Here is a 57,671-nt window from a genome sequence, read left to right as displayed (position 1 = left end):
CGAAGCCTTCGACATCTGGGCGAAGGAAATCGGCGTGCCGGTCGAGCGCATCATCCGCATTGGCGACAACAAGGGCGCGCGCTACGCGTCGGACAACTTCTGGCAGATGGCCGACACCGGCCCCTGCGGCCCGTGCTCGGAAGTGTTCTACGACCACGGCCCGGAAATCTGGGGCGGCCCCCCGGGTTCGCCTGAGGAAGACGGCGACCGCTTCATCGAGATCTGGAATCTCGTGTTCATGCAGTTCAACCGCGACGCCCAGGGCAACATGACGCCGCTGCCCAAGCAGTGCGTCGACACGGGCATGGGTCTGGAACGTCTTGCCGCCGTGCTCCAGCACGTGCACAGCAACTACGAAATCGACCTGTTCCAGAACCTGATCAAGGCCGCTGCGCGCGAAACCGGCATTGGCGATCTCGAGAATAACTCGCTGAAGGTCATTGCCGACCATATCCGCGCGTGCTCGTTCCTGATCGTCGACGGCGTGATCCCCGGCAACGAAGGCCGCGGCTACGTGCTGCGCCGTATCGTGCGCCGCGCGATCCGCCACGGCTACAAGCTCGGCAAGAAGGGCGCGTTCTTCCACAAGATGGTGGCCGATCTGGTCGCCGAAATGGGCGCGGCGTACCCGGAACTCACCGAAGCGCAGCAGCGCGTGACCGACGTGCTGCGTCAGGAAGAAGAGCGCTTCTTCGAAACCATCGAGCACGGCATGTCGATTCTCGAAGCCGAGCTGGCGGACCTCGAAGCCAAGGGCCACAAGACGCTCGACGGCGAACTGGCGTTCAAGCTGCACGACACCTATGGCTTCCCGCTCGACCTCACGGCCGACGTGTGCCGTGAGCGCAACATGACGGTCGACGAACCGGCGTTCGACGAAGCAATGGCGCGTCAGCGCGAGCAGGCGCGCGCGGCTGGCAAGTTCAAGATGGCGCAGGGCCTCGAATACTCGGGCGCGAAGACCACGTTCCACGGCTACGAAGAGATCGCGTTCGACGACGCGAAGGTCGTCGCGCTTTACGTGGATGGCGCGTCGGTCAATGAAGTGAAGACCGGCCAGGACGCCGTGGTCGTGCTCGACCACACGCCGTTCTACGCGGAATCGGGCGGCCAGGTGGGCGACCAGGGCGTGATCTCGAACGCAAGCATCCGCTTCGCCGTTGCCGACACGCTCAAGGTCCAAGCCGATGTGAGCGGCCACCACGGCACGCTCGAACAGGGCACGCTGAAAGTGGGCGACGTCGTGAAGGCGGAAATCGACGCCATCCGCCGCGCCCGCACCGCGCGCAACCACTCGGCCACGCACTTGATGCACAAGGCGCTGCGCGAAGTGCTCGGCGCACACGTGCAGCAGAAGGGCTCGCTCGTCGACGCGGACAAGACCCGCTTCGACTTCGCGCATAACGCGCCGATGACCGACGACGAAATCCGCCGCGTCGAGCAGATCGTCAACGCGGAAGTGCTCGCGAACGCGCCCGGCATCGTGCGCGTGATGTCCTACGACGACGCGGTGAAGGGCGGCGCGATGGCGCTCTTCGGCGAGAAGTACGGCGACGAAGTGCGCGTGCTCGACCTCGGCTTCTCGCGCGAACTGTGCGGCGGCACGCACGTCACGCGCAGCGGCGACATCGGCCTCTTCAAGATCGTGATGGAAGGCGGCGTGGCCGCGGGTATCCGCCGCGTGGAAGCGATCACGGGCGACAACGCCGTGCGCTTCGTGCAGGACCTCGACGCGAACCTCAACGCGGCCGCCGCGGCGCTCAAGACGCAGCCGGCGGAACTCACGCAGCGCATCGCGCAGGTGCAGGATCAGGTCAAGTCGCTGGAAAAGGAACTGGGCGCGCTCAAGTCGAAGCTCGCTTCGAGCCAGGGCGACGAGCTCGTGAGCCAGGCCATCGAGGTGAACGGCGTGCACGTGCTCGCCGCGACGCTCGAAGGCGCGGACTCGAAGACGCTGCGCGAGACCGTGGACAAGCTCAAGGACAAGCTCAAGAGCGCTGCGATCGTGCTGGCGGCCGTCGAAGGCGGCAAGGTCAGCCTGATCGCGGGCGTGACAGCCGAGGCGAGCAAGAAGGTCAAGGCCGGCGAACTCGTGAACTTCGTCGCCCAGCAGGTGGGCGGCAAGGGCGGCGGCCGTCCCGACATGGCGCAGGCGGGCGGCACCGAGCCGGCCAACCTGGCGGGCGCGCTGGCAGGCGTGAAGGGCTGGGTCGAAGCGAAGCTGTAAAACGCGTGGCGGCCGAAACGCCGCCGCGATGAAGAAGGGCTGTCCGTGTCGGCCGGCGTGAGTGCTTCAGCACTTGCGCCGGTCCCGGGCAGCCCTTTTTGTTTGGCGTCGCTCAGGCTTGCGCGCCGCTGGACTCCGCCGCGCTGCCTGTGCTGCCTGTGTTGCTCGTCGTGCCACTCGCCGCCGCCGCATGCCCGATGCGCTGCGCGTGCTCCAGCAGTGCGTCCTTCAATGCGCCGAGCGCGGGCGAAAAGTGCCCGCGCCGCCAGACGAGCAGCGTGTCGATCCGGCCGTGGGCGCCGAGCGAATGAATCGCGATGTCGTCGACGCTGCGTTGCACGTCGAGCACCGAGCGCGGCGCAACCGCGACGCCCGCGCCCGCCGCCACGCACGCGACGATCGCGTGATAGGAGCCCAGCTCCATCACGCGCGTGGGCCGGATGCCGTGCTCCAGATACCAGCGCTCGACGTAGCTGCGATAGGCGCAACCGCGCTCGAACGCCACGAGCGTGGAGAGCGCGACATCGCAGGGCTGGCGGATCGGCCGGTGGCCGCGCGGCGTGAGCATCACGAGTTCTTCGTGATATACGGGCACGTGCTCGAACGTGGCGGCGTCGGGCGGCCCGCCGATCGGCGTGGCGACCAATGCCGCATCCACCTCGAATTCGCGCAGACGCTCGAGCAGTTCGCCGGTCGTGCCGGTCTCCAGTTCGAGCGTGACGTCGGGCCATGCCTGGTGAAAGTGCGCGAGCACGCCTGGCAGGCGGCTTGCCGCCGCGCTCTCCATCGTACCCAGCCGCAGCCGCCCGGCGGGACGCCCGGCTTTCAGCGCGTGGCGCGCTTCGTCGGCGAGGGCGAGCAGGCGCTCGGCATAAGGCAGCAGCGTTTCTCCCGCAGGCGTGAGCACGAGACGGCGGCCGTCGCGCGTGAAGAGCGGCGTGCCGAGTTGCTCTTCCAGTTGCTTGATGCGCGTAGTCACGTTCGACTGCACACGGTTGAGCTTGGCGGCGGCGCGCGTCACGCCGTTTTCGCGTACGACCGCCCGGAAGATCGCCAGCGCGGCGAGATCCATATTTCTCTCCTCGGGATGCTTTGGTTCATGATAATTCATTTTTCGTGAACGAAAGCGTCGCCTAAGATGGTAGCCAGTGCCATTGCTGCTGCCAATCATGAACGACTACGTCCCCGGTGCTGTCCCCGTTTCCCAGGCTCGTCCCCACGCCGGACGGCGCGCCGCGCTCGCTTGCATGGCGACGCTGGCCGTGGCGCTGGGGGTCGGGCGTTTCGCCTTCACGCCACTGTTGCCGCTGATGCTGCATGGCGGCGCGCTCGACCTGCGCCAGGGCGGCTGGCTCGCCTCGTTCAATTACGCGGGCTATTTCGTCGGCGCGATCAGTTGTGTCGCGCTGCGTTTCGCGCCCGCGCGCATCGTGCGCGCGGGTCTCGCGGCGACGATCCTCCTCACGCTCGCGATGGGGCTCACGCAGCAGTTCTGGATCTGGGCGGCGGTGCGCTTCGTGGCGGGCGCGGTGAGCGCATGGACGTTCGTGTTCGCCTCGCAATGGGGGCTGCGGCGGCTCGCGCAACTGGGCGCGAACGAGTGGGGCGGCGTGATCTACACCGGGCCTGGCTTCGGCATCATCGCCACCGGCCTGTTCGTGAGCGTGGCGGGCGGACTTGGCGCGCGGGCGGGGTGGATCGGCTTCGGGCTGATCAGCGCGGTGCTCGCCGTGATCGTGTGGCCGGCCTTCGGCGAGGACATGCGTGCCCAGGGGCCGCGCCCGGGCGAACCCGCCAAGGCGAGCGTCGCGCACGAGGACCACGCAGGCCGCCGCGCCGACGCCTTCTGGCTCGTCTTGCTCTACGGCGTGCCCGGCTTCGGCTACATCATCACCGCGACTTTCCTGCCCGTGATCGCACGTCATGCGTTGCCGGGGTCGGCCTGGCCCGACCTGTTCTGGCCGATGTTCGGCGTGGCGCTGATCGTGGGCGCCTTGCTCGCGGCGCGCCTGCCGCTGCATTGGGACAATCGTCTGATGCTCGCGGGCTCATATGTGTTGCAAGCCGTGGGTATCGCGCTTGGCATCGTCTGGCCGAACGCAGCGGGCTTCTCGTTCGGCAGTCTGTTGATCGGGCTGCCGTTCACGGCGATCACGCTTTTCGCGATGCGCGAGGCGCGCCTGCTGCGCGGCGAGCATGCGGCCGCGCTGATGGGCTACGCAACGGCTGCCTACGGCATCGGGCAGATCGCGGGGCCGCTCGTGGCCGCGCCGCTGGCGGCCTCGACGGGCTCGTTCTCGCCTTCGCTGTGGCTTGCGGCGGGCGTGCTCGTGGCCGGAGCGCTGGGGCTCGTGTGGCGGGTTCGGGAGGGACGGGCGGGATAGCGGGATAGAGGCAGCCCCGAAAAGCGGGCCGCTCCTTAAGCAGACGGCCCGCCCGTATGGAATCAGTCTGGCGCTGATCAGCGGAAGTAGTAGTGCATGCCTACCGTGAAGCTGTTGTTGTTCCAGCTCGAATGTTGGGCGTTCGTGTGATCGCCGGTCCATTCGGCGCTCACGCCCAGATGCTTCGTCGCGGCGTATTCCACGCCGAGGCCCCAGTGCGGGCGCGTGGAAGGCCAGTCCACCGTGAATCCCACGCGCGCGTACGGCATGATCTGGCCGAACGGCGCGGCGAGCGGCAAGCCGAGCTTGGCGTCGATGCCGCCGTCCTTGTAAGTGGCCGAGCCGTGGTGGAAGTCCGCGAACGCTTCGGCGCCGAGCATGACGGAACCGATATCGAAGCCGTAACCCGCGGTGAGGCCCGGGAACACGGTGGTGTGCGAGGGCTTGTTCACCTCACCCGATGCACTCGACACGTTCGCGCCCACCTTGAAGCCCACATAGGGGCCCGAGAACAAACTGCCCGCAGGAGAAAGGATCATGACGTCGGCGTGAGCGAGACCAGCGGTTGCTGACAGCGAAATAATAAGGAAGCCTAATATTTTTTTCATGAAATCTGACAATGATTGAATCAGGCGAAAAGCGTCTCGGCCGATAACGATGCACGGCGCATGGCGGTGCACATCGATCAGGTCAACAATTGTCAGGTCGCGCGCCGGTTGCGTTAGCGCACTAAAATAGACGCTTCGCGCCAGCCGCGAGCGCGCCCGCCGGGCCGCGCGGCCTGCCTTGCGCGCCATCGAACCGCATCACACTCCATGAGCGACTACCAGTTTTGCCCGCGTTGCGCCTCGCGTTTGACCGAACGCGCCGACCCCGCCCACGAAGGCGGCCGCGTGCGCCTTGCCTGCCCGGACGAGATCTGCGGCTATGTTCACTGGAACAATCCGCTGCCGGTCGTCGCGGCGATCGTCGAGTACGAAGGCCGCATTCTGCTCGCGCGCAATGCCGCGTGGCCCGAGGGGATGTTCGCCCTCATCACGGGCTTCCTCGAAAACGGCGAAACGCCGGAAGCGGGCATTGCGCGCGAGGTGCAAGAGGAAACCGCGCTGCGCGCGGAGAGCGTCGAGCTGGTCGGCGTGTACGAGTTCATCCGCAAGAACGAGCTCATCATCGCGTATCACGTCAAGGCGTCGGGCACGATCGCGCTCTCGCCGGAACTGCTCGAATACCGCCTCGTCGAGCCCGCGAAGCTGCGGCCCTGGCGCGCGGGCACGGGCCAGGCGCTCGGCGAATGGATGCGCCGGCGCGGCCTGCCGTTCGAATTCGTCGAGCGCCCGGGCCAGTAACGGCCGCGTTCCCCGCACCGCTTTCCCGTTCCGCTTTTTCTGGATCTCGCCGATGAACCGACCCATAACCGTCGCCCGCTCCGGGTATCGCCATTTCCTGCCGATCGGCACGCGCTGGATGGACAACGATGTCTACGGCCACGTGAACAACGTCGTCTACTACAGCTACTTCGATACCGTGGTGAACGAGTATCTGATCCGCGCGGGCGCGCTCGATATCGAGCATGGCGCGACCATCGGCCTCGTCGTCGAAACGCAGTGCAACTACTACGCGCCGCTCGTGTTTCCCGAGCGCGTGGAGGCGGGGCTGCGCGTGGCGCGCCTCGGGTCGTCGAGCGTGCGTTATGAAGTCGGGCTCTTTCGCGAAGGCGAGGACGCGCCCGCCGCGCAGGGGCATTTCGTGCATGTCTACGTCGATCGAGCGACGCGCCGTCCCGTGAGCGCATTGCCCGTCGCGCTGCGCACGGCGCTGGAGCCGCTCGTGGTCGAGAGCGCCGAAGCGCCCGCGTCGCGCGCCTGAACGCCGCCGGCACGTACGTCACGCCCGTTACAGACGCAAGCCCCCATCACCCAGGACGCCCGCGTGCAGGCCTTTGTCATCGACGCGCTCAACGGCATCAGCTACGGCCTGCTGCTCTTCATGCTGTCCGCCGGGCTCACGCTGATCTTCAGCATGCTCGGCGTGCTCAACTTCGCCCATGCGAGCTTCTACATGCTCGGCGCGTACCTCGGCGTGAGCTTCGCGCTGTGGCTCGGCTTCGGCTGGGCGCTCGTGCTCGCGCCGCTCGCGGCGGGGCTGGCGGGCGCGCTGTTCGAATGCATGCTGCTGCGTCGCGTGCGGCCCGCCGGGCCGCTCAACGCGCTCCTGCTCACCTTCGGCGCGGCCTATGTGATCGGCGAACTCGTGAAGCTCGTGTGGGGCTTGCAGCCGCTTTCCGCGCCATTGCCCGCGCCGCTCGACGGCCCGCTTTTCACGGTGGGCGGCGCGGCATTCTCGCGTTACCGCGCGTTCACGATGGCGGTCGCCGCCGCGATGCTCGGGCTGCTTTACGCGGTGCTGCGCATCTCGAAGACGGGTCTCGTCGTGCGCGCGGCGCTCACGCATGCGCGCGCGGTGGAGGCGCTCGGCCACGACGTGCCGCGCGTGCAGACGATGATCTTCGCGCTCGGCACCGCGCTTGCCGCGCTGGCGGGCGCGGTGGCCGCGCCGCTTTTCGTCGTCGAACCGGCGATGGCCGAGTCGGTCGGCTCGATCGTGTTCGTGGTGGTGGTGACGGGCGGCCTCGGGTCGCTGGGCGGCGCGTTCGTCGCGTCGCTCGCCGTGGGCCTGCTGCAAACCTTCGCGGTGGCGAGCGATCTCACGTTCGGCGGCGTGGCCGCGCGCTTCGGCGCGCACGCGCCGCCCGCCTGGGAGGCGCTCACGCTCGCGCAACTCGCCCCCTTGCTGCCCTATCTGCTGATGGTCGCGATGCTTGCGGTGCGCCCGCGCGGCCTGTCCGGGCAGCGCGGCGACGACGACTGACTGCGCGCCTCCCATGAGCCTCGACAAGCGTTCCGCAAGCGCACCCTCAGCAACGCACGCCGCCGTCCCGCGCGCGGGCAGGACATGGCGCGCATGCGCGCCGTGGCTCGTGCTCGCCGCCTGCCTGATCGTCCCTCCACTCGTCGGTGCATGGCTGTCGCCCGTGCTCGCGCCGCAAGGCTGGCTGCTCGCTTGCCTCGCTCAGGCCGCGACGATGGTCGTCTTCGCGCTCTCCTATAACCTGCTGCTCGGCGAGACCGGCTTGCTCTCCTTCGGCCACGCCGCGCCGGCGGGCCTCGGCGCGCTCGCGGCCGCGCACCTGTTCAACCGCTATGCGTTGCCGTTGCCGCTCTTGCCGCTCGCGGGCGGCGTGGGCGGGGCCGCGTTCGGTGCGTTGACGGCGCTCGTGGCCGCGCGCCGCGCGGGCACTGCCTTCGCGATGATCACGCTCGGCCTCGGCGAACTCGTGGCCGCCGCCGCGTGGGCTTTGCCGGGCTGGTTCGGCGGCGAGGCGGGCGTTGCCATCGACCGCGCGAGCGGTCCCGCCATCGCGGGCTGGACCTTCGGCCCGGCGCGCGAAGCGTACTGGGTGATCGCCGTCTGGTGCCTGGTGGCGAGCGCGGCGATCTTCGCGCTCTCGCGCACGCCGTTCGCGCGCCTCGCCAACGCCGTGCGCGACAACCCCGTGCGCGCGGCGGCGCTCGGCGCGACGCCCGCGCGCGTGCGCGCGATCATGATCGTCTGGAGCGCGGCCTTCGCGGGCGTGGCGGGCACGCTCACGCTCATCAATGTCGAACTGGCCGCTGCCGAGAGCGTGGGCATGATGCGCTCGGCGGCCGTGCTCATTGCCACCGTCACGGGCGGCGCGGCGTCGTTCTTCGGTCCGGCGCTCGGCGCGTTCGTGTGGGTGGCGTTCAGCGTGGGCGTGGCGAGCGTCTCGCGCGGCTGGATGCTCTATGTGGGCCTGTTCTTCATCGTCGTGGTGCTGGGCGCGCCCGGCGGGCTCGCGGGCTGCGCCGCGCGTGAGCGTGCGCGGCTCGCCCGGCACGGCTGGCGGCGTTGCCGCGCGCCGTGGCTGGCCGCAACCGTTGCGGCGGTCAGCGCGGCCGCAGCGCTCGTGCTCGCCGTGCAGTGGGCCTATGCCGCGCGTTTTCGCGATGACGATCCCGGCGCGTGGTTCGCCGCGCCCACAGCGGCAACCGCCTGGGCACTGGCGGCCCTCATCGCGGCGCTGGGGGGCTTCGCGTGGCTGGCCGCGCGCCGTGCCGCCGTGGCCGCACGCGCGCTCGACCCGGCCGCGCCGGAGGGCCAAACGCGATGACCGACACAATGACCGACGCGTTGCGACTGACCGGCATCGAAAAGCGCTTTGGCGACACGCGCATCCTGCGCGGCGTCGATCTGAGCGTGCGCGCGGGCGAGCGCCATGCGCTGATCGGACCGAACGGCGCGGGCAAGTCCACGCTGTTCAGCCTGATCGCGGGCGAGCGCAGACCGAGCGCGGGCCGCATCGAATTGAACGGCGCCGATACCACGCGCCTCGCGCCGGCCGCGCTGAGCCGGCGCGGCCTCGCGCGCAGCTTCCAGACGACGAGCGTGTTCGCGCGCCTGAGCGTGATCGAGAACCTGCGCTGCGCGGTGCTCGCCTCGCAGCGCGGTGCGGCGGGCTTCGCGGCGCGCTGGCTGGGCTCGCGCCGCGTCGAGGCGCGTGCAAGCGACGTGATCGAAGCGATCGGTCTCGGCGACGCCGCGCATCGCGAAGCCGGTGCGCTCGGTTACGCCGAGCAGCGCGCGCTCGACCTCGGCCTCGCGCTCGCGGGCGGCGCGCACACGCTGCTGCTCGACGAGCCGACCGCGGGCATGAACCGCGCCGAAGCGGCGCGTGCCATCGAGTTGATCCGCGCGACCACGGCCGGCAAGACGCTGCTCATCATCGAGCACGATATGGACGCCGTGTTCGGCCTCGCGGATCGCGTCTCCGTGCTCGTGCAGGGCCGCGTGATCGCTACCGGCACGCCCACGGCGATCCGCGCCGACGCCGCCGTGCGCGAAGCCTACCTCGGTGGATTCGCATCATGAGCGCGCTGCTCGAAGTCGAGAGCCTGCGCGCATGGTACGGCGCGAGCCAGGTGCTGCACGGCGTGGATCTGCGGGTGGAGGCGGGCGAAATCGTCGCGCTCGCGGGACGCAACGGCTCGGGCCGCTCGACCTTTGCGAAGGCGTTGATGTCGATGGTGCGTGCCGACGGCGGGCGGCGCTTCGCGGGCCGCAGTCTCGCGGGGCTGCGCACTTTCGAGGTCGCGCGGCTCGGGCTCGGCTACGTCGCGGAGCAGCGCGACGTATTCCCCACGCTCACCGTCGACGAGAACCTGCGCCTGGGCCTGGGGCCCCGCACCGGCCGCTTCACGCCGGACGACGCCCGCGCGTTGTTCCCCGTGCTCGCCGAGCGCCGCGCGGCGCGCGCCGGGGTGCTCTCGGGCGGCGAGCAGCAGATGCTCGCGCTCGCCCGCGCGCTCGTGGGCGGCCCGGACCTGCTGATCGTCGACGAACCGACCGAAGGGCTCGCCGCGCAGATGGCCGCGCGCGTGGGCGAGTGCCTGGCCGCGCTGCGTGCGCGGGGTGTGGCCGTGCTGCTGATCGAACAGCGTCTTGCGCTTGCGCCCACGCTCGCCGACCGCGTGGCGGTGATGGGGCATGGGCGCATCGTGTTCGAAGGCACGCCACAGGGGCTCGCTCAGCGCGATGACGTGGTGCGCGAGTGGCTTGGCGTGGGGTGAATCGCCTGAATCACTTGAATCGGCCGAACCCGTTCAGCGCGCCACGCTCACGCGTTCGAGCGCGGTCATCGGGCCGAGTTGGGCGAGCGTCTGCAACTGCGCCGCGTTGCGCACGAAGAACGAGCCCGCGAAGCCAAGCGAGTTCACCGAGATGCCCTCGACGCACTCCGTCACGCGCGGCACGACCAGCATCCAGCGGCGCGTGACGAGCAGGTTGTACGGCGCGCCCTGATGCGCCACGCCGCCCACATCGATGACCGGCACGCCAACCGCGTCCAGCAACGCGCGATAGCAGTCGAGCGCGACCTGGGCGGCATCGCCCGGCGTGCCCGGCCCGAGATCGAGCCGCGCGAACGCATGGCGGAACTTGAGCCCCGGCACGACCGCGACAGGGCGTGCGCCGTGCGCGGCCTGCGCGCCGGCTAACAGCGCTTCGATCGGCGCACGCGGCGCATCGTTGCCCGTCATGGCCGGCTCGTCGCCGCCCAGCGGCAACGGCACCAGCTGCAAATGCTTGTGCGCCTGGCTCGCACCCGCCGCCGCACCGCCGTTGTAGAACCCCAGCCCGTCGATCTCGCGCAGCGCCAGCACGAGCGCGCCGAAATCCGCGGCGTCGAGCAGCGCTTCCTGCGGCTCATAACGGCGTGTCACGATCAGCAGATGCCGCTCGATCACGTTGAACTTGTTGAGCAGCGCCACGTGCGTGGGCGACAGGTCGGCGACGAACAGATCGGGCTCGTAAGGCAGGAACGGATCGCGCGGCGGTTGCGCACTGGCCGTCTCCGGCGTGAGGCGCGCGGCTTCCTTGCGCGCGAGATTCTCGGCCACGCGCACGGCGAAACGCACGCCGCCGTCGTCGATGACGGTATGCGCCGTCTCGATCGGATGGAGCGCGCCACACGCGAGCGCGTGCGCCGTTTGTCGCTCGATCGCCGTGCGCAGCGAGGCCGCCATCGGCGCTCAGGCCTTGTAGCCGATCGCGCGCAGCAGGTCCTTGCGCCAGCGCACGTCGTCCTCGGCCTCCACGCCGAGCGGCGGCATGCCGTCCACCACGCCGACGATGCCGCGCCCCTGATCCGTTTCAGCGATCAGCACCTCGGTGGGATTCGCGGTGGCGCAGAAGATACGGCAGACCTCGGGCACGGCCTTGATCGTGTTGAGCACGTTGATCGGAAAAAAACCGTCGCCGAGAAAGATGATGAAGCTGTGCCCCGCGGCGATGCGCAACGCGTTCTGCGTCGCCATCTCGATGAGCGCGTCCTGGGTGCCCGAGCGACGCACGAGCCGCTTGCCCGACGCCTCGCAAAAGGCAAGACCGAACTGGATGCCCGGCACCGCGCCGAACAGGGCCTCATGCAGGTCCTCGACGGACTTGATGAAGTGCGTCTGGCCGAGAATGAAATTGGTGGCTTCGGGCTTTTCGATGGCTACCGTGGACAGTTGCATGGCGGACCTCGTGCGAGCGCGTCTCGATCCTCAAGCGTAGTACGAAGTCGCGGCGAGGCAAAGCCTGGGTGCGCGCACAAAGTCAAACGGCCGGCGCCCCAGGGGGCGTCCGGCCGTCATGCGATCGAACCCAGGCGCGGCGCGCGGCTCAGGCCGCTTTCTTCGCGCGCTTGCCTTCCACGTCGGGCAGGAACACGGTGAGGATGCCGATGAGCGGCAGGAACGAGCAGACCTTGTAGACGAAGGTGATGCTGGTGGCGTCCGCCAACTGGCCGAGCACCGCCGCGCCAATGCCGCCGAGTCCAAACGCGAAGCCGAAGAAGAGGCCCGCGACCATGCCGACCTTGCCCGGAATCAGCTCCTGCGCGTAGACCAGGATGGCCGAGAACGCCGAGGCCAGCACCACGCCGATGATGACCGTGAGCACGCCGGTCCAGAACAGGTTGGCGTAGGGCAACAGCAGCGTGAAGGGCGCCACGCCGAGAATCGAGCCCCAGATCACGTACTTGCGGCCGATGCGGTCGCCCACCGGGCCGCCGACGATCGTGCCCGCCGCCACCGCCGCGAGGAACACGAACAGGTGGATCTGCGCGGCCTGCACGGGCAGGTGGAAGCGGTCGATCAGATAGAACGTGAAGTAGCTGTTGATGCTCGCGAGGTAGAAGTACTTCGAGAACACGAGCAGCACGAGAATGCCGATGGCCATCGCCACGCGTCCACGCGAGAGCGAGACGTGGGGCGTCTCCACGCGCTTTTTCTTCATCGCGGGATGGGCCTTGTACCAGCGGCCGATCTGCGTGAGCACGATCATGCCGACGAGCGCCGCCGCCGAGAACCAGGCGATGCTGCGCTGGCCGTGCGGAATGACGATCAGGGCGGCGAGCAGCGGCCCGAGAGACGAACCCGCGTTGCCGCCCACCTGGAAGAGCGACTGCGCAAGACCGTGACGGCCGCCCGAGGCCATGCGCGCCACGCGCGAGGACTCCGGATGGAACACCGAGGAGCCGCAGCCCACCAGCGCGGCCGCCACGAGCAGCACGCCGAAGCTCGGCGCGACCGACATCAGCAGCAGGCCGCACAGCGTGAAGCCCATGCCGACGGGCAGCGAATAGGGCAGGGGCCGCTTGTCGGTGTACACGCCCACGAGCGGCTGGAGCATCGAAGCCGTGATCTGGTAGGTGAGCGTGATGAGGCCGATCTGCGTGAACGACAGCGAGAAGTTGTCCTTGAGCATCGGGTAGATGGCGAGGATCAGCGACTGGATCATGTCGTTGAGCAGGTGCGAGAAGCTGATCGCACCGAGCACCGAGTAGACAGTGCGTTGTACCGCGCCCGATGGGGCGGTGGCCGGGGACGAACCTGCGGGCGCGGCCGCAGCGGCGCCAGGCAAGGCGCGCTTGTCGAGACTGGTTTCCATATTTCCGGTAGCAGCAGAGAGTATTCAGCGGGCACCACTGCGGGCAGGCAGCGGCGACGGCATGAAAGGACATGTATAAGAGTTATGAGCGCAGTGTAATGTGTCTTGCTTGAGTCGTACGGACAAGATTTGTCGCGAACCGGACACGCCGCCAGGCTGATCCGCTGCGGCGCGTTGTCGCAAGGGGCTGGAGCGAATACTCGAAATCGCTCGGGGATTATTGGCGTTGCATTTTGGCCATGTATAACCCGCCGAGGTGTCCGCCCACGAGGCGGGCAATTACGGGGCCGGAATACGGGATGCTGCTATGCGCGACACATTAAAGATTGCGCGACGGCATGCCGTAGACCGGAGTTGAGGCGGAACGCAAATCACGAACGATGGCGTGCCGCCGAACAACGAGCAGGAGACCGAAAAAGATGAAAGCAGTATCGCAAGGCGGCAGGCACGCGGGCTTCGTGCCGCAGGAACCGGCGGGCGGCACGACGCCGGCGCGGCAGCGCAAGCCGGGTCGCGAGGGGGCGGCCACCGGCCATTCGCGGCTCTCGGTCAAGGCGACGCTGCGCCTCGCCTTTGCGCTCGTGCTGATCGGCACGCTTGCGATCGGCGCAATCTCGCTTGCGCAAATCAGCCGACTCAACGGCTCGACCCAATCGATCTACGAGCAGGGCTACGTGGCGAGCCGCGCCGCGGAAGAAGCGCGCGGCCACGTCCTGCGCGCGAGCCGCGCGCAGAAGATGCTGCTCACCGCAACCACGGCGCGCGAGCGCGACGAACTCGGCCAGGATATCGACAAGGATCTCGGCTCGCTCGTGCGCGAGATGGACCAGCTCCAGCAATACGCCCAGCAGCAGGGCGGCGACGCGCTCACGCTGCAAAAGAAGCTCGCCGATGCGACCACGGCGTGGAGCGGGCATCTGCGCGACTTCGTGACGCTCGTGAAGCAGCAGCCGCTCGACCTTTCGCAGATGAGCTGGCAGGTCGGCACCCAGGACGTGTCGCTGCTCGTGGAGACCGGCAAGCTGGAAACGCTCGTCGACGACCTCGTCGCGCAACGCGGCGCGGCCGCCAAGGCGACGATCGGCAAGGCCGAGTTCATCTTCAAGTCCTCGTTTGTGATGATGGCGGTTGCGACCGTGGCCATGTTCGTGCTCGCGTTCTTCGTGAGTGAGTGGGTCGTGCGCCGCATTGCGCGGCAACTGGGCGGCGAACCCGCCCACGCCAAGGCCATCGCGGCGCGCATCGCGGCGGGCGACCTCGCGCAGCCCGTGACGGTGCATGCGCGCGACGCGCAGAGCATGCTCGGCGCGCTGCGCGACATGCAGAACGGCCTCTCGACGACGGTGGCCGAGATCGCCGCGAGCGCCGAGGCGATCGCTTCCGCTTCGGGTGAAATCTCGACCGGCAATCTCGACCTTTCGCGCCGCACCGAGGAGCAGGCGATGGCGCTGGAGCGCACGGCGAGCAGCATGGAGCAGCTCACGTCCACGGTGCGCCTGAACGCCGAGAACGCCGAACAGGCCAGCACGCTCGCGGGCAACGCCTCGGCGATCGCGGAGAAGGGTGGTTCGGTGGTGGGGCGCGTGGTCAAGACGATGCAGGAGATCAACGACAGCGCGAAGAGCATCGCCGACATCATCGGCGTGATCGAGGGCATTGCGTTCCAGACCAATATCCTCGCGCTCAATGCCGCTGTCGAAGCGGCGCGCGCGGGCGAGGAGGGCCGCGGTTTCGCCGTGGTGGCGGGCGAAGTGCGCAGCCTCGCGCAGCGCAGCGCGGGAGCGGCCAAGGAGATCAAGTCGCTCATCGACGCGTCGGTCGAGCGCGTGGCCAACGGCTCGACGCTGGCACAGGACGCCGGCGCGACCATGGACGAGGTCGTGAAGGCCGTGAAGCGCGTGAACGACATCATCGGCGAAATTTCGGCGGCTTCGCGCGAGCAGCGCTCGGGCATCGAAGAGATCGGCCGCGCGGTCACGCAGATGGACTCGGGCACGCAGCAGAATGCCGCGCTCGTGGAAGAGGCGACCGCCGCCGCGCAGTCGCTCGACGATCAGGCGAAGGTGCTCAAGCGGCTCGTGGGGAAATTCCAGCTGGCTTGATGCTTCTTTGTGATTCGTTGTGGTTACAACGAAAAACGCCGCGTCGTACAAGACGCGGCGTTTTTTTATTGGCGCTTCACTTCATTTCACTTCGCGTCGCGCTCGATGATCCATTCGTGCGCGGGATCGTTGTGGAAGTGCCATTCGCGCGTGGGGCCCGCCATCACATTCAAATAGTACGAGTCGTAGCCATAAGGCACGACCACGGGGTGATAGCCGCGCGGCACCATCACCACGTCGTGATCCTCCACGGCCATCGTTTCGTCCAGATCGCGCGCGTCGGTGTACACGCGCTGGAATGCGAAACCCTGCTGCGGATTGAGCCGGTGATAGTAGGTTTCCTCCAGCGCGCTCTCCTGCGGCAGGCGATCGGCGTCGTGCTTGTGCGGCGGGTAGCTCGAAGAGTGCCCCGAAGGCGTGCGCACCTCCACCACGAGCAGCGATTCGGCGGCTTCGGTTTGGGGCAGGATATCGCACACGTAGCGCGTATTCGCATTCTTGCCGCGCGCGGAACGCTTCATCTGCGCGGGCTCGATGAGCCGGATGGGCAGCGCGCCTTTGGCGGGCGCGCTCGCCACGCCCACTTCGGCATCGCGCGTCGCGCGCACGGTGGCCTTCACGCCTGGCGGCACGTAGAGCGCGTACGGGGCGGCGTCTTCGAACACGCTGTCGCGCGAGCCGAGGCTCGACCAGCGCTGGCCGCCGGCCTCGATGTTCACCGCGCCCGAGAGCACGACGATGCAGCTTTCGCGATCGGGTTCGGACACGTACACGACTTCATCCGTTGCAAGCCGGTAAGCGGCGAAGCCGACATAGCGCCAGCCCGCGGTGTCGGGCGTGACGCGCGCGATCGTCTGGCCTTCGCGCGCGGCCTTGACCAGCAGAGTCATGCTGCCTCCTTCGATTGGGTGTCCGTAGCATCGACGAGCGCGCGCAGCGTGCGGTAGCCCTTTTGCGCGTACTCGTACGACGGGGCGATCACGGGGTCCTGCTCGGCTTCGACAACGAGCCAGCCACGATAGCCGTGGTGCTTCAGACGCGCGATGATCGCGGGGAAGTCGACGGCGCCGTCGCCGGGCACGGTGAACGCGCCGGCCAGCACGGCGTCGAGAAAGCTCCAGTTGCGGTTGCGCGCCAGCTTCATGACGGCGGGGCGCACGTCCTTGCAATGCACATGGCACACGCGCGCGATGTGCTTGTCGAGTTCCGCCACGGGATCGCCGCCCGCAAACGTCATGTGGCCCGCGTCGAACAGCAGGCCCACGGCGTCGCTCGTGCGGGCCATGAGCTTGTCGACGTCGGCGGGCGTTTCGACATAGGCGCCCATGTGATGGTGATACGCGAGGCGCACGCCGCGCGAAAGCGTGTGACGCGCGAACGCATCCACGCGCGCGGCGTAGTCGTCCCACTGCTTGTCGCTGAAAAAGCGCGGACGCTGATAGAGCGGGCGCGGCGCGCCCTGGATCGAATCGGCGACTTCGCCGTACACCATCACCGTCGCGCCGTTTTGCGCGAGCAGGTCGAGGTGCTTCTCGACGGCCGCGATCTCTTCCTCGACGCTGCGTTGCGCGAGCATGCCCGAGTACCAGCCGGAAACGAGCGAAAGATCGTACTGGGCGAGCAGCGCCTTGAGCGCCTGCGGCTCGCGCGGAAACTTGTTGCCCAACTCGAAGCCTTCGTAACCGATCTCGCGGCCCTCGGTCAGCGCCTGGGAGAGCGGCGTCTCGCCGCCTAGCGAGGGCAGGTCGTCGTTCATCCACGACAGCGGGTTGATGCCGATGCGTACTTCAAATGCGCTCATGTGCGCTCCTCGATGTCTCTGTCGTCAGACGCGTCATGCGTTATCGGGTTCGTCGCTGCCGGCGGCGGCGTCGCTCGCCTGCGAGCGTCCGCCGCGTTCGGCGACGTGTGCCTCATAGCGCTCGCGCGCCTCGCGCACGCTCGCGCGTGTTGACACCTCGGGCACCGCGACTTCCCACCACCAGCCGCCTTCTTCGGTCGTGCGCGCGGGGTCGGTGTCGATGCAGACCACGTACGTGCGCGACGAAGCGCGCGCGCGTTGCAGCGCCGCTTCGAGTTCGGCGACGTTCGCCACGTGCTCGGCCTGCGCGCCGAGCGAGCGCGCATGCGAGGCGAAGTCGATGCGCGGCGCACCGAGCGGCCCTTGCGCGCAGTCGTCGAACAGGTTGTTGAACGGCGCGCCGCCGCAGGCCTGCTGCAAGCGGTTGATGCAGCCATAGCCGCGATTGTCGAGCACCACGATGATGAGCTTCGCGCCCAGCATGACGGAGGTGGCGATCTCGCTGTTCATCATCAGATAGCTGCCGTCGCCCACCATGACGATGACTTCGCGATCGGGCCGCGCAAGCTTCGCGCCGAGGCCCCCCGCGATCTCGTAACCCATGCACGAGTAGCCGTATTCCACGTGATACGCGCCCGGCTGGCCCGCGCGCCAGAGCTTGTGCAACTCGGCGGGCAGGGTGCCGGCCGCGCACACGACGATATCTTCGGTGTACGAACGACTCGACGAGCGCTGCACGGCGCCGATCACGTCGGCGTCGTAGGGCAGGCTGGAGCGCTCTTGCGGCGAGTGGGTGAGGCGTTCGATGTCGGCGCGCCAGTCGCTTGCGAGGCGCTGGGCGTGCGCGGTCCAGTTGGCGTCGGCGCGCCAGTTGATCAACTCGTCGTTGAGCGCGGCGAGCGCCTGGCGCGCGTCGGCCTGCACGGCGAGGCCGTTGTGCTTGAGCGCGTCGAAGCCGTTGGCGTTCACGCCAATCACGTGCGCGTTGGCAAAGAGCGAGTTCGAGCCGGTCGTGAAGTCCTGCAAGCGCGTGCCGATGGCGAGCACGCAATCGGCGTCGCGCGCGAGCGCGTTGGCCGCGGGCGAGCCCGTTACGCCGAGCGCACCCGCGTTGAGCGGATCGTCCCAGGCGAGCGAGCCCTTGCCGGCCTGCGTTTCGGCCACGGGAATGCCGCGCGCCGCGGCGAGCGTCTGCAAGGCCTGCGAGGCGCGCGAATAGAGCACGCCGCCGCCCGCCACGATGAGCGGTCGCTTCGCGCGATGCAGTTGCGTGAGCGCCGCGTCGATTTCGGCCTGAATGGGCGCGGGCGCGTGGAAGGTCACGAGGCGCGGCGTGAAGAAGCTCGCCGGGTAGTCCCACGCCATGGCCTGCACGTCTTGCGGCAGCGCGAGCGTGACCGGGCCGCAGAGCGCGGCGTCGGTGAGCACGCGCAGCGCGCGCGGCAGCGCCGTGAGCAGTTGCGCGGGATGCACGATGCGATCGAAGTAGCGCGATACGGGGCGCAGCGCGTCGTTCGCGGAGATGCTGCCGTCGTGCAGGTCCTCGATCTGTTGCAGGACCGGATCGGGCTCGCGCGAAACGAAGATGTCGCCGGGCAAGAGCAGCACGGGCAGCCGGTTCACGTGCGCGAGCGCGGCCGCCGTCACCAGATTCGTGGCGCCGGGGCCGATCGACGTCGTCACCGCCATCATGCGGCGGCGAAAGTGCGCCTTCGCGTAAGCAATCGCGCTGTGCGCCATGGCCTGCTCGTTGTGCGCGCGCAGCGTGGGCAATTCGTGTCGGTGTTGATAGAGCGCTTCGCCGATGCCGGCCACGTTGCCGTGGCCGAAGATCGCGAACACGCCGCCGAAAAGCGGCTCGGTGCGTCCCGAGCCGTCTTCGCTTGCCACGCGCTGCGCGGCGAGATAGCGCACGAGCGCCTGCGCCGCCGTGAGCCGCACGGTGCTCGCGTGCGCGCCGGGCGCCGCGTTCTGCGGGCTTTCCTGCGAGGCGTTGGCGATGGGAGCGATGCGTTGGTTCATGCCGCTTTCTCCTCGTGCTTGTCGTGCTTGCCGCGTGTGCCGTCGGCGTCGGCGCGCGCGGCGCGCCATGCGCGGATCAGCGTTTCGAAGGCGCGGCGCGCGCGGGCGATCACTTCGTCGTCACCGATCTCGCCGGCGAGCCAGGCCACGCTCGGCTCGTAGAAGATCGAGCGGCCCACGGTGAAGCCGCGGCAGGTGTTCGAAGCGGCCGCCGCACGGAAACCTTCCACGAGCTGGTCGATGGGAGCGGAGAGCCCGAGCAGCACGACGCCGCGGCAATACGGGTCGCGCTCGGCGATCAGCGCATCGATCTCGCGCCATTGCGCGGCGCCCGTCGGTTCGAGCTTCCACCACTCGGGATAGATGCCGATGTTGTAGAGCCGCTTGAGCGCGCGATAGACGGTGTCGGGTGCATTGGGCTTGCCGTTGAGCCTGGGCGGAATCACTTCGAGCAGCAGTTCGTGGCCGCTTGCCTGGGTGGCGTCGTAGAGCGCGCGCAACTGCGCTTCCTGTTCGAGCCGCTGTTCGATGGGCTCGTCGGGGTGGAACTGCACGAGGCACTTCACCGTGTGCTCGATGGGCCACGAAGCGAGCGTCGTGCCGATCGAGCGGCCGTGGTCGAACACGAGCGGCACGGACCCCGGCAACTCGACCGGGCGGCCGATCCACCAGCCACGCCCGGTGGCGGCGTTCAGCGCATCCTGGCCGTAGCGGTCGTCGATCAGGACACCGATGCGTCCTTGCAGGCCGAGCGTACGTTCGGTTTGCACGACCGCTTCGACGAACAGGTTCTTCAGATACGCAATGCGCGCTTCGCTTGCGCCGGTTTGCTGCACGAGATCGAAGAACTGGTTGCGATGGTCGAACGCGAAGCCGAGCACCTCGTCGCGCGGCGTGCGCGCAGGCGTCACGCGATGCAGACGCGCGAGCGTCGCATCGCGGTCGGGGCGGCGCATGCGCACCGGGTCGGCGGCGGCTTCGCGCAGGAAGTAGTCGAGTTCCGCGGGCGTGGGCATGGCGGGCGCGCAGCCGTGCCGCGAAACGACGAGTGCACCGCATGCGTTGGCCGAGCGCGCGCAGTCTTCGAGCGTGGCATCGCGCAGCCAGCCCGAGAGGAAGCCCGAAGCGAACGCATCGCCCGCACCGAGCACGTTGAGCACGTCGACTTCCACGCCGCGCTGCATCGGCAGGTCATCCATCGAGGCGGGCACCGCGCCTTCCACGATCTGGCAGCCGAGCGGCCCGCGCTTGACGAGCAGCGTCGCGCCCGTGACTTCGCGCACGCGCTTGAGCGCGTCGACGAGCGCTTCCTTGCCGCCGGCAATGCGGAACTCCTCCTCGGTGCCGATCACGAGATCGAACAGCGGCAGAATGCGCTGCAAATGTGCGCTCACGCCTTCGCTCGCCACGAAGCGCGTCTCGCCGTCGGCTTTGCCCGTGAGGCCCCAAAGCACCGGCCGGTAATCGATGTCGAGCACGGTGCGCACGTTGTTGCGGCGCGCGTAATCGAGCGCGGTGAGGCTCGTGCGGTTCACCTGCTCGGTCGAGAAGTGCGTGCCGGTGATGAGCAACGCCTTGGAGGAGGCGATGAACGCTTCGTCGAAGTCGCGCGCATCGACGGCCATGTCGGCGCAGTTCTCGCGGTAGAAAATGAGCGGGAACGTGTCGCGGTCTTTGAGCCCCAGCAGCACGAGCGCCGTGAGGCGGTCGTGATCCACGCGCACGTGGCTCGTGTCGCAGCCTTCCTTTGCGAGCGTTTCGACGAGAAAGCGTCCCATATGGTCGTCGCCCACGCGCGTGAGCATGGCCGACTTCAGGCCGAGCCGCGCACAGCCGAAGGCGATGTTCGCCGACGAGCCGCCCAGATACTTGGCGAAGGTGGAGACGTCTTCGAGCCGCGCACCCACCTGCTGCGCATAGAGATCGACGCCAAGGCGGCCGAGACAGACGATGTCGCGGCTGCGCCCGGCCGCAAAGCGGCCTGGCGTTGAACGGCTTGCGGTTGATCCGGTAAGAGCCATGTGTATTCCTGGTGAGTTCTGTGCCGTGCAGTCGTGCTCAGATAGTCGCGCCGTCGAGCTCGGCGATCATCTTCTGCATCTCCGCGCCGCCCGCCATCATGTCGAGCACTTCGTTCTTGCTGATCGTGTCCTTCGTGTAGGTGCCGAGCGACTTGCCGCGATTGAGCAGCGTGAACGAGTCGCCGATGGGGTAGGCGTGGTGCACGTTGTGGGTGATGAAGATCACCGAAATGCCTTTCGCGCGCGCCGCGTGAATCAGCTTGAGCACGTTGAAGCTCTGCTTCACGCCGAGTGCGGCGGTGGGCTCGTCGAGAATCAGCACGCGCGCCCCGAAGTGAATCGCGCGTGCGATGGCGAGGCACTGCTTCTCGCCGCCCGACATCGTGCCGATCGCCTGGTGCGGGTCGCGCACATTGATGCCCATCTCCGCGAGGCGATTCTTGGCGACCGATGCGCTCGTATCGAGATCCATCACGTTGATGAAGCCGAACAGCTTCTTCTGCGGCTCGCGGCCCATGAAGAAGTTGCGCGCGACCGAGAGCAGCGGCACGAGCGCGAGATCCTGATAGACGGTGGCGATGCCGAGGTCGAGCGCGTCTTTCGGCGAATCGAACGCCACGGGCTTGCCGTCCACGAAATACTGGCCGGAGGTGGGCTGATGCACGCCGGCAAGCGTCTTGATGAGCGTGGACTTGCCCGCGCCGTTGTCGCCGAGCAGGCAGTGCACCTCGCCACGCCTCAGGCGCAGCGTCACGCCGTTCAGGGCAATCACTTTGCCGAAGTACTTGCTGACGTTTTCGAGCGCGAGAATCGTGTCGCCGATTTCGGTATTGCCGGCGGTGTTCTGGGTATCGGACATTTGAGCCTCCGGCTTACGATTGCGCGACGCGGCGGCGCACATAGTGATTGAAGAGCACGGCAATGAGCAGCATCACGCCGAGGAACACGCGGAACCAGTCCGAATCGATATTCGTGTAGGTGATGCCGATCTGCACGACGCCGAAGATGAGCGCGCCGAACGCGGCGCCAATCACCGAGCCATACCCGCCCGTGAGCAGCGTGCCGCCGATCACCGCGGCGATGATGGCTTCGAACTCCTTCTGAAGACCGCGGTCGGCGGCGGCCGAACCGATGTCGCACACTTGCAGCACGGCAAAGAGGCACGAGCAGAACGCGGTGAGCATGAAGAGCGAGATCTTCACGCGTTTCACGGGCACGCCCACGTTTTTCGCGGCGTTGGAGTCGCCGCCCACGGCGAGGATCCAGTTGCCGTAGCGCGTCTTGGCGAGCGTGAACGCACCGATTGCCACGAGCGCGAGCCACCACAGAATCACCTTCGGCACGCCCGGCACGAGCGGCTGGCCGTTGTCGAGCATCTTGCCGATGCCGATATGCGCGAGCGCCACGAACAGACCCTTGAACGCGGTGCCGTGAAACAGCAGGTTGGTGATGAAGTCGGCCTTGGCCACGTCGCCCACGCCCGAGACGATGGTGCGGTCGGCGAACATGATCGAGAGCGCGAGGGTCAGGCCGCGCAGGATGAACAGAAACGCGAGCGTGACGATGAAAGAGGGCAGCCGCGTGCGCATCACGAGGTAGCCGTTCAGCGCGCCGAGCGCGGTGCAGCCCACGAACGCGAACAGAATGGACAGCGCGATGGGCCAGTGGAAGTACATCGTGGGGATCGCCACCATCATGCCGGCGAAGCCGATCATCGAGCCGATGGAGAGGTCGAACTCGCCCGCGATCATGAGCAGGCACGCACCGACGCTCAGGATGCCGAGGTAGGCGGCGACCTGGGACCAGTTCATCACGCCGTCGAGATCGAACATGCCCGAGCCGCCCGCGCCGATCGCGAACACGGCGAATACGAGCACGGTGCCGGAAATCGCGGCGAATTCGGGGCGGCCGAGCAGATGGCCGAACCACGATTCGCGGCGCACGCGTTCGTCGCTTGAGCCCGGTTGCGGCGTGGGCGCGTCTTGCGCGCCGCTCTCCGGTGCGTGCGAGGGGAAGTGTTTGCCGGCTACACCCATGATGTCTCCTGTTTCGGCCGTATGAGGCGCAGTTGCACCTGCTTTGGCTCAAATACCCGAGCGCATCCCCTGCAAGCGACTGCCTTGCAGTAGAAGCAACACGGTGAATGGCGCGCGGCGAGGCTGGCGAGAGGCGATGGGCATCGGAAGATGCTAGCCGCCGCCGCGCGTGGCTGACGAAAAACGCTTAGCGGTACTGACCTGCGTACTTCACGACCTTGTCGAGATTTTCCTTGGTGATGAAACCCGGGCCCGAGCGGATATTCTTGGGACCGTACGACGGTTGCAGGCCATAGGTTTCGAGGCGCTGCTTGAACTTCGGATTCGCTTCGAGAATCTGGCGGATCTTCTGCGGGTCCGTGGTGTGCTCCTTCTTCACGATCGCGAGCACGGCCACGGGGATATAGCCCTGCAAGTACGGCTGCTGGTCGATCGCGAACTGGATGGTGCCCGCGCGGATCGCCTTCGCGATGTCGTCCGAGAAGTCGAACGTGCAGAAGTAGATCTTGCCGGCGAGGCCCATCTGTTCGACCGCCTTGAGCGCGGCCGCCGCCGGCACCGGGCCGAGCGTGAGAATGGCGCCCGTGTTCGGGTGGTTGCGCAGATACGCGCTCACCTTCGACTGGATTTCGGTCGGGTCCTGGCCGGAGTCGATCGTGGAGGACTTGTAGTCCACGCCGAGCGCATCGGCAAAGCCGCGGCAGCGTTCGAACGACACGGCGTTGGTGGCGAAGTGATTCACGCACAGGAAGGACTTCACGCCCGCCGCTTTGGCCTTTTCGCCCGCGGCCTTGCCCGCTACATATTCAGGCTGGCCGACGTGCATGATCGCGCCGAGTTTCGCGCTCTGCTCCTCGGTGCCCGAGTTGATGGTGACGAGCGGGATCTTCTTTTCCGTGACCTTGCCGATGGAACTCTTGAGCACGTCGTAGTCGGCAATGGTGACGATCACGCCGTCGTAGTTGCGCGCGGCGGCCTGTTCGATCAGACGCGACATGTCGGCGATGTCGCCGTTGGGCGGATTGCGGTAGTCGGTCTCGACGTTCCAGTCTTCGTCGGCCTGCTTGATGGCGTTCTTGATCGTGTTCCACCACGAGTCGGAATCGGGCGCGTGGCTGATGAGCACGAAATGCGCGTCGGCGGCTTGCGCCGTTTGCGCGGCCAGGACGCTCGCACCTGTCAGTCCCGCTGCCAGCGCGAGCGCTGCGGCCAACCTTCGGAGCATGGTCTTGCCCTTGCGTTGAGTCATTGTCTCCACCTTTCTCGGTCTGTCGTTCGTTCTTGGGGTGAGCGTCGCAGCCGCGCTGTGTCGCGAAGCGCTGCGTTTGCTGCCTCGCTCATCGACAAGAGTAGGACATCGCCTCGCGACTTGCAACGAAAATTTCATTGCAAATAAAAATGGAAAATCTGTTCCATTCGTGTGTGACGCTGCCTATAATCGGCTCCGTCGGCATGCCGTGGAATCGAGGCCAGGCAAGGCTTTGCGGCAGTGCGACAAATAGCCAAGGAAAACAATCATGGCGGATGACACAACCGACGCCGTAGCGGGCGTAGACGAATTGATGCAGCGCATCGCGCAGGATTACGAGGCGTTGCCGCGTCAGCTGAAAAGCATCGCAACCTACATCGAGCAGCACCGCGCGAGCGTGATGATGGATCGCACGAGCGACATCGCGGCGAGTTGCGGCGTGCATCCGTCGGCGGTGGTGCGCTTCGCGCAGCGCTTCGGCTTCTCGGGCTTTTCCGATCTCCAGGCCGTGTTCCGGCAGGCCTATGCGGGGCAGGGCGCCTCGGCCACGAGCTACCAGCAGCGCATTCGGCAACTGATCGACGCCAAGGAAGGCGAGGCGAGCCCCGAATTGGGCGGCGCCGTGGCGCGCGAATTCATCGGCGCGTGCCGCAGCGGCCTCGACGAACTCGAAGCGGGCCTCGACGGCGCGCAGTTCGACGAAGCCGTGAAGATGCTGGAGCAGGCGGACAACATCTACGTGATCGGCGTGCGCCGCTCGTTTCCGGTGGCGAGCTATATCGTGTACGCGCTCCAGCACACGAGAAAGCGCGTGCATCTCGTCTCGGGTCTGGGCGGCATGTACCACGAGCAGATTCGCAGCGTGAAAAAGGGCGACGTGGTGATCGCCATCAGCTTCGCGCCGTACGGCAAGGAAACGCAGTACTGCCTGCGCGTGGCACAGCAGCATCACGCCAAAACCATCGTCATCACCGACAGCCAGCTTTCGCCGCTCGCGCGCCACGCGAACGCGCAACTCTATGTGAAGGAGGGGAGCGCGTTCGCGTTCCGCTCGCTCACCAGCACCTTCTGCCTGTGCCAGGCGCTCTTCATTGCGCTTGCGTACCGGCTCGAACTCAACGTGGAAGAATCGACCGACACCGGAGGATACGATGACTAGTGCAGCAAGCGGAGCCGCGAAAACGTTGGATGTGGCGGTGTTCGGCGCGGGGCGCATCGGCCGCATTCATGCGGCGAATCTCGCGCGCCAGCCGGGCGTGCGCCTGAAGTACGTGATCGACGTGAATCGCGAAGCCGCCGCCGCGCTCGCCGCGCAGCACGGTGCGCAGGTCGCCGACGTGGAGGCGGCGTTCGGCGACGCCTCGATCGGCGCCACGGTAATCTGCTCCAGCACCGATACGCACTCCGAACTGATTCTCAAGTCGGCTGCGGCGGGCAAGCATATCTTCTGCGAAAAGCCCGTCGATCTGACCATCGAGCGCGCCCGCGCCTGCGCGCAAGCGGTGCAGCGCGCGGGCGTGGTCGCCATGATCGGCTTTCAGCGCCGCTACGATCCGACCTTCGCCGCGCTCAAGACGCGTCTCGACGCGGGCGAGATCGGCACGCCGGAAATGCTGATCGTGACGAGCCGCGATCCGGGCGCGCCGCCGGTGGAATACATCAAGCACTCGGGCGGCATCTTCAAGGACATGCTGATCCACGACTTCGACATCTTCCGCTGGATACTCGACGATGAAGCGGTGAGCGTGCACGCGACGGGCAGTTGCCTGTCCGATCCCGCGATTGCCGATGCGGGCGACATCGATTCGACAGCGGTGACGATCCGCACGAAGCGCGGCCGGCTATGCCAGATCAACACGGCGCGGCGCGCGGCCTATGGCTACGACCAGCGCTTCGAAGTGCTCGGCAGCGAAGGCATGCTCCAGGCGGGCAACATGAAGCCGACCGAAGTGGTGGCGTGGTCGAAGACTGCCGTGGCGCAGGACGTGCCCGAGGCGTTCTTTCTCGAACGTTACCGCGCCGCATATGCGCGCGAGATGGCGCATTTCCACGAAGCGGTGACGCAGGGCGTGCCCGTGCGCACCTCGGTTGCCGACGGCCTGAAAGCGCTCGAACTGGCCGAGGCCGCCTCGGTGTCGTGGCGCGAGGGCCGTGTGGTGACGCTGGGCGACTGAACCGGACCAGGCGCATATCAAGCTGAGATCAAGCGAGGAGAGCAAGGATGCAGGCAATCGATCGTGCCCGGCCATTGCGCGTGGGCGTGGCGGGACTCGGAAGGCTGGGGCGGCGGCATGCGCAGAACCTGGCGTATCGCGTGCCGGGGGCGACGCTCGCCGCGGCGTGCAGTCCGCTCGATGCGGATCTCGCGTGGGCGCGCGAGGCGCTGCCCGCTGCGCGCCTGTATGGCGATTACGCCGACCTGCTGGCGGATCAATCGGTCGATGCGGTGTGGCTCGTGACACCTTCGGCGCTGCACGCCGGGCAGATCGTGCAGGCGCTCGAAGCGGGCAAGCACGTGTTCTGCGAAAAGCCGCTTTCGCTCGACGTGGCCGAATGCGAGCGCGTCGTGAATGTGGCGCGTCGTCATCCCGACAGGCAGGTGACCATCGGGTTCATGCGCCGCTTCGACCCGAGTTATCAGGATGCCTATGCAAAAGTGCACGCCGGGGCGATCGGCAGGCCTTTTCTCGTGCGCTCGCAGACCTGCGACCTGAACGATCCCGAAGGCTTCTTCGTGCGCTTCGCGCCCACCTCGGGCGGCATCTTCCTCGACTGCACGGTGCACGACATCGACGTCGCGCGCTGGCTGCTCGGCAAGCCGCGCGCGACGCGCGTCTATGCGGCGGGCGCGATCGCGTTGCACGAGGGCCTGCGCGAAGCGGGCGACGTGGACAACGGCGTGGCGATCTGCGAATTCGAGGGCGGGCGTCTTGCGATGTTCTACGCCTCGCGCACAATGGCGCACGGCAACGATACGTCGAGCGAGGTGATCGGCACGGCGGGGGCGCTGGCGATCGGGCGCATCCCGCGCGCGAATCGCGTCGATGTCTATGACGCGACGGGCGTGCGCAGCGAATGCACGCCGACGTTCTTCGACCGCTTCGAAGAGGCGTTCCTGATCGAGGCGCAGGCGTTCGTCGCGGAAGTCGCGGCGCGCAAGGCGGGTGCCGCGGAAAACGAGAGCCTTGGCGCGACACTGGACGACGCGCTGGAGGCCACGCGCATCGGCCAGGCGCTGCGCGAATCGCTGCACACGGGGGCGGCGGTCACGCTGTGAGCCGTGCCGTGATCGGAGGCCAAGCGGCGTCTGGCGTGGCTGCGGTAAAATCGACGCTATTGCCAGCGCCGTCTCACGCCGCGACGGTGCGCCACCGAAGGATCCAACCCCGATGCAGATTCAGGTTCACAAGGAAGTGGATGCACGCGGGCTGAACTGCCCGCTGCCGATCCTGCGCGCCAAGAAGGCGCTCGCCGACATGGAAAGCGGCCAGATTCTCAAGGTCCTCGCGACCGATCCCGGCTCGCAGCGCGATTTCGCCGCGTTCGCCAGGCAAACGGGCAACGAGATCGTGGAAAGCTCGCAGCAGGACAAGACGTTCGTGTTTCTGATGCGCCGCCGCTAAACGCCGCAGCCGATAGAAAAATGGCCCGCATGAGTGTGAAAACTCATGCGGGCCATTTTTGTTTGCGCGAAGCGCAGCGATGCCGTCCTGGCCGGGGGCGCCTAGCCTTCCAGCACCGGCTTGCGCGTACGCAGATACTCTTCGAAATCGGCGCCGACTTCCGGGTGACGCAGCGCGAATTCGACCGTCGCCTTCAGATACCCGAGCTTGCTGCCGCAGTCGAAGCGCGTGCCGTGGTACTTGTACGCGAGCACTTGTTCATCGGCGAGCAGCGACTGGATGGCGTCGGTGAGCTGGAGTTCGCCGCCCGCGCCCGGCTTGATCGAGCGCAGGTGGTCGAAAATGCGCGGCTTGAGCACATAGCGGCCGACCACGCCCAGGTTCGACGGCGCGACTTCGGGCGCCGGCTTTTCGACGATGCCCGAGAGCTTGACGATCGAGTCTTCCCATTCCTTGCCGTCGACGATGCCGTACGAGCGCGTTTCCGAGGGCGGGATCTCTTCCACGCCCAGCACCGAGCTGTGGTAGTGATCGAACACCTCGACCATCTGCTGCATGACGGGCGGGGTGCCGTAGAGCAGGTCGTCCGCGAGAATCACGGCGAACGGGTTGTCGCCCACGAGCTTTTCCGCGCACAGCACAGCGTGGCCGAGGCCCAGCGCTTCGGGCTGGCGCACGTAGAAGCAGTCGACGTTGTTCGGCTTGATGTTGCGCACCAGTTCGAGCAGCTTCTCCTTGCCGCGCGCTTCGAGTTCGGCCTCGATCTCGTACGACTTGTCGAAATGGTCCTCGATCGCACGCTTGCTGCGCCCGGTCACGAAGATCATTTCGGTGATGCCTGCGGCCACGGCTTCTTCGACCGCGTACTGGATGAGCGGCTTGTCGACGACAGGCAGCATTTCCTTCGGGCTTGCCTTCGTGGCCGGAAGGAAGCGCGTGCCTAGGCCCGCTACCGGGAATACCGCTTTTGTCACTTTCAGCATGTCTTTAGTCCCTGTCGTGGTGCTCTGGTGCTGTGGAGCTCGCACGACGCCGCGGGTGCGGCGCCATGCGTTTCAGCCTTGTGTGCCGATGGCTGGAAGCGGCAACTCAGGCTGGCAACCGCGCGAGTTGCGCGGCCAGCTTCTCCAGCGTTGCCTGGTATTCTGCCAGTCTTTTCTGCTCCTGCTCAACGACTGCCGGCGGCGCTTTTGCTACAAAACTGTCATTTCCCAGCTTGGCCTTGCACTTCGTCACCTCATTGGTGAGTCGGGTGATTTCCTTCGAAAGGCGTTCGCGTTCGGCCGCGACGTCGATCTCCACCTTCAGCACCAGCTTGTCCGTCCCAACGATAGCAACCGGCGCGCCTGCCGAGGCGGCGTCGAGTGCGGCTTCGTCGGCGATGATCTGGACCTCCGAAAGCTTCGCGAGCGCTTGCGCATAGGGCGCGAACGACGCGAGGCGCTCAGCGTTGCCCGTCACGAGCAGCGGCACCTTCGTGGCGGGCGAGAGGCCCATCTCGCCACGCAGGTTGCGGCACGCGTCGATCACGGCCTTCAGGTCGGCGGTCCACTGTTCCGCGGCTTCGTCGATTTTCTTCGCATCCGACACCGGGTAACGCTGCATCATGATCGATGCCTCGCCTTCCGCGGCGCCTTCGGGGTACGCGTCGGTGAGCGGCGCAACCTTTTGCCACAGCGCTTCGGTGATGAACGGAATCACCGGATGCGCGAGGCGCAGCACCGTTTCCAGCACGCGCAGCAGCGTGCGGCGCGTGGCGCGCTGCTGCTCGGGCGTACCCGTCTGGATCTGCACCTTCGCCAGTTCCAGATACCAGTCACAGTATTCGTCCCAGACGAACTTGTATATGGCGTTGGCAACGTTGTCGAAGCGATAGTCCGCAAAGCCCTTCGCGACGTCGGCTTCCACGCGTTGCAGGAGCGAAACGATCCAGCGGTCGGCCTGCGAGAAGTCCGTGTAGCCGCCGGGGCCGCAATCGCCCGGCTGGCATGCGCCCGGCTTGCTGAAGCCGCAGTCGTGGCCTTCGCAGTTCATCAGCACGAAGCGCGTGGCGTTCCACAGCTTGTTGCAGAAGTTGCGATAGCCCTCGCAGCGCGCGAGGTCGAAGTTCACGTTGCGGCCGAGCGTGGCCATCGAAGCCATCGTGAAGCGCAGCGCATCGGTGCCGAAGGCGGCGATGCCTTCCGGGAACTCCTTGCGCGTCTTCTTTTCGATGGTCGCGGCCTGCTTCGGGTTCATGAGGCCCGTGGTGCGCTTGGCCACCAGCGTTTCGAGGTCGATGCCGTCGACGATGTCGATCGGGTCGAGCGTGTTGCCCTTGCTCTTCGACATCTTCTGGCCTTCGGCGTCGCGCACGAGGCCGTGCACGTACACCGTCTCGAACGGCACCTTGCCGGTGAAGTGCGTGGTCATCATGACCATGCGCGCCACCCAGAAGAAGATGATGTCGAAGCCCGTCACGAGCACGGAGGAGGGCAGGAAGGCCTTCAGTTCGGGCGTCTGCTCCGGCCAGCCGAGCGACGAGAACGGCACGAGCGCCGACGAGAACCACGTGTCGAGCACGTCTTCGTCGCGCTTCAATGCGCCGGTGTAGCCCTTGGCTTCGGCCTGCGCGCGTGCGTCTTCTTCGCTCTTCGCGACGAAGATCTCGCCGTTTTCGCCGTACCACGCCGGGATCTGGTGGCCCCACCAGAGCTGGCGCGAGATGCACCAGTCCTGGATGTTCTCGAGCCACTGGTAGTAGGTCGTGCTCCAGTTTTCCGGCACGAACTTGATCTGGCCGTTGCGCACCACGTCGAGCGAGGTTTCGGTGATCGACTTGCCGGGGTTGAAGGTGCCTTCGGGCGCGGGCTTCGTCATGGCCACGAACCACTGGTCCGTGAGCATCGGCTCGATCACCACGCCCGTGCGGTCGCCGCGCGGCACCATCAGCTTGTGCGGCTGCACCGAGTCCAGCAGGCCGAGCGCCTCGAAGTCGGCGACCACGTGCTTGCGTGCTTCGAAGCGGTCGAGGCCGCGATACTTCTCGGGCGCGTTGTCGTTGATCTTCGCGTCGAGCGTGAGGATCTCGATCATCGGCAGGCCGTGGCGCAGGCCCACCTGGTAGTCGTTGAAGTCGTGCGCGGGCGTGACCTTCACGACGCCCGTGCCGAACTCGCGGTCCACGTAGTCGTCGGCGATGATGGGGATCTCGCGGTCCGCGAGCGGCAGCTTCACGGTCTTGCCGATCAGGTGCGCATAGCGCTCGTCTTCCGGGTGGACCATCACGGCCGTGTCGCCGAGCATGGTTTCCGGGCGCGTGGTCGCGACCGTGAGGTGGCCCGAGCCGTCCGCGAGCGGGTAGCGCAGGTGCCACAGGTTGCCGTTTTCTTCTTCGCTCGCCACTTCGAGGTCCGAGACGGCGGTGAGCAGCACCGGGTCCCAGTTCACGAGGCGCTTGCCGCGGTAGATCAGGCCCTGTTCATAGAGGGTCACGAACACGTCGCGCACGGCGGCCGACATCTTGTCGTCCATCGTGAAGTATTCGCGCGACCAGTCGATCGAGGCGCCAAGGCGGCGCACCTGACCGGTGATGGTCGAGCCCGACTTCTGCTTCCATTCCCACACGCGTTCGACGAACTTCTTGCGGCCGAGATCATGGCGCGAGAGCTTCTGCGCGTCGAGCTGACGCTCGACCACGATCTGCGTGGCGATACCCGCGTGGTCGGTGCCCGGCACCCACAGCGTGTTGTCGCCGAGCATGCGGTGGTAGCGCGCGAGGCCGTCCATGATCGTCTGGTTGAACGCGTGCCCCATGTGCAGCGTGCCGGTGACGTTGGGCGGCGGCAACTGGATCGAGAAGTTGTTGCGGCCGGGCTCGAAGGTCGCGGCGGCGTAGCCTCGACGCTCCCATTCGGGGCCCCACTGGGCCTCGATAGTCTGGGGCTCGAAGCTTTTCGCTAGCGTGCTGTCGCTCATGGGTGGAATCTGCCGAAAAAAGGATGCGGAAACGTTCGATTATAAGGGGAAGTGGTGTAGGAGCCGACGCGTCAGCCGATGTAAGGCGCGCATGAGGACCGGGTGAGGCGCGACCCGGCGTGCTGCGCGGGACATCGTGCGCTCGCGCGAGGCCGGGTCCGCGCTGCGTTCGCGGCATGCCCGGAGCGCGCAAGCCGCCGTGTGCGCGCGCACTTATAATGGCGGTCTGCCATTCAACGGCGCGCCTTTGCCGCGCGCCACGTCACTGGGGTCCCGCCCCAGCGTCACGCTCCCTTTCAGCCCATGCCCGAACTGCTCGCGAACCTGAACCCCGAACAACTCGCCGCCGTCACGCTGCCCAACGAACCGGCGCTCATTCTGGCCGGGGCGGGCAGCGGCAAGACGCGCGTGCTGATCACGCGCATAGCGTGGCTGATCCAGCAGGGCATGGCTTCGCCGTCCACCATCCTCGCCGTGACCTTCACGAACAAGGCCGCGCGCGAAATGATGAGCCGCCTCCAGGCGCTCCTGCCCATCGACACGCGCGGCATGTGGATCGGCACCTTCCACGGTCTGTGCAACCGCATGCTGCGCGCGCATTACCGCGACGCCGGCCTGCCGCAGACCTTCCAGATTCTCGACACGGCCGACCAGCTTTCGGCCATCAAGCGTCTGATGAAGGGCCTGAACATCGACGACGAGAAGTATCCGCCCAAGAATCTCCAGTACTTCATCAACAACGCGAAGGAACAGGGCCTGCGTCCGAAAGACGTGGACGTGAGCGACGACTTCAACCGCAAGTTCGTCGAGCTTTACGAGGCCTACGACCAGCAGTGCCAGCGCGAAGGCGTGGTCGATTTCGCCGAGCTGCTGCTGCGCTGCTACGAATTGCTTTCGTACAACCCGCCGCTGCGCGCGCACTATCAGGCGCGCTTTCGCGACATCCTCGTGGACGAGTTCCAGGACACCAACAAGCTCCAGTACGCGTGGCTCAAGCTGCTCGCGGGGCCGAGCAACGCGATCTTCGCCGTGGGCGACGACGACCAGTCGATCTATGCGTTCCGGGGTGCGAACGTGGGCAACATGCGCGACTTCGAGAACGAGTTCCGCGTGAAGCACATGATCAAGCTGGAGCAGAACTACCGCTCGCACGGCCATATTCTCGATGCCGCCAACTACCTGATCGCGCATAACTCGCGGCGTCTGGGCAAGAACCTGCGCACCGACGCGGGCCACGGCGAGCCGGTGCGCGTGTACGAGGCCGCGACCGATTCGCAGGAAGCGGGCTGGATCGTCGAGGAGATTCGCGCGCTCATCAATCAGGGGCTCGCGCGCCACGAGATCGCCATTCTTTACCGCAGCAACGCGCAGTCGCGCACGATCGAGCACACGCTCGTGAACGCGGGCGTGCCGTACAAGGTGTATGGCGGCCTGCGCTTTTTCGAGCGCCAGGAAGTCAAGCATGCGCTCGCGTATCTGCGCCTGATCGACAACCCGAACGACGACACCGCGTTCGCGCGCGTCGTGAACTTCCCCACGCGCGGCATTGGTGCGCGCTCGATCGAGCAGCTTGCCGACGCCGCGCGTCTCTACAACTGCTCGATGGCCGCGGCCATTCCTTATGTGACGGGCAAGGCGGGCACGAGCCTCGGTTCGTTCGCCAATCTGGTCGCGAAAATGCGCGCCGAAACGGCGCAGATGAGCCTGCCGGAGACCGTCGAATACACGGTGCGCATGAGCGGACTCGCCGAGTTCTATCAGACCGAGCGCGAAGGTCAGGACCGTCTGGAGAACTTGCAGGAACTCGTGAATGCGGCCACGGCGTTCGTGAGCGAGGCGGGCTACGGCCTCGACACGCCCGCGCGCTCGATCCCGCTGCGCCCCGGCGCGAGCGCCGCGCCCGAGATCGTCTCGCAGGACGGCGAGATCGAAGTGCTCGACGCGCCCACGATCACCGACCCCGCGCAGAATCCCGACGTCATGACGCCGCTCGCGGGCTTCCTCTCGCATGCGTCGCTCGAAGCGGGCGACAACCAGGCGCAGGCCGGCCAGGACGCCGTGCAACTGATGACGGTGCACGCGGCGAAGGGGCTCGAATTCACGGCGGTCTTCATGACCGGTCTCGAAGAGGGCCTGTTCCCGCACGAGAACAGCGCGATGGAAGCCGACGGCCTCGAAGAAGAGCGCCGCCTCATGTACGTGGCGATCACGCGGGCGAAGGAGCGGCTGTATATCTCGTTCGCGCAGAGCCGTCTGCTGCACGGTCAGACGCGTTACAACGTGCGCTCGCGCTTTTTCGACGAACTGCCGCAGGAGTCGCTCAAGTGGCTCACGCCCAAGGTCGAGGCGGGCGCGCGCTGGGGCGGACGCTCCGACAACGCCGGCTGGGGCCGCGACTGGTTCTCGCGGCCGGGCGGCGGTGACGGCAACAGCAACGGCGGCGGCCGCCGCGAGCGCGACGCCTATATCGCCGACAAGAGCCCCGCACCTGCGTTCGCCAATGAGCAGCGCGCGGCCGAAACGGGCTTCCGCGTGGGCCAGGGCGTGTTCCACACGAAGTTCGGCGAAGGCACGATCACGGCGCTCGAAGGCAGCGGCACCGACGCCAAGGCGCAGGTGCGCTTCAAGCGCCACGGCGAGAAGTGGCTCGCGCTGGCGGTGGCGAAGTTGCAGGCAGTGGAGTGAGCGCGCGTAAGCCTCAGACGATCCAGACGGAAAACAATCGAAGATGAACCTCCCCACCCACGCGAGCGGCACGGCCGCTCGCCCGCTCGGCGTGCTTGCCGCCTTGCCCCAGGAACTCGGCGATCTGATCGCGGCGATGCAGGCCGAATCGGGCGTCGTGACGCGCACGTTCGGCCGGCGCGACTATCACCTCGGCACCGTGCACGGCGCGCCTTGCGTCGTGACGCTCGCGCGCGTCGGCAAGGTCGCGGCGGCCGCCACGGCGAGCGCGCTGATCCATGCGTTCGATGTCGAGGCCGTGGTCTTTACGGGGGTGGCGGGCGGCCTGGGCCCGGACGTGCATGTCGGCGACGTCGTGGTGGGCGAAACGCTGCTCCAGCACGACATGAACGCCGAGCCGCTGTTCCCGCGCCACGAGATTCCGCTACTGGCGCGCTCGCGCTTCGACGCCGACCATGCGTTGGCCGAGGCGCTCGCCGTTGCGTGCGAACGGTTCATTGCGGAGGAGGGCACGGAGCTGACGGCGCGCTACAAGGCCGCGCTGCCGCGCTTCGAAACCGCGTTGCCGCAGGTGCATCGCGGGCTCGTGATCAGCGGCGACCAGTTCGTGGCGAGCGCCGCGGCCGTGGGCGCGCTGCGCGCGCTGTTGCCCGATGCGCTGGCGGTCGAGATGGAAGGCGCCGCGATCGCCCAGGTCTGTCACGAGTACGAGGTGCCGTGCGCGGTCGTGCGCACGATCTCGGACACCGCCGACGAGCACGCGAGCACCTCGTTTTCGAGCTTCCTCACGGATATCGCGGGCACGTATTCGACCGGCATCCTCAAGCGCTTTCTCGCCGGGTATCGGCCGCTCGCACGCTGAGCGGCCGCCCGGCTCCCGCGCGGGGCCTGCGCGGGCCTCGGGTCAGCTATCGCCCGAGCCCACCGCCTCGCGAATCGACTGAAGCGCCGTAGCGTCCTCGATCGTCGGCAGGTCGCCCGGATCGCGCCCTTCGGCGAGCGCCGCAATCGCGCGGCGCAGCAGCTTGCCCGAGCGCGTTTTCGGCAGCATCGGCACGAAGTGCACGCGCGCGGGGCGGCCGATCGCGCCTAGCTGGCGGTCCACCGTTGCGGCCAGCGCGGCGGCGAGCTTTTCGGCGTCAGCCGGATTCGCTGCCGCATTGGCGTCGCGCAGCACCACGAAAGCCAGCGCCGCCTGACCCTTCACCGCGTCGTTCACGCCCACCACGGCCACTTCCGCGACCGCCGCGTGCGAGGAGATCGCCTCTTCGATTTCGCGCGTGCCCAAGCGATGGCCCGCCACGTTGATCACGTCGTCGGTGCGCCCGAGGATCGTCACGTAGCCGTCCGCGTCCTGCACGCCCCAGTCGAAGGTCGAATAGACCTGCTGGCCGGGCACGCTCTCCCAATACGTTTTCACGAAGCGCGCGTCGTCGCCCCACACGGTCTGCATGCAGCCGGGCGGCAGCGGGTAACCGAGCGTGATGACGCCTTTCTCGCCCTGCGCGCACGGCTCGCCCGTATGCTCGTCGCGCAGCACGAGGTCGTAGCCGTAGCAGGGCACGCCGGGTGAGCCGAGCTTTTGCGGCAGCGGCTCCACGCCGCGCTGGATGGCGAGCATCGGCCAGCCGGTTTCCGTTTGCCAGTAGTTGTCGACCACGGGCTTGCCGAGTGCGTCCGAGATCCATTGCGCCGTGGGCTCGTCGAGCGGTTCGCCCGCGAGAAAGAGCGTGCGCAGGCTCGACAGATCGGCGGCGCGCAGGAGCGCCGGGTCCTGCTTCTTGAGCACGCGAATCGCCGTGGGCGCCGTGAACATCAGGTTGATGCGGTGCTGCTCGACGAGGCGCCACCAGATGCCGCCGTCGGGGCGAACAGGCGTGCCTTCGTACATCACCGTGGTCATGCCCGCGAGCAGCGGCGCATAGATGATGTAGCTATGGCCCACCACCCAGCCGATGTCCGACGCCGTGAACATGGTGTCGCCCGGGCGGCCCTCGAAGATGTATTCCATCGAGGCCGCGAGCGCCACGGCATAGCCGCCCACGTCGCGCTGCACGCCCTTCGGCTTGCCGGTCGTGCCCGAGGTGTAGAGCACATACGAGGGCTCGTTCGATTCGAGCCATTCGCAGGGAATGCGCGCGTCGTAGTGCTGCTCGCGCAGCGGCTCGTAATCGACGAGATAGGGCGCGTTCAGGCGCTCGGGCGCGAGTTGGCGGTCGATCAGCAGCACCTTGGGCGGCGCGTGTTCGGCGCGCGCCATGGCTTCGTCCACGAGCGGCGTGTAGTCGATCACCTTGCCGCCGCGCGCGCCCGCGTCGGCGGTCACGAGCAGCGCGGGCCGCGCGTCGTCGATGCGCGCGGCGAGGCTCGGCGCGGCGAATCCGCCGAACACCACCGAATGCACCGCGCCCAGACGCGCGCAGGCGAGCATGGCGAACACGGCCTCGGGAATCATCGGCAGATAAATCAGCACGCGGTCGCCGCGCGCGACGCCCAGCGAGCGCATGACGGCGGCCATGCGGTTCACCTCGGCGTGCAGGTCGGCGTAGGTGTAGCGGCGCTCGATGCCCGTTTCGGTCGAGACATAGACGAGCGCGTTCTGCTGCGCGCGCGACGCGAGATGGCGGTCGACGGCGTTGAAGCACAGGTTCGTGCGCCCGCCCACGAACCAGCGCGCGAACGGCGGGTTCGAGCGGTCCAGCACCTGGTCGAACGGCGTTTCCCAGTGGATGCGCGCGGCTTCGCGGCGCCAGAAGTCCTCGGGCTGCGCGATCGACTCGCGGTGAAAATCGCGGTAATGCATGACTGCCTTCCTCCCGTGCTGATGGCGCCTGATGCTGCTCACCCGTGCTTATGGTGTTTGCGCGTGCTGGTTGGTGTCTTTGCGTGCTCGTTATCCGGCCGACGCAGGCGAGGCCGGCGGCCGGATCTGGCGCCGGTTTTTCAGGATAGTGCAGTGCAATGCGCGCGGGCAACGCGGGTTCTCCACTACCGGCGCACGCCGCGGGCGAGGCGTGTCGTCACATGGCGGCCGCGCGGGGGCTTGCGCTCAGGCGCCGGGCGGGATGGGCGTACCGGGGCAGGCGACCGTGCGCGGCAGCGGCGCGGCGCGCCAGCGTTGCAGCCAGCGCCGCGCGGTGTCGACCACGGGGTCGAGTTGCCCGTCAACGGCGCTGGACAACCGCGCGCCATAGCAGTCGCCGTGGTGCGGCTGCACGCCGATCAGCACGATGTCGCGCGGCGAGCGCCCGCTTAGCTGCGCGCAGGCGAGGGCGTCGGCGAAGGCCATGCCGGGGCGGTTGGGGCGGCGCAGATAGAGTTGCCGGGCCGCTTCGTCGCCGGTGAGCACGCGCAACTCGCCCGGCGCGAGCCCAAAATCGAGCGCGGTGAGCACGATCAGGCGCTGCGCCGACTCGACCACGGGCAAGAGCGTGCGACCGCGCGTGCCGCCTTCCACGAGTTCGACCTGCGCGGGACATTGCCACTGCGCCCGGAGTCGCGCGAGCGCGTGCACGCCCACGCCGGCATCGCCCCACTGGACGTTGCCGAGACCGAGCACGACCACGCGCACGGAGCTGGCCGACTGACGGCTCATGAGTCCGGCCAGCGCACGGCGCGCGAAGCGGCGCACCTTGCCGCGCGCGGGCCCGGTGGTCGCCTGGCTGGCTTCATGTAGTCGATATGCGCGATAGGTCACGTCGCGTGTGGGTCAGGAGTAAATGGGAAATAGGAATAATCCTAGCAATTCAGAAAACCTCGATTGATGTGCATCAATCGAGACAGGTTTTAGCGTGCTAGGGAGAAAGGTTTTGCAATGCCCACCGTTTGACTGTCGGTCCAATGTGCGGCAACGTTTGACATTCTCTCGTTGTGCACGCAACAAAAAAGGGGAGCGTCGCAATGACGTTCCCCTTCTCGTGATCCGCGGCGGCTCGGCGGCCGCCCGCATGCCTCATCAGGTGCCCGGCTTCACCACCACCGTACAGGTCGTGCCCGCGGCGAGCACCATGTCGTCCGGCACCTTGTCGATATGGATGCGCACCGGCACGCGTTGCGCGAGCCGCACCCAGTTGAAGGTCGGGTTCACGTCGGCGAGCAGTTCGCGGCTTTGCGGATTGTCGCGGTCGTAAATGCCGCGCGAGATGCTTTCGACGTGGCCTTCGAGCGTGCCGCCGCTCATCAGCTTGATCTCGGCCTTGTTGCCCACCTTCACGTGCGGCAGCTTGGTTTCCTCGAAGTAGCCGTAGACCCAGAACGAATGGCTGTCCACCACGGCGAGCTTGGCCTGGCCCGCAATCGCGTAGTCGCCCTGGAACACCTGGAGGTTCGTGATGTAGCCGTCCACCGGCGAGATCACGCGCGTGCGTTCGAGGTTGAGCTTCGCGGCGTCGAGCGCGGCGAGCGCCTGCTGATACTGCGCCTGCGCCGAGTTCGCGGTGTGCGAGGCGTTCTCGCGGTTTTCCTGCGACACGACTTCGCTGTCCATGTCGGCGCGGCGTTTCGCGTCGTCCTGGCGCATCGTCAGTTCGGCCTTGCGCGCGCCCACGGCGGCCTCGGCTTGCTCCACGGCGATCTGATAGTGCGAAGGGTCGATCTGCATCAGCAGGTCACCCTTGTGGACGAACTGGTTGTCCTTCACGGGCAGCTCGACCACGGCGCCCGAGACGTCGGGCGCGATGTTCACCACTTCGGCGCGCACGCGGCCGTCGCGGGTCCAGGGCTCGTCCATGTAGTGCACCCACAGGACGCGTCCCACCAGAATGGCGACGACGAAGATGATGGCCGTCGCGATAAAGCCAATGATGTTCCGGATTGTCATGATTCGACTTCGCTTCAGTGATAGACCGCGAGACCCAGCACGCAGCACACGACCACGAGCAGGCTCACGCGAAAGAGGGACGGGTGCCACACGACCCGGTAGAGGCCGGTTCTGGCCAGCACGGAATCGAGCACCCAGGTGATCGCCGCGCCCAGAATGAAGAGCAGCACGATCGCCGGGATATACGCGTCGAGAAACGCTACGTCACGAGGCATGGTTGGCTCCTTGGCTGGCGCCCGGATGCGCGCCCGCGCTGCCCGCATACGCCGCGAGCGGCGATTGCGGGTCGATGAGCGCGGTGCGGATGAAATGCAGATGGCTCTGGATGCGCTGCAACTGGTGGCGTTCCTCGCGCGGCGGCGTGTCGGCGCGTTGCGCCACGCCCGCCGCTTCGGGCCGGAATATGCCTTGCAGCATGGCCTGGCTCGCGGCAATGGCGACGTCGGTCGAGGCGAGCGCGCCGCGATAGCGCGCCTCGCTCGGGCGCTCGAACAGCGCGCTCACGGCTTCGAGCGTCGCATCGACCGCGATGCGCCATGTCGTGCCCGCCGCGTACTGCGGATGGGCGGGGAGCGTAGCCAGTTCGTCGCGCAGATCGAGCGCGGCGTTGCCCACTTCGAGCGTGGAGAAGAGCCAGCGCAGCGTGTCGCGGCGTTGCGCTTCGTCGTTGCCGGCGATCGCGGCGAGCTGGAACATCAGGTCGCGCGCGCCGCTTTCGAAGCGGTTGCGCAGTCCCTTCAGGCGCGCGCGGCACGCCTGCACCGCGCCGCCGCGCAGGTCGGCGAGCAGACGGCGGCGCAGCCACGGCGTGGAGGGCGGCAGCAGCACGGCGAACGCCGCGGCCGACACGGCCATCGAAGCGACGAGCGCGAGCGCGTCGTTGATATAGCCGCTCGGGTTGTACTGCACGACGTTGTCCGGGCCCGCGAGAAAGCACAGGAAGATGCAGTAACCCACGCCGAGGCCCGCGTATTTCGGGCGCGTCGTGAGGAACACGCCAAGGGCGAGCGCGGGCGCGAGCACGACGCACAGCATCACGAAGCCGTCGATGTGCGGAAACACGCCGAACGTGAGGATCATGCCGACGAACGACGCGAGCACGGTGCCCATCGCCATCTGGCTTGCCATGCGCGCGGGCTGCGGCGAAGCCGAGGCGAGCGCGCAGGTCGCGGCGGCGTTGAGCACGAGGTTCGTGCCGCTCGGCCACGCGGTGGCGATCCAGAACGCGCCGAGCAGCGTCATCACGATCGCCGCGCGCAAGCCCGACACACCCGCCGCGATCAGGTTCGTCTTCGGCACATAGCGCGAGATCCATTTTTCGCGCGAGTGCGTGTCGACGGCGAGCGAGGCGTAGGTGGCCGTGTACTCGGTCATCTCGTGCACGAAGCGGTAGAACAGCTCCGTGGCCGTGTCGAAATCGAGCAGGCGCGCATCGCCCTGGGCTTCGAGTGCGTCACGCGTGGCGCGCACGCGCCTGGGCAGCGTCGCGCGATAGTCTTCGAGTTGCTTCGAGACGTGCGCCGCGTCGGCGGCCGTGAGCACCGGCTCGCCTGCTTTGGCGAAGAGGGGGGCGATCTCGTGGAAGTACGGTTCGAGCGCCTCGACGGTGGCCGAGGAGCCTTCCGCGTGCAGGCGGTTCATCAACTGATGCAGCGCATGAAAGCGCGTGGAGGCCGTCATGAACTCGGTGTTCAGGCGCGCGAGGCGCCCCGAGCGCATGCGCGCGTCGGGCGACTCGAACACGGCCGTGCTGCGGTTCGCTTCGAGGCCCACGACATCGGCGACGAAGCGCGCGTTGGTCGCCTCGACATGCGAGCGGTCGATACGCCCCGCGAGCACCGCCGAAACATAATCGACGAACGACGAGAAACGGCGCCGCACCGTCGAGCGCAGCAGCGCGCCCGTGTATTGCGGGAACACCACGGCGCTCACGAAGCCCGAGGAAAGAATGCCGATCGAGATTTCGCACACGCGCGTCATGGCCGACATGAATGCGCCGTCGGGATGCTGCGAAGCCGGAATGCCGATGAGCGCCGCCGTGTACCCCGCGAGCACGAAGCCATACGAGCGGAAATTGCGGTTGCGCGCGGCGCCCGCGGTGCACAGGCCGACCCACAGCGCCGTCGAGACGATGAAGAGTTCGGGCTGCTGGGCGAAGAGGCCGATCAGCGCGAGCATCACGACGAGGCCGACCAGCGTGCCGCAGATCCGGTAGAAGCTCTTCGCGAACACGGGGCCGCTTTGCGGCTGCATCACGATGAACACCGTGGTCATGGCCGTGCGCGGCTGCGGCAGATCGAGCTTCATGGCGATGCCGAGCGCGAGCAGCGCCGCGGCGATCGCCTTGAACAGATAGATCCAGACAAGGCCGTCGGTGCGCGCCCAGTCGGCGAGCGCGTCGTACAGGCTTTGGCCGCCCGGCTGCGAAGGGGAGGAGGTGGAGGCTTGCATCGTCTGCCTCAGTGCGCCGCGCCGGTTGCGCCGCTGGTTGCGTTGCCCGGGCCCGATGCGCCGGCGTCGGCCGCGTCCGGACCGGACGCGTTCTTCGACCCATGCGGGGCGAGCAGCGCGGCGGGCATGAGCGGCACGGCGCGCGTCTTCTTGCCGTGCGCGGGCAGTTGCTCGGCGTCGGTCGGGCCCTTCGTGGCGGCGTTGCTCGACGCGTCGATCATGCCGCCGCCCAGTGCCGCGACGAGCGTGGCATGGGCGTTCAGGCGCTCGGCCTGGATGCGTGCCACGCCTTCCTGCGCACGCAAGAGCTGCGTTTGCGCGATCAGCACGTTGACGTAGTCGGTCAGGCCACGGCGGAAGCCTTCCTGCGCCAGATCGTAGTTGCGCTGCGCGGCCGCAACCGAGCGGTGCGCGTCGTCTTCCTGGGTAGCGAGCGAGCGCATGCGCACGACCTGGTCGGCGATTTCCTTGAGCGCGGTCACGATCGTCTGGTTGTACTGGTCGACGGCAATATCATACGCGGCGGACTGCGCGCCAAGCTGGGCACGCAGGCGGCCGCCGTCGAAAATCGGCAGCGAGAACGCCGGGCCGCCCGCATAGCTGCCGCTCATCGACTTGAGGAACTGGAACATCGGGCCGGCCGCGGCGTAACCGCCCATCGAAATGAGCAGGTTCACGTTCGGATAGAACTCGGCCTTGGCCACGTCGATGCCGCGCGCTTGCGCGGCCACGAGCCAGCGCGCCGCGACCACGTCGGGGCGATAGCCGATCAGCTCGGCCGGCAGCGCCGAGGGCAGGCCCGCGGGCGCTGCGAGCGAGAGCGCCGGGCGCTGGATCGATTCACCCGCGCCCGGGCCTTTGCCCGCGAGCGCGGCCATCTGGTTCTTGCCGAGCGCGATGGATTCTTCGAGCGCGTCGATCTGGCGCTCGTATTCGGGCAGCGGCGTTTCGGCCTGGCTCACTTCGAGCTGCGTGCCGATGCCGCCGGCCAGCCGCTTTTGCGCCAGCGTGAGAATGCGCTGCTGCTGGCCGAGCGTCTGCTTCGCAATGTCGAGCAGCGCGTAGTTCATCGACATCTCGATGTACGTGCGCGTGACATTGACTTCGAGTTCGAGCTGCGCGGCGCGCGCGTCGGCGGCCGTGGCGTGCGCCACGTCGAGCGCGCGCTCGGCGTTGTTCTTGTCCTGCCCCCAAAGATCGAGGTGATACGAGAGGCCGAGCGAGGCCGTGTTGTTCCACGTGTTCGCGCCCGCGAGCGAGCCCGGTCCGTAATAGATATTGTCGGACCATTGCTGGCGCTGGATGGACATGTTGCCGCTGATTTGCGGCAGGAGCCCGGCCTGGGCCACGCCCACCATCGAGCGCGCCTCGCGCACACGCGCCTGGGCGGCGGCAAGCGAGGGGTTGCCGGCCACGGCCGTTTCGATCCAGGCGTTCAGTTGCGGGTCGTTGTAGCCCTGCCACCAGTTGCTGGCGGGCCAGGCGGCGTCGGTGTTGGCCGCGCGGATGGCCGATCCGGCGTCGAGTTGCGACGCTTCGGCCTGCTTCGCCTGCGGTGCGATGCCCCCGGTACTGGCGCAGCCCGCGATTATCAACGAGAACGTAAGAACCGTGAGTGCGGCGAGTCCTTTCGGTACCGGAGACTGCACGATTTACTCCTTTACTTGGCTATGAATCACTGTGCGTCATTATATTTTTCGCGCGATTAATAAATAACCGGTAAGGATGCAAGGCATTTTTACAAAACGTGAGACAATCGGTCTTGCGAAATATGAAACAATTCGTGCGTCAGATAGAGGATTGGTATGGATACGCTACAAAACATGCGTGTATTCGTCCGGGTGGTGGAAGCGGGCAGCTTCACGGGCGCCGCGCAGCACCTGAATACGACCACGGCTTACGCTTCGCGCGCGGTTTCAGATCTGGAAGCGCACCTGCGCACGCGGCTTCTGAATCGCACGACGCGCCGCATCGCGCTCACCGAGGCGGGCGAGCGCTACCTGCAACGCTGCGAGCAGATCCTCGCCTACGTCGATCAGGCGGAAGCCGAGGCCGGCGACGCGCATGCGCGCCCCTCGGGCAAGCTCAAGGTCCATGCCATGACGAGCTTCGGCCAGCACTATGTGGTGCCGGCGGTGGGGCAGTATCAATTGCTCTATCCGGACGTGCATGTGGAACTCACGCTCGCCCAGCGCATGCCGGACCTGCTCGACGAAGGCTACGACGTGGCGCTCGTGCTCGCCACCGATCTGCCGGATTCGGGATTCGTGTCGCAGCGCATTGCGAGCGCGTTCAGCATTGCGTGCGCGTCGTCCGCGTATCTGGAAAAGCGCGGCGTACCGCAAAGCCCCGCCGATCTCGCGAACCACACCTGCCTGCAAATGGTGACGCCGGTGTTCCCCACCGCGCAGTGGCAGTTCACCGGCCCTGAAGGCCAAACGAATATCGATCTCGGCACGCCGACGTTCCAGGTGAACGTGGCCGAGGCGATGGCCGTGGCCGTGCGTGAGGGCATGGGCGTGGGCCTCCTGCCGATCTATTCGGCGATCAGCGGGCTGCGCAGCGGCGAGCTTCAGTGGATCCTGCCGGAGTACAAATCGCAGGAGATGAACGTCTACGCGATGTATCCGTCGCGCCAGTATCTCGACGCGAAGATCCGCACGTGGGTCGAACTGCTGCGCGAGAACCTGCCGTCGACGCTCGCGCGCGACCAGGCCGAACTGCGCCGCTTCGCGCGCACCTGAGCCGCCGCGGCTTGATCGACGTCATGCGCGGCGTGCGCGTTGTGACAGGCTGTTACAGCTTGCGCAGATCGCAACACTTCCTTACGCCCGGCGGCGCTTCGGCTTGATAAGGTAGCGAAACTGTTTGACGCCACCTGATATCTGCCAGCACCGAGGACTTACATGGATACGCATCTGATGATCGGCATCGCCGTGATGATGGGCCTGATCGGCATCGCGGCATCGCGCGATCTGCTGCGCATGCGCCGCGCGCAGCTTCAGCCCGCGACGCTGCGCGTGCGCCGCGACGACACGCGCCTGCGCTAAAGCGCGCGCCGCTGTTTCCCCCCTGTTTCCCCGCTAGATTTCCACCACCTTGTCCCACGCAAATGCCGGATTCTCCGGCATGCCCGTGCGGCGGTCGCGATAGCCGCGCGGGTTGCACACCACGCGCGTGCCGTTGACCGTGTAGTCGAAGCACGTATGCGTGTGACCATGCACCCATAGCGCAACCGGCGCGCGCACGAGCGCGTCGAGGTCGTTCACGAATCCCGCCGAAACGAGATCGTCCGCATAGCGCGGAGCGAGGCTCAGCCTGTGCGGCGCGTGATGCGTGACGACGATCGTCTCCCCCGCGAACGGTTTGGCCAGTTCCGTTTCGAGCCACGCGCGCGAGCGCGCATGCAGCGCGAGCGAGTCGGCCGGCGTGAAGTCGCGCGCGCCGGCTTGCGGGCTCGCGGGCCACGACACCTGGATCAATCCCTTGAAGTCGAGCATCACGCGCAGCGCGGCCGTCATGGCGGCTTCGCGCTCGGCCGCGCTTGCGCCGAAGAGCGCGAAGTCGGCCCACAGTGTCGTGCCGATCACGCGAAAGCGGCCCGCCGGATCGACGTAGACGCCGTCGTTGAGAAAGTGCACGTGGTCGAGCGTCGCGGCCGCGTCGCGCATCGCCGTTTCGAGCGCGCCCAGTTCGCCGTCGTAGTACTCGTGATTGCCGGGCACATACACCACCGGCACTTGCGGATCGAACGTTTCCGCGGCCCAGCGCAGCCCGAGCCCGTGATTATGAATGTCGCCCGCGAGCACGACGAGGTCGGCCTGCGCGTGCGGGATCGTGTCGGGCTCGTCGTTTTCCAGATGCAGGTCGGACAACACGCGAATCTTCACGGTTCTGGCTCCTTTCTCGATCAGCCCAGCACTTTCCCCGGATTCATCAGGTTCAGCGGATCGAGCGCGGTTTTGATCGCGCGCATGAGCGCCAGTTCGACCTCGCTCTTGTAGTGGATGTTTTCCTCGACCTTCAATTGCCCCAGACCGTGCTCGGCGCTGATCGTGCCGCGATGGCGATCCACGCTGTCGTAGACGATGCGGTTCAGCGTCTTCTCGTTCTCGGCGAGAAAACGCTTCGGGTCGCCGCCTTCGGGCGCCTGCACGTTGTAGTGCAGATTGCCGTCGCCGAGATGGCCGAAGGTGACCATGCGCGCGCCTGGCACCGCGCGCGCGATTTCGGCGTCGGTTTCCTCGATGAAGTGGCCGATGCGCGAGATCGGCACGCCGATGTCGTGCTTGATGTTCAACCCTTCCTGCGCCTGCGCGAGCGGAATGTGCTCGCGGATGTTCCAGAACGCCTGGGACTGCGCGAGGCTTTCCGCGACCACGGCGTCTTCCACGAGACCTTGTTCGAGCGCGTCTTCCATGAGCCGCTCGAAGAGGGCGCGCGCGTGCGCCTCGCTCTCGTTGTCCGACAGTTCGAGCAGCACGACCTGAGCGTGATGCTCCGCGAACGGATAGCGCAGTTGCGGGAAATGGCGGCCGACCAGCCGCATGCAGAAGTCCGACATCAGCTCGAAGCCCGTGAGCAGCGGCCCCGCGTAGCGCTGCGCGAGCGCGAGGAAGTCGAGCGCCGCATGCGCCGAGCCGAGCGCCGCGAGCGCCGTGACGCGCGCGGCCGGTTGCGGGTGCAGCTTCATCACGGCGGCGGTGATGATGCCGAGCGTGCCCTCGGCGCCAATGAAGAGATCGCGCAGATCGTAGCCGGTGTTGTCCTTGCGCAGCCCGCGCAGGCCGTCCCAGATCTCGCCTTGCGGCGTGACGACTTCGAGGCCGAGACACAGCTCGCGCGTGTTGCCGTAGCGCAGCACACCGGTGCCGCCCGCGTTGGTCGAGAGATTGCCGCCGATCGTGCAACTGCCTTCGGCCGCGAGCGACAGCGGGAAGAGGCGGCCCGCATCCTTGGCGCGCGCCTGGACTTCGGCGAGGATCACGCCGGCTTCGACGGTGATCGTGTTGTTGTGTGCATCGATCTCGCGTACGCGGTTCAGGCGGCGCAGGCTCAGCACGGCTTGCTTGCCGCTCGCGTCGGGCGTCGCGCCGCCCGCGAGGCCCGTGTTGCCGCCTTGCGGCACGAGCGCCACGCGGTGCGCGTGCGCGAACTTCACGACCGCAGCGACTTCCTGCGCGTTGGCCGGGCACAGCACGGCGAAGGCCGCGCCCTGGTAGCGGCGGCGCCAGTCGGCGAGGTAGGGCGCGGTGTCGTGGGCGTCGGTGAGGACGTTCTGCGTGCCGATTGCGGCGGCGCAGGCGTCGAGAAAGTCCTGAGAGGCGTGCGGGGTGGAGTCGGTCATGGTGTCTCGGTGTGGCTTGCGTGGCGCGGCGCGATTTTCATTGGGAGCGCGTCAGACTGAGGCGTTTAGTGTGACACGGCGCAGGCCGCGGCGCAGAGAGGGGGCGAGCAGCATTCGGGCACCCGGCGAGACACAGCCAGACACAACTCAGACACCGTCGCGCTTCGCGCGCCGCGCGGCGCGCTTGTACGGCGCGACGTAGGCGAGCGCGCACACGAAGAAGCCGAGCGCGAGCGTGACCTCGATCCAGCCAAGCCGGTTGCCGGGCGCGGGATCGGTCATGCCGCGCACGATGCCCTCGGCGAAGTAGAGCAGCACGAGCATCGCCGCCCACTGCATCGTGTAGAGACGCCGGCGCAGCACGCCCGGCAGGGCGATCGCCAGGGGCAAAGCCTTGAGCACGAGCGCGCTGCCGCCGGGGCGCAGCGGCGCGAGCCGCCATTCCCAGGCGAGGCACAGCAGCGTGAGCGCGGCAAGCGTCGCAAAAGCGCCGAGCGCGGCGCCACGGCGCGGTGCGTTGGGCGCCAGGGCGTCGCGCGGGTTGGCGCTCACGGCCGCTCGCCCGGCTCGCCCTTGGCGAGCGCGAGCGCCGCACGCGCGAGTCGTGCGCCGAGCGCGCTTGCGAGCGTTTTCTCTTCGTTGCTCAGGCCGTGGCCGCGCGCATCCGGGCGCGCGTGATGCGACGCGCCATACGGCGTGCCGCCGCTCTGCGTGGTGGTGAGCGCGCTTTCCGTGTACGGGATGCCCACAAGCAGCATGCCGTGATGGAGCAGCGGCAGCATCATCGAAAGCAGCGTGCTTTCCTGGCCGCCGTGCAGGCTGCCGGTCGAGGTGAACACACACGCGGGCTTGCCCGCGAGCGCGCCCGAGAGCCACTGGGGCGTGGTGCCGTCGAGGAAATATTTGAGCGGCGCGGCCATGTTGCCGAAGCGCGTGGGTGAGCCGAGCGCGAGACCCGCGCATTCTTCGAGGTCGCGCAGTTCGACGTAAGGCGGCCCGTCGGAAGGGATATCGGGCGCGGTGGCCTCGCAAACCGTCGAAACGGGCGGCACCGTGCGCACGCGCGCTTCGGCGCCGGGAATGCTGTCGATACCCTGGGCGATCGCGCGCGCAAGCTCGCGGGTTGCGCCATGTCGACTGTAATAGAGCACAAGAATCGGTTTCATCGGGCCTCGTCGGTGGACGGGATATTATAGGGGCTGGGTTGGCCGCCCATGCGGCGCAGCGCTCCAAAGCGCAGCGCTAAAAGCGTCGCGCGGCGCGCGGCCTGGCATGTGAAAAACAAACGGTGATGAGCGTAGTGAAAGTGGTGTTGAAGGCCGTGTTGAGCGCGGCAAGCAAGGCGGGCGAATGAGCGATATGCGGGACATGATGCGTGAGCTGATGTCGAAGGTGACGATCGATCTGGACATCGTGAAGCGGCTCGCGCGCTTCGCGGCGCGGCGCAGCCGCGAGGATCGCATCCCGCAGGTCGCAGGCAGTCTCACGTTCACCACGCTGCTCTCGCTCGTGCCGCTCGCCACGGTCGCGTTCGCGCTCTTTACGGCCTTTCCGATCTTCGCGTCGTTCCAGAATTCGCTCCAGGCCTTTCTCGCCGACCACCTCATGCCGGCGCAGATCAACAGCCAGATCTTCAAATACCTGAACCAGTTCGCCTCCAAGGCCAAGGGTCTCACGACGATGGGCATGATCGTGCTCTTTGTCACCTCGGTCATGACCATGATGACCGTGGAGTCGGCTTTCAACCTGATCTGGCGCGTGCGCAAGGCGCGGCCGTTCGCACAGCGCGTGCTGGTGTACTGGGCCATTCTCACGCTCGGGCCGATCCTGATCGGCGTGAGCCTCTCGATCTCGTCGTACGTGTTCACGCGCTCGGCCGTGATCGCCACCGAGCAGCATGTTTCCGGCATCCTCGACCTGCTGCTCATGGGCGCCTCGCTGCCGCTCACGGCGCTCGCATTCACCATGCTCTACGTGTACTTGCCGAACTGCCGCGTGCAGTGGCGCGACGCGCTGGTGGGCGGCATTGCCGCGGCCATCGCCTTCGAGGCCGCGAAGCGCGGCTTTGGCTATTACGTGCGGCGCATTCCCACCTATACGGCCGTGTACGGCGCGTTCGCGGCCGCGCCGATGTTCCTGCTCTGGATGTACCTGAGCTGGTTCATCACGCTCGTGGGCGCGATGATCACCTCGGCGCTGCCCGAAATCCGCACGGGGCGTTTCGACCGGCCGCGCTTTCCCGGCAGCGACCTGCTCGACGCGCTCGAATTGCTGGCGGGACTCGCCGAGGCGCGCGAAGCGGGCGAGCCCGGCCGCACGGCCGAGCAGCTCGCGCAACTGCTGCGGCGCGATCTCGCCACGGTGACACGGCTTGTCGACGGCCTGGAAGAGGACGAGCTCGTCGCACGCCTCGAAGAGGAGGACCGCGGGAAAACGCTGTTTCTGCTGATTGGCAATCCCGCGCGTATATCGGTGGCCCGCGTCTTCGACCGCTTCGCGATCGATCGCGAGGAACTGGCCTATCAGCTCAAGTCGAGCAGCATCGACGCGCCCATGCTGTTGGGCGCACTCGACAACGACAAGCTTTCGGTCTCGCTCGCCTCGTTGCTCGCGGCGCGCCGCGTGCCGGCGCTGGCGGAGGAACATCCGCCGGTGCTCCCGCATCCGGCGGCGTGATGCTGCGTTGATTCAGAGGGAAATCTTGCCGCGGCAGATATCCGCGAACATGACCCAGTCGCCCATGAGGCTGTAGATGGGGTGGCGGAAGGTGGCCGGGCGGTTCTTCTCGAACCTGAAATGCCCGACCCAGGCGAAGCCGTAGCCGCAGACGATGGCGGCAGGCAGCCAGAGCCAGTTGCCGGTGGCGATGGCCATGGCGACACAGCCGATCACACCGAGCGACCCGATGAAATGCAGCCGCCGCGAGATGGGATGGCTATGCTCGCTCAAATAAAACGGATAGAACTGCGCGAAGCTCGCAAAGTGCTCGTCGTGTGTGGTGGGATGCATCGTCTCCTCCTTTGCCCGCGGGTGTGCGAGAGGCTGGCGGGGATGGTTCGGTGCATCCATTTTGCGGCGTTCCGCACGACCGTGCAACCAGGCCGAATGGCCATGACGGGACCGTGCCGCGTCATGGTCCCGGACGCCGCTTTTCAGCCGTTCCCCACGCGCGGCGCTTGCTGCGTTGCAAAAGCGTAGAGCGCGTCGAGGGTCGCGTCGGGCTGCTCGGTCATGAGCGCGTGGCCCGCGTCGAGCGTCACCGTATCCACGGGCGCGCCCGCCTGCGCTAACGCCTCGCCGAGCGCGCGCGCCGCGCGCGGCGGCGTCATCGCGTCGTGTCGGCCGACGATCAGGCGCACGGGACAGCGCACCTTCGCCGCGCTCGTGAGGCCGTCCGCGTAGGCGTTGCAGGCGGCGAAATCGGTATGGAAGAGCTGTGGCTCGCCGCGCGCCGAGGCGCGCTCCATGAGCCGCTGGTTCATGCCGCGCAGCCAGAAGCCGGGGCCGGGGCTCGACGGTTTGGCGGCAAGCGTGGAGTGCGACCACGCGTTGACGAGCGCGATCGCTTCCGGCTCGCGCTCGCGCGCGGCTTCGAGTAGCGTAGGCGCGACCGCCATCGGGAAGGCCGTGGCGAGCAGGGCGATGCGCTGCGCGCGCGCGGGGTGGCGAGCGGCGAATTCGAGCGCGATGAGCGAGCCCATGCTGTGGCCGGCGACGAAGGCCTGCTGCACGTTCAAGGCGTCGAGCAGCGCGGCGAGCCAGTCGGCGAGCGCGCCGATGCTCGTGAGCGCCGGCCCGGCGCTGCGCAGGTGGCCGGGCAGATCGACGGCCAGCACGTTGAAGCCGTGATTGGCGAAATAGCGCGATTGCAGCGCCCAGACGCTATGGTCGTGCTGCGCGCCGTGGACGAACACCGCGAACGGCAGCGCGCGGTTGATCGGGCGTGAGGCGGTGTAGGCGTAGACCGCCTTGCCGTCGACTTCGACGATCATGACGCCTCCTTCGCCTGCGGCTTCGGTTCCTGCGATTTTTGCGACGCCTTCAGGGCGCGCTTGAGGTCGTCGATCAGGTCGGCGGGGTCTTCGAGGCCGATCGACAGCCGGATCGTGCCTTCCGCAATGCCGGCGGCGGCCAGCGCCGCCGCGTCCATGCGGAAATGCGTGGTCGAGGCGGGGTGGATCACGAGCGAGCGCGCGTCGCCCACATTGGCGAGATGCGAGAACAGCGTGAGCGTTTCGATGAAGCGCTTCCCAGCCGGGCGTCCGCCGCGCAGGTTGAAGCTGAACACGGCGCCCGCGCCGCGCGGCAGCAGGCGCTGGGCGAGGGCGTAGTCGGGGTGGCTCGGCAGCTCGGGCCAGCCCACCGATTCGACCGCTTCGTGCGCCACGAGAAATTCGACGATGCGCCGTGCGTTCGCCACATGCCGCTCCATGCGCAGCGGCAGCGTTTCGATGCCTTGCAGCAACTGCCAGGCGGCCTGCGGATGCAGGCACGCGCCGAAGTCGCGCAAGCCTTCGCGCCGCGCGCGCAGCAGGAAGGGCGCGACCGTGCTTTCCTCGCTGAACACCATGTCGTGAAAGCCCGCATAGGGCTCGGTCAGCTCGGGAAAGCGGCCCGACGCGTCGAAATCGAAGGTGCCGCCGTCCACCAGCACGCCGCCGATCGTCGTGCCGTGGCCGCCGAGAAATTTGGTGGCCGAGTGATAGACGAGATCGGCGCCGTGCTCGAAGGGGCGCAGCAGGTAAGGCGTGGTGAAGGTCGAATCGACGAGGAGCGGCACGCCGTGTGCGTGCGCGATCTGTGCAACGGCCTCGATGTCGAGTACGTCGAGCCCCGGATTGCCGAGCGTCTCGCCGAACAGCAGGCGCGTATTGGGCCGCAGCGCGGCGCGCCAGGCGTCGAGGTCGCCTGGCTTCACGAAGGTCGTTTCGATGCCGAAGCGCGCGAGCGTGTAGTGCAGCAGGTTGTGCGAGCCGCCATAAAGCGCCGCCGAGGCGACGATGTGCGAGCCCGCGCCCATCAGCGTCGCGATGGCGAGATGCAGCGCCGCCTGGCCGCTCGCCGTGCCGATCGCGCCCGCGCCGCCTTCGAGCGCGGCCACGCGCTCTTCGAACACGGCGACGGTCGGGTTCGAAATGCGCGAGTAGACGTGGCCCGCGCGCTCCATGTTGAAGAGCGCGGCGGCGTGGTCGGTGTCGCGAAACGAGAACGAGGTGGTCAGGTAGATCGGCGTCGCGCGGGCGCCGGTGGCGGGGTCGGGCGCCGCGCCGGCATGCAGCGCGAGCGTGTCGAAACGGGTGTCTGGCGTCGATGACATCGTGGCGGCGCGGCCGGCGCGAACCGGCTTCGGGTCGAGGGTGTTGGGCATCGTAACACCGGCGCCGCGGCGCGGGGGCGCTTTGGCCGGCGTTTTTCGGGCCGGATGACAGCGCACCGCCGCGGCGGCCTGCGGGGCGCAAAAGCCCGCGCCACGGCCTTCGGCAGACGATTGCGCGGCGGCCGCGCGGCTTTCCTTTTAACACTCTTTCCGCTAGGATCGAAAACAGGTAGGTATCTTTTCAGCATCTCCCCCAATATTTGCGGCATTTCTGGAGACACATCATGCGTGTCAGCGACATTCTCAAGGTGAAGGGCAACACGCTCTTTACCGTCACGCCCGACACTGCGCTGCACGACGCAGTCAACACCATGGCCGAGCACGACATCGGCTCGCTCGTGGTCATGGAATACGGCGATCTGGTCGGCATGCTCACGTTCCGCGAGATCATCCTCACGCTGCGCACGAACGGCGGCAGCGTCGGCACCACGACGATCCGCAAGGTCATGGACGACCACCCGATCACCTGCACGCCGGAAACGGAAGTCGACGAAGTGCGCCGCATGATGCTCGAGCATCACGTGCGTTACCTGCCGGTCATGGAAAGCCGCTCGCTCATGGGCGTGATCTCGTTCTACGACGTGGCGAAGGCCGTGGTGGAAGCGCAGGGCTTCGAGAACAAGCTGCTCAAGGCCTATATTCGCGACTGGCCGGAAGAGGAACGTCAACCGGCACGTTGAGCGCCGCTCTCCTTCAGCCAGGTTGAAATCAACTTCGGCCAGCATGCAAAAGCGCGCGTCAAGCGCGCTTTTTCGCGTCTGGGCCCCGCAAATTCTGTCAGTGCGATTCTGATTCGATAAACGATAGACCGATGTCCACGGCACAACGCAACGAGCAAAACCAGCGCAATGAGCGCAACCGGCGCAACGAGGCGGAGCCGGCTTCGCAGTTCGCGCTGCTGCGCCAGCGCCGCTTCGCCCCGTTTTTCTGGACGCAGTTCCTCGGGGCAATGAACGACAACGTCTTCAAGATCGGCTTCACCTCGCTCGTCACGTATCAGGCCGCGCGCTTTTCAGGTGTCGATCCGAAGACGGTGGCCTTTCTCATCTCGGCCATCTTCATTCTGCCGTTCGTGCTGTTTTCCGCGACCTCGGGCCAGGTTGCCGACAAGTACGACAAGGCCATGCTCACGCGCTGGGTCAAGACCTTCGAGATCGCCGTCATGCTGATCGGCGCAGCCGGGTTCTGGATGCACAGCGCGCCGCTGCTGTATGTGTGCACCTTCCTCATGGGCGTGCATTCCACTGTGTTCGGGCCGGTCAAGTATGCGTACCTGCCGCAGCGGCTCGCCCCCGACGAACTGGTTGGCGGCAACGGGCTCGTCGAAATGGGCACCTTCGTTGCGATCCTGCTCGGCACGATCGTCGGAGGTGTGGCGGCGGGCATCGGGGCGACGGACGCCGCCACCGTCACCGACGGGCCGCCGCTCGGCGCCTGGTGGCTGGGCGGCATGTGCATCGTCATTGCGCTCGTCGGGCGCGTGGCTTCCTCGTTCGTGCCGCCGTGCGAGCCTTCGCAACCGGGCCTGCGCATCAACTGGAATCCGTTTTCCGAGACCTGGCGCAATCTGCGGCTCGCGCACGGCAACCGCACCGTGTTCCTGAGCCTGCTCGGCATCTCGTGGCTCTGGTTTGTCGGCGCGACATTTCTCGCCTCGTTCTTCAACTTCGCCAAGGACGTGATGTCGGCCGATCCCGACGTCGTGACCGTGCTGCTCGCGATGTTTTCGCTCGGCATCGGCACGGGCTCGCTGCTCTGCGAGCGGCTCTCGCGGCGGCGCATCGAGGTCGGCCTCGTGCCGCTCGGCTCGATCGGCATGAGCGTGTTCGGCATCGACCTGTATTTCGCGAGTCACGGGCTGCCCGCCGCGCCCCATCTGCTGTCGGTGAGCGAGTTCCTGCGCACCGCCGCGCACTGGCGCGTGCTCGCCGACCTGTTCCTGCTCGCCATGTTCGGCGGTTTCTACAGCGTGCCGCTCTATGCGCTGATCCAGAGCCGCAGCGAGCCGAGCCATCGCGCGCGCATCATCGCCGCGAACAACATCCTCAATTCGCTGTTCATGATCGCTTCGGCGCTCATGGCGATGGGGCTCACGGGCGCGGGCGTCGGCATTCCCGGCATCTTTCTCGCCACGGCGCTGCTCAATATCGTCGTCGCGGCCTATATCTACACGCTCGTGCCCGAGTTCCTGCTGCGCTTCGTCGCCTGGGTGCTCGTGCATACGGTCTACCGCGTGCGGCTCGTGCACACGGAGCGCATTCCCGCCGAAGGCGCGGCCGTGCTCGTCTGCAATCACGTGAGCTATGTCGATGCGATCGTCATCATGGCCGAGAGCCCGCGGCCGATCCGCTTCGTGATGGATCACCGGATCTTCCGCTCGCCGTTCCTCGGCTGGGTGTTCCGTCACGCGAGGGCGATTCCGATCGCCCCCGCGCACGAGGACCCGACCGCGCTCGACGCCGCTTACGACGCGTGCGCCGCCGCGCTGGCCGAAGGCGATCTCGTTTGCATCTTTCCCGAGGGCAAGCTCACTCGCACGGGCGAGATGAACCCGTTTCGCCACGGCGTGACCGAAATCCTCAAGCGCTCGCCGGTTGTGGTCGTGCCGATGGCGCTGCGCGGGCTGTGGGGCAGTGCATTCTCGCGCTTCGCGGCCTCCGGGCAAGAGCGGTCCGAACGGCCGTTGCGGCGCGGGCTCACGAGCCGGCTCACGCTGGCGGTGGGCGAGCCGATTGCGGCGGCCGATGTGACGCTCGCGCGCTTGCAGGAAACGGTGGCGGAGTTGCGCGGCGCACGGCGCTGAGAGTGCGGCTTTTGCCGGGCCGCTCGCCCGGCTTCATGTCCGACCGGACGGTCGGGCGTGGCCGCGCTCAGGCTGGCATAATGACGGATTCCCCGATTCACTTTGGACGACCGCCATGTCCGGCAACACGCTCGGTACGCTTTTCACCGTCACCACCTTCGGCGAATCCCACGGCCCGGCCATCGGCTGCGTCATCGACGGCTGCCCGCCCGGCCTGGCGCTCACCGAGGCCGATATCCAGATCGATCTCGATCGCCGCCGTCCCGGCACGTCGCGTCACGTCACGCAGCGCCAGGAAGCGGACCAGGTCGAGATTCTCTCGGGCGTATTCGAAGGGCGCACCACGGGCACGCCCATCGCGCTCCTGATCCGCAATACCGACCAGCGCAGCAAGGACTACGGCAACATCGTCGAAACCTTCCGCCCCGGTCACGCCGACTACACCTACTGGCAGAAGTACGGCATTCGCGACTATCGCGGCGGTGGTCGTTCGTCGGCGCGTCTCACGGCGCCCACGGTCGCGGCGGGCGCGGTCGCGAAGAAGTGGCTGCGCGAGCGCTTCGGCGTGGAAGTGCGCGGCTACATGCGCTCGCTCGGCGAGATCGACGTGCCGTTCGTGAGCTGGGAGCACGTGCACGAAAATCCGTTCTTCGTGCCCAACGCCGATGTCGTGCCGCAGCTCGAGGACTACATGGACGCGTTGCGCAAGGACGGCGACTCGATCGGCGCACGTGTGAACGTCGTGGCGAGCGGCGTGCCGGTGGGTTGGGGCGAGCCGCTGTTCGACCGGCTCGACGCCGACATCGCGCACGCCATGATGGGCATCAACGCGGTGAAGGGCGTGGAGATCGGCGCGGGTTTCGCGAGCGTCGCGCAGCGCGGCTCGGTGCACGGCGACGAGCTCACGCCCAACGGCTTTCACGGCAATCACGCGGGCGGCGTGCTCGGCGGCATCTCGACGGGGCAGGACATCACCGTTTCGGTCGCCATCAAGCCGACCTCCAGCATCCGCACGCCGCGCCGCTCGATCGACAAGGCAGGCGAGCCCGCGACGGTCGAGACCTTCGGCCGCCACGACCCGTGCGTGGGCATTCGCGCCACGCCGATCGCCGAGGCCATGCTCGCGCTCGTGCTGATCGATCACGCGCTGCGCCACCGTGCGCAGAACGCCGATGTCGTTGTGTCGACGCCGAAGATCGCAGCCAGCGACGAGTGATCCGAACGGCGCGAACAGCGCCGCACTGGTTGTGCAGGCAACAAAAAAGCCGCTTCAGGCGTGAGCCCGAAGCGGCTTTTTCTCGTGCTCCGATCTTACATGTTCGGATAGTTCGGACCGCCGCCGCCTTCCGGCGTGACCCACACGATGTTCTGCGTCGGGTCCTTGATGTCGCAGGTCTTGCAGTGCACGCAGTTCTGCGCGTTGATCTGGAGGCGATCGCCGCCGTCGTCTTCCTTCACGAACTCGTAGACCGCCGCCGGGCAGAAGCGTGATTCCGGGCCCGCGTAGGTGCGCAGGTTCACGTTCACGGGCACGTTCGCGTCTTTGAGCGTCAGGTGCGCGGGCTGGTTTTCCTCGTGGTTCGTGTTGGAGATGAACACGGAGGAAAGCCGGTCGAACGTGAGCTTGCCGTCAGGTTTCGGATACTCGATCGGCTTGCACTGCGAGGCCGGTTTCAGCATCTCGTGATCGCGATGCTGGTGATGCAGCGTCCACGGCACGTTGCCGCCCAGCAGCTTCTGCTCGATACCGACCATAAACGTGCCGAGATACAGACCCTTGCTCATCCACTGCTTGAAGTTACGCGCCTTGTACAGTTCCGTGTAGAGCCACGACTGCTTGAAACCTTCGGGGTACTGCGTGAGTTCGTCGCTCTGACGGCCCGCCTGCACGGCTTCGAATGCCGCATCGGCGGCCAGCATGCCGGTCTTGATCGCCGCGTGGCTGCCCTTGATGCGCGAGGCGTTCAGGAAGCCCGCATCGTCGCCCACAAGCGCGCCGCCCGGGAACACGAGCTTCGGCAGCGACATCAGGCCGCCCGCCGTGATCGCACGCGCGCCATACGACACACGCTTGCCGCCTTCGAGGTACTTGCGGATTTCCGGGTGCGTCTTGTAACGCTGGAATTCCTCGAACGGCGAGAGATACGGGTTCTGGTACGCGAGGCCGACGACAAAACCCACCATCACCTGGTTGTTGTCGATGTGATACAGGAACGAGCCGCCGTAGGTGTCCGATTCGAGCGGCCAGCCGGCAGTGTG

General features: G+C 67.1%; 49 protein-coding genes (1 of these 49 running past the window's edge). 21 read left to right on the top strand and 28 right to left on the bottom strand.

Annotated features, from left to right (window positions below):
* On the top strand, positions 1-2,227 hold the 3' portion of the coding sequence (alaS, locus tag C7401_RS40745; protein WP_112177718.1) for an alanine--tRNA ligase. The gene continues 398 nt to the left of window position 1, outside the view; only the last 2,227 of its 2,625 coding nucleotides appear in the window; its start codon lies beyond the left edge, outside the window; it ends in the stop codon at positions 2,225-2,227.
* Between the two features lie 112 nt (positions 2,228-2,339).
* Here the strand turns inward: alaS and C7401_RS40740 are convergent, their stop codons facing one another.
* Complete coding sequence (locus tag C7401_RS40740) at positions 2,340-3,299, bottom strand: LysR substrate-binding domain-containing protein (protein WP_112177717.1); 960 nt, start codon at positions 3,297-3,299, stop codon at positions 2,340-2,342.
* A 97-nt stretch (positions 3,300-3,396) separates the two neighbouring features.
* On the opposite strand from C7401_RS40740, the gene C7401_RS40735 reads away from it, so the two are divergent.
* Entirely contained in the window at positions 3,397-4,611 is a 1,215-nt protein-coding gene (locus C7401_RS40735) for a YbfB/YjiJ family MFS transporter (RefSeq protein ID WP_258397426.1), read from the top strand.
* A 77-nt stretch (positions 4,612-4,688) separates the two neighbouring features.
* Here the strand turns inward: C7401_RS40735 and C7401_RS40730 are convergent, their stop codons facing one another.
* Entirely contained in the window at positions 4,689-5,150 is a 462-nt protein-coding gene (locus C7401_RS40730; RefSeq protein ID WP_258397425.1) for an outer membrane beta-barrel protein, read from the bottom strand.
* Positions 5,151-5,426: 276 nt separating this feature from the next.
* Here C7401_RS40730 and C7401_RS40725 point away from each other — a divergent pair, with 276 nt between their 5' ends.
* The 6 genes from C7401_RS40725 (at position 5,427) to C7401_RS40700 (ending at position 10,256) form a co-directional block, all read left to right on the top strand.
* Entirely contained in the window at positions 5,427-5,957 is a 531-nt protein-coding gene (locus C7401_RS40725) for an NUDIX domain-containing protein (protein WP_112177715.1), read from the top strand.
* Positions 5,958-6,009: 52 nt separating this feature from the next.
* Complete coding sequence (locus C7401_RS40720) at positions 6,010-6,477, top strand: acyl-CoA thioesterase (protein WP_112177714.1); 468 nt, start codon at positions 6,010-6,012, stop codon at positions 6,475-6,477.
* Between the two features lie 63 nt (positions 6,478-6,540).
* Entirely contained in the window at positions 6,541-7,479 is a 939-nt protein-coding gene (locus C7401_RS40715) for a branched-chain amino acid ABC transporter permease (RefSeq protein ID WP_112177713.1), read from the top strand.
* A gap of 13 nt (positions 7,480-7,492) precedes the next feature.
* Positions 7,493-8,800, top strand: coding sequence for a branched-chain amino acid ABC transporter permease (locus C7401_RS40710; protein WP_112177712.1), 1,308 nt, complete (start codon positions 7,493-7,495; stop codon positions 8,798-8,800).
* An 8-nt stretch (positions 8,801-8,808) separates the two neighbouring features.
* Positions 8,809-9,558: an ABC transporter ATP-binding protein gene (locus tag C7401_RS40705; protein WP_112177736.1), complete on the top strand. Its 750-nt coding sequence runs from the start codon at positions 8,809-8,811 to the stop codon at positions 9,556-9,558.
* Entirely contained in the window at positions 9,555-10,256 is a 702-nt protein-coding gene (locus C7401_RS40700) for an ABC transporter ATP-binding protein (protein ID WP_112177711.1), read from the top strand. Before C7401_RS40705 ends, C7401_RS40700 begins: the two co-directional genes overlap by 4 nt.
* 33 nt (positions 10,257-10,289) lie before the next feature.
* Here the strand turns inward: C7401_RS40700 and C7401_RS40695 are convergent, their stop codons facing one another.
* From C7401_RS40695 to C7401_RS40685, 3 genes are all read right to left on the bottom strand, one after another.
* A complete protein-coding gene (locus C7401_RS40695) occupies positions 10,290-11,210 on the bottom strand; it encodes an ATP adenylyltransferase family protein (protein WP_112177710.1) in 921 nt (306 codons plus the stop codon).
* Between the two features lie 6 nt (positions 11,211-11,216).
* A complete protein-coding gene (locus C7401_RS40690) occupies positions 11,217-11,702 on the bottom strand; it encodes an adenosine-specific kinase (protein ID WP_112177709.1) in 486 nt (161 codons plus the stop codon).
* A 148-nt stretch (positions 11,703-11,850) separates the two neighbouring features.
* On the bottom strand, positions 11,851-13,119 hold the full coding sequence (locus C7401_RS40685; RefSeq protein ID WP_112177708.1) for an MFS transporter: 1,269 nt from the start codon (positions 13,117-13,119) through the stop codon (positions 11,851-11,853).
* A gap of 419 nt (positions 13,120-13,538) precedes the next feature.
* Between C7401_RS40685 and C7401_RS40680 the strand changes: the two genes are divergently transcribed.
* A complete protein-coding gene (locus C7401_RS40680) occupies positions 13,539-15,221 on the top strand; it encodes a methyl-accepting chemotaxis protein (protein ID WP_112177707.1) in 1,683 nt (560 codons plus the stop codon).
* Positions 15,222-15,307: 86 nt separating this feature from the next.
* Here the strand turns inward: C7401_RS40680 and iolB are convergent, their stop codons facing one another.
* The 7 genes from iolB to C7401_RS40645 all read right to left on the bottom strand — a co-directional run bounded on the left by iolB (position 15,308) and on the right by C7401_RS40645 (position 24,350).
* On the bottom strand, positions 15,308-16,111 hold the full coding sequence (gene iolB, locus C7401_RS40675) for a 5-deoxy-glucuronate isomerase (protein ID WP_112177706.1): 804 nt from the start codon (positions 16,109-16,111) through the stop codon (positions 15,308-15,310).
* Complete coding sequence (gene iolE / locus C7401_RS40670; protein WP_112177705.1) at positions 16,108-17,022, bottom strand: myo-inosose-2 dehydratase; 915 nt, start codon at positions 17,020-17,022, stop codon at positions 16,108-16,110. Before iolE ends, iolB begins: the two co-directional genes overlap by 4 nt.
* Before the next feature lie 33 nt (positions 17,023-17,055).
* Positions 17,056-19,044, bottom strand: coding sequence for a 3D-(3,5/4)-trihydroxycyclohexane-1,2-dione acylhydrolase (decyclizing) (iolD, locus tag C7401_RS40665; protein WP_112177704.1), 1,989 nt, complete (start codon positions 19,042-19,044; stop codon positions 17,056-17,058).
* Complete coding sequence (locus C7401_RS40660; protein ID WP_112177703.1) at positions 19,041-21,065, bottom strand: bifunctional 5-dehydro-2-deoxygluconokinase/5-dehydro-2-deoxyphosphogluconate aldolase; 2,025 nt, start codon at positions 21,063-21,065, stop codon at positions 19,041-19,043. The genes iolD and C7401_RS40660 overlap by 4 nt, the downstream gene beginning before the upstream one ends.
* A 37-nt stretch (positions 21,066-21,102) precedes the next feature.
* Positions 21,103-21,924: an ATP-binding cassette domain-containing protein gene (locus tag C7401_RS40655; RefSeq protein WP_112177702.1), complete on the bottom strand. Its 822-nt coding sequence runs from the start codon at positions 21,922-21,924 to the stop codon at positions 21,103-21,105.
* Positions 21,925-21,937: 13 nt separating this feature from the next.
* Complete coding sequence (locus C7401_RS40650; protein WP_112177701.1) at positions 21,938-23,101, bottom strand: ABC transporter permease; 1,164 nt, start codon at positions 23,099-23,101, stop codon at positions 21,938-21,940.
* A gap of 187 nt (positions 23,102-23,288) precedes the next feature.
* Entirely contained in the window at positions 23,289-24,350 is a 1,062-nt protein-coding gene (locus C7401_RS40645) for a sugar ABC transporter substrate-binding protein (protein ID WP_112177700.1), read from the bottom strand.
* A 268-nt stretch (positions 24,351-24,618) separates the two neighbouring features.
* Between C7401_RS40645 and C7401_RS40640 the strand changes: the two genes are divergently transcribed.
* From C7401_RS40640 to C7401_RS40625, 4 genes are all read left to right on the top strand, one after another.
* A complete protein-coding gene (locus C7401_RS40640) occupies positions 24,619-25,509 on the top strand; it encodes a MurR/RpiR family transcriptional regulator (protein ID WP_112177699.1) in 891 nt (296 codons plus the stop codon).
* Positions 25,502-26,524, top strand: coding sequence for an inositol 2-dehydrogenase (gene iolG / locus C7401_RS40635; RefSeq protein WP_112177698.1), 1,023 nt, complete (start codon positions 25,502-25,504; stop codon positions 26,522-26,524). The genes C7401_RS40640 and iolG overlap by 8 nt, the downstream gene beginning before the upstream one ends.
* Positions 26,525-26,571: 47 nt before the next feature.
* Positions 26,572-27,627, top strand: a complete 1,056-nt coding sequence (locus C7401_RS40630) for a Gfo/Idh/MocA family oxidoreductase (RefSeq protein ID WP_112177697.1) — start codon at positions 26,572-26,574, stop codon at positions 27,625-27,627.
* Between the two features lie 118 nt (positions 27,628-27,745).
* Positions 27,746-27,973, top strand: a complete 228-nt coding sequence (locus C7401_RS40625; protein ID WP_112177735.1) for a sulfurtransferase TusA family protein — start codon at positions 27,746-27,748, stop codon at positions 27,971-27,973.
* A gap of 101 nt (positions 27,974-28,074) precedes the next feature.
* On the opposite strand, the gene galU is transcribed toward C7401_RS40625, so the two are convergent.
* Together galU and C7401_RS40615 are read right to left on the bottom strand one after the other, a co-directional pair.
* The gene (gene galU / locus C7401_RS40620; protein WP_112177696.1) at positions 28,075-28,956 is read right to left on the bottom strand and encodes a UTP--glucose-1-phosphate uridylyltransferase GalU; all 882 of its coding nucleotides are present in this window, start codon (positions 28,954-28,956) and stop codon (positions 28,075-28,077) included.
* A gap of 106 nt (positions 28,957-29,062) precedes the next feature.
* Positions 29,063-31,930 carry a valine--tRNA ligase gene (locus C7401_RS40615; protein ID WP_112177695.1) on the bottom strand — a complete coding sequence of 956 codons (2,868 nt, stop codon included), beginning with the start codon at positions 31,928-31,930 and terminating at the stop codon, positions 29,063-29,065.
* Positions 31,931-32,233: 303 nt separating this feature from the next.
* Here C7401_RS40615 and C7401_RS40610 point away from each other — a divergent pair, with 303 nt between their 5' ends.
* The gene (locus C7401_RS40610; protein ID WP_112177694.1) at positions 32,234-34,615 is read left to right on the top strand and encodes a UvrD-helicase domain-containing protein; all 2,382 of its coding nucleotides are present in this window, start codon (positions 32,234-32,236) and stop codon (positions 34,613-34,615) included.
* A gap of 43 nt (positions 34,616-34,658) precedes the next feature.
* A complete protein-coding gene (locus tag C7401_RS40605) occupies positions 34,659-35,477 on the top strand; it encodes a 5'-methylthioadenosine/adenosylhomocysteine nucleosidase (protein ID WP_112177693.1) in 819 nt (272 codons plus the stop codon).
* A gap of 42 nt (positions 35,478-35,519) precedes the next feature.
* Here C7401_RS40605 and C7401_RS40600 read toward each other — a convergent pair whose 3' ends face one another.
* From C7401_RS40600 to C7401_RS40575, 6 genes are all read right to left on the bottom strand, one after another.
* Positions 35,520-37,418, bottom strand: coding sequence for a propionate--CoA ligase (locus tag C7401_RS40600; protein WP_112177692.1), 1,899 nt, complete (start codon positions 37,416-37,418; stop codon positions 35,520-35,522).
* 246 nt (positions 37,419-37,664) lie between these two features.
* Positions 37,665-38,312, bottom strand: a complete 648-nt coding sequence (locus tag C7401_RS40595; protein WP_112177691.1) for a hydrogenase maturation protease — start codon at positions 38,310-38,312, stop codon at positions 37,665-37,667.
* Positions 38,313-38,570: 258 nt separating this feature from the next.
* Positions 38,571-39,434 (bottom strand): efflux RND transporter periplasmic adaptor subunit, encoded by an 864-nt coding sequence (locus C7401_RS40590; protein WP_112177690.1) that lies wholly within the window; start codon positions 39,432-39,434, stop codon positions 38,571-38,573.
* Between the two features lie 14 nt (positions 39,435-39,448).
* Entirely contained in the window at positions 39,449-39,649 is a 201-nt protein-coding gene (locus C7401_RS40585) for a DUF1656 domain-containing protein (protein WP_028208049.1), read from the bottom strand.
* Positions 39,639-41,885 (bottom strand): FUSC family protein, encoded by a 2,247-nt coding sequence (locus C7401_RS40580; protein ID WP_112177689.1) that lies wholly within the window; start codon positions 41,883-41,885, stop codon positions 39,639-39,641. The genes C7401_RS40585 and C7401_RS40580 overlap by 11 nt, the downstream gene beginning before the upstream one ends.
* An 8-nt stretch (positions 41,886-41,893) precedes the next feature.
* Entirely contained in the window at positions 41,894-43,534 is a 1,641-nt protein-coding gene (locus C7401_RS40575; protein ID WP_112177688.1) for an efflux transporter outer membrane subunit, read from the bottom strand.
* A gap of 156 nt (positions 43,535-43,690) precedes the next feature.
* Here C7401_RS40575 and C7401_RS40570 point away from each other — a divergent pair, with 156 nt between their 5' ends.
* Together C7401_RS40570 and C7401_RS45240 are read left to right on the top strand one after the other, a co-directional pair.
* Entirely contained in the window at positions 43,691-44,629 is a 939-nt protein-coding gene (locus tag C7401_RS40570) for a LysR family transcriptional regulator (RefSeq protein WP_112177687.1), read from the top strand.
* 162 nt (positions 44,630-44,791) lie between these two features.
* Entirely contained in the window at positions 44,792-44,935 is a 144-nt protein-coding gene (locus C7401_RS45240) for a hypothetical protein (protein WP_165842121.1), read from the top strand.
* A 33-nt stretch (positions 44,936-44,968) separates the two neighbouring features.
* On the opposite strand, the gene C7401_RS40565 is transcribed toward C7401_RS45240, so the two are convergent.
* The 4 genes from C7401_RS40565 to wrbA all read right to left on the bottom strand — a co-directional run bounded on the left by C7401_RS40565 (position 44,969) and on the right by wrbA (position 48,398).
* The gene (locus C7401_RS40565) at positions 44,969-45,775 is read right to left on the bottom strand and encodes a metallophosphoesterase (RefSeq protein ID WP_112177686.1); all 807 of its coding nucleotides are present in this window, start codon (positions 45,773-45,775) and stop codon (positions 44,969-44,971) included.
* A 20-nt stretch (positions 45,776-45,795) separates the two neighbouring features.
* A complete protein-coding gene (locus tag C7401_RS40560; RefSeq protein WP_112177685.1) occupies positions 45,796-47,232 on the bottom strand; it encodes an FAD-binding oxidoreductase in 1,437 nt (478 codons plus the stop codon).
* Positions 47,233-47,379: 147 nt separating this feature from the next.
* Complete coding sequence (locus C7401_RS40555) at positions 47,380-47,784, bottom strand: DUF2069 domain-containing protein (RefSeq protein ID WP_112177684.1); 405 nt, start codon at positions 47,782-47,784, stop codon at positions 47,380-47,382.
* A complete protein-coding gene (gene wrbA / locus C7401_RS40550; protein ID WP_112177683.1) occupies positions 47,781-48,398 on the bottom strand; it encodes an NAD(P)H:quinone oxidoreductase in 618 nt (205 codons plus the stop codon). The genes C7401_RS40555 and wrbA overlap by 4 nt, the downstream gene beginning before the upstream one ends.
* Before the next feature lie 217 nt (positions 48,399-48,615).
* On the opposite strand from wrbA, the gene C7401_RS40545 reads away from it, so the two are divergent.
* Positions 48,616-49,908 carry a YihY family inner membrane protein gene (locus C7401_RS40545; RefSeq protein ID WP_112177734.1) on the top strand — a complete coding sequence of 431 codons (1,293 nt, stop codon included), beginning with the start codon at positions 48,616-48,618 and terminating at the stop codon, positions 49,906-49,908.
* A 12-nt stretch (positions 49,909-49,920) separates the two neighbouring features.
* Here C7401_RS40545 and C7401_RS40540 read toward each other — a convergent pair whose 3' ends face one another.
* The 3 genes from C7401_RS40540 to C7401_RS40530 all read right to left on the bottom strand — a co-directional run bounded on the left by C7401_RS40540 (position 49,921) and on the right by C7401_RS40530 (position 52,549).
* On the bottom strand, positions 49,921-50,241 hold the full coding sequence (locus C7401_RS40540) for an Mpo1-like protein (RefSeq protein WP_112177682.1): 321 nt from the start codon (positions 50,239-50,241) through the stop codon (positions 49,921-49,923).
* 143 nt (positions 50,242-50,384) lie between these two features.
* Entirely contained in the window at positions 50,385-51,224 is an 840-nt protein-coding gene (locus C7401_RS40535; protein ID WP_112177681.1) for an alpha/beta fold hydrolase, read from the bottom strand.
* Complete coding sequence (locus C7401_RS40530) at positions 51,221-52,549, bottom strand: O-acetylhomoserine aminocarboxypropyltransferase (RefSeq protein WP_112177733.1); 1,329 nt, start codon at positions 52,547-52,549, stop codon at positions 51,221-51,223. The genes C7401_RS40535 and C7401_RS40530 overlap by 4 nt, the downstream gene beginning before the upstream one ends.
* 284 nt (positions 52,550-52,833) lie before the next feature.
* Here C7401_RS40530 and C7401_RS40525 point away from each other — a divergent pair, with 284 nt between their 5' ends.
* The 3 genes from C7401_RS40525 to aroC all read left to right on the top strand — a co-directional run bounded on the left by C7401_RS40525 (position 52,834) and on the right by aroC (position 56,628).
* Entirely contained in the window at positions 52,834-53,289 is a 456-nt protein-coding gene (locus C7401_RS40525) for a CBS domain-containing protein (protein ID WP_112177680.1), read from the top strand.
* Between the two features lie 131 nt (positions 53,290-53,420).
* The gene (locus C7401_RS40520) at positions 53,421-55,412 is read left to right on the top strand and encodes an MFS transporter (RefSeq protein ID WP_112177679.1); all 1,992 of its coding nucleotides are present in this window, start codon (positions 53,421-53,423) and stop codon (positions 55,410-55,412) included.
* A 115-nt stretch (positions 55,413-55,527) separates the two neighbouring features.
* The gene (gene aroC / locus C7401_RS40515) at positions 55,528-56,628 is read left to right on the top strand and encodes a chorismate synthase (protein WP_112177678.1); all 1,101 of its coding nucleotides are present in this window, start codon (positions 55,528-55,530) and stop codon (positions 56,626-56,628) included.
* 95 nt (positions 56,629-56,723) lie between these two features.
* Here aroC and C7401_RS40510 read toward each other — a convergent pair.
* On the bottom strand, positions 56,724-57,671 hold a 948-nt coding region (locus C7401_RS40510; RefSeq protein ID WP_146758081.1), incomplete at its 5' end, for an electron transfer flavoprotein-ubiquinone oxidoreductase.

Origin of the sequence: Paraburkholderia unamae (assembly GCF_003268775.1) — a bacterium.
Classification (GTDB): domain Bacteria; phylum Pseudomonadota; class Gammaproteobacteria; order Burkholderiales; family Burkholderiaceae; genus Paraburkholderia; species Paraburkholderia unamae.
This window is presented reverse-complemented; position numbering and strand designations above follow the sequence as displayed.

Bases quoted from the DNA above. Each gene is read 5' to 3' on its own strand.
- C7401_RS40655 (WP_112177702.1), bottom strand. From the start codon at position 21,924: ATGTCCGATACCCAGAACACCGCCGGCAATACCGAAATCGGCGACACG.
- C7401_RS40530 (WP_112177733.1), bottom strand. From the start codon at position 52,549: ATGTCATCGACGCCAGACACCCGTTTCGACACGCTCGCGCTGCATGCC.
- C7401_RS40680 (WP_112177707.1), top strand. From the start codon at position 13,539: ATGAAAGCAGTATCGCAAGGCGGCAGGCACGCGGGCTTCGTGCCGCAG.
- C7401_RS40710 (WP_112177712.1), top strand. From the start codon at position 7,493: ATGAGCCTCGACAAGCGTTCCGCAAGCGCACCCTCAGCAACGCACGCC.
- C7401_RS40645 (WP_112177700.1), bottom strand. From the start codon at position 24,350: ATGACTCAACGCAAGGGCAAGACCATGCTCCGAAGGTTGGCCGCAGCG.
- C7401_RS40560 (WP_112177685.1), bottom strand. From the start codon at position 47,232: ATGACCGACTCCACCCCGCACGCCTCTCAGGACTTTCTCGACGCCTGC.
- C7401_RS40650 (WP_112177701.1), bottom strand. From the start codon at position 23,101: ATGGGTGTAGCCGGCAAACACTTCCCCTCGCACGCACCGGAGAGCGGC.
- C7401_RS40735 (WP_258397426.1), top strand. From the start codon at position 3,397: ATGAACGACTACGTCCCCGGTGCTGTCCCCGTTTCCCAGGCTCGTCCC.
- C7401_RS40705 (WP_112177736.1), top strand. From the start codon at position 8,809: ATGACCGACGCGTTGCGACTGACCGGCATCGAAAAGCGCTTTGGCGAC.
- C7401_RS40535 (WP_112177681.1), bottom strand. From the start codon at position 51,224: ATGATCGTCGAAGTCGACGGCAAGGCGGTCTACGCCTACACCGCCTCA.
- C7401_RS40585 (WP_028208049.1), bottom strand. From the start codon at position 39,649: ATGCCTCGTGACGTAGCGTTTCTCGACGCGTATATCCCGGCGATCGTG.
- iolB (WP_112177706.1), bottom strand. From the start codon at position 16,111: ATGACTCTGCTGGTCAAGGCCGCGCGCGAAGGCCAGACGATCGCGCGC.
- C7401_RS40685 (WP_112177708.1), bottom strand. From the start codon at position 13,119: ATGGAAACCAGTCTCGACAAGCGCGCCTTGCCTGGCGCCGCTGCGGCC.
- C7401_RS40610 (WP_112177694.1), top strand. From the start codon at position 32,234: ATGCCCGAACTGCTCGCGAACCTGAACCCCGAACAACTCGCCGCCGTC.
- galU (WP_112177696.1), bottom strand. From the start codon at position 28,956: ATGCTGAAAGTGACAAAAGCGGTATTCCCGGTAGCGGGCCTAGGCACG.
- C7401_RS40730 (WP_258397425.1), bottom strand. From the start codon at position 5,150: ATGATCCTTTCTCCTGCGGGCAGTTTGTTCTCGGGCCCCTATGTGGGC.
- C7401_RS40590 (WP_112177690.1), bottom strand. From the start codon at position 39,434: ATGACAATCCGGAACATCATTGGCTTTATCGCGACGGCCATCATCTTC.
- iolG (WP_112177698.1), top strand. From the start codon at position 25,502: ATGACTAGTGCAGCAAGCGGAGCCGCGAAAACGTTGGATGTGGCGGTG.
- C7401_RS40525 (WP_112177680.1), top strand. From the start codon at position 52,834: ATGCGTGTCAGCGACATTCTCAAGGTGAAGGGCAACACGCTCTTTACC.
- C7401_RS45240 (WP_165842121.1), top strand. From the start codon at position 44,792: ATGGATACGCATCTGATGATCGGCATCGCCGTGATGATGGGCCTGATC.
- iolD (WP_112177704.1), bottom strand. From the start codon at position 19,044: ATGAACCAACGCATCGCTCCCATCGCCAACGCCTCGCAGGAAAGCCCG.
- C7401_RS40725 (WP_112177715.1), top strand. From the start codon at position 5,427: ATGAGCGACTACCAGTTTTGCCCGCGTTGCGCCTCGCGTTTGACCGAA.
- C7401_RS40545 (WP_112177734.1), top strand. From the start codon at position 48,616: ATGTCGAAGGTGACGATCGATCTGGACATCGTGAAGCGGCTCGCGCGC.
- iolE (WP_112177705.1), bottom strand. From the start codon at position 17,022: ATGAGCGCATTTGAAGTACGCATCGGCATCAACCCGCTGTCGTGGATG.
- C7401_RS40520 (WP_112177679.1), top strand. From the start codon at position 53,421: ATGTCCACGGCACAACGCAACGAGCAAAACCAGCGCAATGAGCGCAAC.
- C7401_RS40740 (WP_112177717.1), bottom strand. From the start codon at position 3,299: ATGGATCTCGCCGCGCTGGCGATCTTCCGGGCGGTCGTACGCGAAAAC.
- C7401_RS40570 (WP_112177687.1), top strand. From the start codon at position 43,691: ATGGATACGCTACAAAACATGCGTGTATTCGTCCGGGTGGTGGAAGCG.
- C7401_RS40700 (WP_112177711.1), top strand. From the start codon at position 9,555: ATGAGCGCGCTGCTCGAAGTCGAGAGCCTGCGCGCATGGTACGGCGCG.
- C7401_RS40690 (WP_112177709.1), bottom strand. From the start codon at position 11,702: ATGCAACTGTCCACGGTAGCCATCGAAAAGCCCGAAGCCACCAATTTC.
- C7401_RS40640 (WP_112177699.1), top strand. From the start codon at position 24,619: ATGGCGGATGACACAACCGACGCCGTAGCGGGCGTAGACGAATTGATG.
- C7401_RS40540 (WP_112177682.1), bottom strand. From the start codon at position 50,241: ATGCATCCCACCACACACGACGAGCACTTTGCGAGCTTCGCGCAGTTC.
- C7401_RS40660 (WP_112177703.1), bottom strand. From the start codon at position 21,065: ATGGCTCTTACCGGATCAACCGCAAGCCGTTCAACGCCAGGCCGCTTT.
- C7401_RS40605 (WP_112177693.1), top strand. From the start codon at position 34,659: ATGAACCTCCCCACCCACGCGAGCGGCACGGCCGCTCGCCCGCTCGGC.
- C7401_RS40720 (WP_112177714.1), top strand. From the start codon at position 6,010: ATGAACCGACCCATAACCGTCGCCCGCTCCGGGTATCGCCATTTCCTG.
- aroC (WP_112177678.1), top strand. From the start codon at position 55,528: ATGTCCGGCAACACGCTCGGTACGCTTTTCACCGTCACCACCTTCGGC.
- wrbA (WP_112177683.1), bottom strand. From the start codon at position 48,398: ATGAAACCGATTCTTGTGCTCTATTACAGTCGACATGGCGCAACCCGC.
- C7401_RS40615 (WP_112177695.1), bottom strand. From the start codon at position 31,930: ATGAGCGACAGCACGCTAGCGAAAAGCTTCGAGCCCCAGACTATCGAG.
- C7401_RS40580 (WP_112177689.1), bottom strand. From the start codon at position 41,885: ATGCAAGCCTCCACCTCCTCCCCTTCGCAGCCGGGCGGCCAAAGCCTG.
- C7401_RS40600 (WP_112177692.1), bottom strand. From the start codon at position 37,418: ATGCATTACCGCGATTTTCACCGCGAGTCGATCGCGCAGCCCGAGGAC.
- C7401_RS40695 (WP_112177710.1), bottom strand. From the start codon at position 11,210: ATGGCGGCCTCGCTGCGCACGGCGATCGAGCGACAAACGGCGCACGCG.
- C7401_RS40630 (WP_112177697.1), top strand. From the start codon at position 26,572: ATGCAGGCAATCGATCGTGCCCGGCCATTGCGCGTGGGCGTGGCGGGA.